General features: G+C 72.5%; 56 protein-coding genes (1 of these 56 running past the window's edge). 32 read left to right on the forward strand and 24 right to left on the reverse strand.

Annotation, left to right across the window (positions count from 1 at the left end; genetic code table 11):
* From OG899_RS25975 to OG899_RS25985, 3 genes are all read left to right on the forward strand, one after another.
* Nucleotides 1–734, forward strand: partial view of a GlxA family transcriptional regulator gene (locus OG899_RS25975; protein ID WP_189428061.1) — the 3' portion only. It extends 220 nt beyond the left edge of the window; only the last 734 of its 954 coding nucleotides appear in the window; the start codon falls outside the window, past its left edge; the stop codon is at nt 732–734.
* 150 nt (nt 735–884) lie between these two features.
* Nucleotides 885–1,469, forward strand: coding sequence for a nucleosidase (locus OG899_RS25980; RefSeq protein WP_125499471.1), 585 nt, complete (start codon nt 885–887; stop codon nt 1,467–1,469).
* 166 nt (nt 1,470–1,635) lie between these two features.
* A complete protein-coding gene (locus OG899_RS25985; protein ID WP_125499470.1) occupies nt 1,636–2,502 on the forward strand; it encodes a methylenetetrahydrofolate reductase in 867 nt (288 codons plus the stop codon).
* Between the two features lie 206 nt (nt 2,503–2,708).
* Here OG899_RS25985 and OG899_RS25990 read toward each other — a convergent pair whose 3' ends face one another.
* Both OG899_RS25990 and OG899_RS25995 read right to left on the reverse strand, forming a co-directional pair.
* A complete protein-coding gene (locus OG899_RS25990; RefSeq protein WP_229814141.1) occupies nt 2,709–3,347 on the reverse strand; it encodes a hypothetical protein in 639 nt (212 codons plus the stop codon).
* 233 nt (nt 3,348–3,580) lie between these two features.
* Nucleotides 3,581–3,958: a VOC family protein gene (locus OG899_RS25995; protein WP_125499487.1), complete on the reverse strand. Its 378-nt coding sequence runs from the start codon at nt 3,956–3,958 to the stop codon at nt 3,581–3,583.
* 413 nt (nt 3,959–4,371) lie between these two features.
* Between OG899_RS25995 and OG899_RS26000 the strand changes: the two genes are divergently transcribed.
* From OG899_RS26000 to OG899_RS26030, 7 genes are all read left to right on the forward strand, one after another.
* Nucleotides 4,372–5,571, forward strand: coding sequence for a hypothetical protein (locus OG899_RS26000; RefSeq protein ID WP_406311180.1), 1,200 nt, complete (start codon nt 4,372–4,374; stop codon nt 5,569–5,571).
* A gap of 12 nt (nt 5,572–5,583) precedes the next feature.
* Nucleotides 5,584–6,174, forward strand: a complete 591-nt coding sequence (locus OG899_RS26005; protein WP_125499468.1) for a hemerythrin domain-containing protein — start codon at nt 5,584–5,586, stop codon at nt 6,172–6,174.
* Nucleotides 6,175–6,273: 99 nt separating this feature from the next.
* Entirely contained in the window at nt 6,274–6,594 is a 321-nt protein-coding gene (locus OG899_RS26010; RefSeq protein ID WP_406311181.1) for an ARPP-2 domain-containing protein, read from the forward strand.
* Nucleotides 6,595–6,656: 62 nt separating this feature from the next.
* Entirely contained in the window at nt 6,657–7,865 is a 1,209-nt protein-coding gene (locus tag OG899_RS26015) for a PP2C family protein-serine/threonine phosphatase (protein ID WP_168131670.1), read from the forward strand.
* Between the two features lie 123 nt (nt 7,866–7,988).
* Nucleotides 7,989–8,474: a hypothetical protein gene (locus OG899_RS26020; RefSeq protein ID WP_125499465.1), complete on the forward strand. Its 486-nt coding sequence runs from the start codon at nt 7,989–7,991 to the stop codon at nt 8,472–8,474.
* Between the two features lie 196 nt (nt 8,475–8,670).
* Nucleotides 8,671–9,609, forward strand: coding sequence for an aldo/keto reductase (locus OG899_RS26025; protein ID WP_125499464.1), 939 nt, complete (start codon nt 8,671–8,673; stop codon nt 9,607–9,609).
* A gap of 20 nt (nt 9,610–9,629) precedes the next feature.
* Nucleotides 9,630–9,977, forward strand: a complete 348-nt coding sequence (locus tag OG899_RS26030) for a MerR family transcriptional regulator (RefSeq protein ID WP_125499463.1) — start codon at nt 9,630–9,632, stop codon at nt 9,975–9,977.
* 139 nt (nt 9,978–10,116) lie between these two features.
* Here the strand turns inward: OG899_RS26030 and OG899_RS26035 are convergent, their stop codons facing one another.
* A complete protein-coding gene (locus OG899_RS26035) occupies nt 10,117–11,040 on the reverse strand; it encodes a LysR family transcriptional regulator (protein WP_185867925.1) in 924 nt (307 codons plus the stop codon).
* Nucleotides 11,041–11,183: 143 nt separating this feature from the next.
* Between OG899_RS26035 and OG899_RS26040 the strand changes: the two genes are divergently transcribed.
* From OG899_RS26040 to OG899_RS26070, 7 genes are all read left to right on the forward strand, one after another.
* The gene (locus OG899_RS26040; RefSeq protein WP_368861482.1) at nt 11,184–11,261 is read left to right on the forward strand and encodes a putative leader peptide; all 78 of its coding nucleotides are present in this window, start codon (nt 11,184–11,186) and stop codon (nt 11,259–11,261) included.
* Nucleotides 11,262–11,415: 154 nt separating this feature from the next.
* A complete protein-coding gene (gene sfnG, locus OG899_RS26045) occupies nt 11,416–12,564 on the forward strand; it encodes a dimethylsulfone monooxygenase SfnG (RefSeq protein WP_125499461.1) in 1,149 nt (382 codons plus the stop codon).
* A 45-nt stretch (nt 12,565–12,609) separates the two neighbouring features.
* The gene (locus OG899_RS26050) at nt 12,610–13,827 is read left to right on the forward strand and encodes an acyl-CoA dehydrogenase family protein (RefSeq protein WP_168131669.1); all 1,218 of its coding nucleotides are present in this window, start codon (nt 12,610–12,612) and stop codon (nt 13,825–13,827) included.
* A gap of 64 nt (nt 13,828–13,891) precedes the next feature.
* Entirely contained in the window at nt 13,892–14,446 is a 555-nt protein-coding gene (gene ssuE / locus OG899_RS26055; protein WP_125498150.1) for an NADPH-dependent FMN reductase, read from the forward strand.
* A gap of 5 nt (nt 14,447–14,451) precedes the next feature.
* Nucleotides 14,452–15,636, forward strand: a complete 1,185-nt coding sequence (locus OG899_RS26060; protein WP_125498149.1) for an SfnB family sulfur acquisition oxidoreductase — start codon at nt 14,452–14,454, stop codon at nt 15,634–15,636.
* Between the two features lie 100 nt (nt 15,637–15,736).
* Nucleotides 15,737–16,888, forward strand: a complete 1,152-nt coding sequence (locus OG899_RS26065) for an LLM class flavin-dependent oxidoreductase (protein ID WP_125498148.1) — start codon at nt 15,737–15,739, stop codon at nt 16,886–16,888.
* Complete coding sequence (locus tag OG899_RS26070) at nt 16,885–18,279, forward strand: MFS transporter (protein WP_125498147.1); 1,395 nt, start codon at nt 16,885–16,887, stop codon at nt 18,277–18,279. Before OG899_RS26065 ends, OG899_RS26070 begins: the two co-directional genes overlap by 4 nt.
* Nucleotides 18,280–18,553: 274 nt before the next feature.
* Here the strand turns inward: OG899_RS26070 and OG899_RS26075 are convergent, their stop codons facing one another.
* Complete coding sequence (locus OG899_RS26075; RefSeq protein WP_185867853.1) at nt 18,554–18,985, reverse strand: MerR family transcriptional regulator; 432 nt, start codon at nt 18,983–18,985, stop codon at nt 18,554–18,556.
* Between the two features lie 407 nt (nt 18,986–19,392).
* On the opposite strand from OG899_RS26075, the gene OG899_RS26080 reads away from it, so the two are divergent.
* Nucleotides 19,393–20,898 carry a SulP family inorganic anion transporter gene (locus tag OG899_RS26080; protein ID WP_168131667.1) on the forward strand — a complete coding sequence of 502 codons (1,506 nt, stop codon included), beginning with the start codon at nt 19,393–19,395 and terminating at the stop codon, nt 20,896–20,898.
* Between the two features lie 149 nt (nt 20,899–21,047).
* Here the strand turns inward: OG899_RS26080 and OG899_RS26085 are convergent, their stop codons facing one another.
* The 4 genes from OG899_RS26085 to OG899_RS26100 all read right to left on the reverse strand — a co-directional run bounded on the left by OG899_RS26085 (nt 21,048) and on the right by OG899_RS26100 (nt 24,798).
* Entirely contained in the window at nt 21,048–21,827 is a 780-nt protein-coding gene (locus OG899_RS26085; RefSeq protein ID WP_125498146.1) for an SDR family NAD(P)-dependent oxidoreductase, read from the reverse strand.
* A gap of 387 nt (nt 21,828–22,214) precedes the next feature.
* Nucleotides 22,215–22,889, reverse strand: a complete 675-nt coding sequence (locus OG899_RS26090) for a bifunctional 2-polyprenyl-6-hydroxyphenol methylase/3-demethylubiquinol 3-O-methyltransferase UbiG (protein WP_125498145.1) — start codon at nt 22,887–22,889, stop codon at nt 22,215–22,217.
* On the reverse strand, nt 22,886–23,389 hold the full coding sequence (locus OG899_RS26095) for a hypothetical protein (protein ID WP_168131666.1): 504 nt from the start codon (nt 23,387–23,389) through the stop codon (nt 22,886–22,888). The genes OG899_RS26090 and OG899_RS26095 overlap by 4 nt, the downstream gene beginning before the upstream one ends.
* A complete protein-coding gene (locus OG899_RS26100; RefSeq protein WP_168131665.1) occupies nt 23,386–24,798 on the reverse strand; it encodes a molybdopterin-dependent oxidoreductase in 1,413 nt (470 codons plus the stop codon). The genes OG899_RS26095 and OG899_RS26100 overlap by 4 nt, the downstream gene beginning before the upstream one ends.
* A 621-nt stretch (nt 24,799–25,419) precedes the next feature.
* Between OG899_RS26100 and OG899_RS26105 the strand changes: the two genes are divergently transcribed.
* From OG899_RS26105 to OG899_RS26120, 4 genes are all read left to right on the forward strand, one after another.
* Nucleotides 25,420–26,271 (forward strand): class I SAM-dependent methyltransferase, encoded by an 852-nt coding sequence (locus OG899_RS26105; protein WP_406311182.1) that lies wholly within the window; start codon nt 25,420–25,422, stop codon nt 26,269–26,271.
* Nucleotides 26,268–27,740 carry a glycosyltransferase family 87 protein gene (locus OG899_RS26110; RefSeq protein ID WP_168131663.1) on the forward strand — a complete coding sequence of 491 codons (1,473 nt, stop codon included), beginning with the start codon at nt 26,268–26,270 and terminating at the stop codon, nt 27,738–27,740. Before OG899_RS26105 ends, OG899_RS26110 begins: the two co-directional genes overlap by 4 nt.
* Nucleotides 27,741–28,015: 275 nt before the next feature.
* The gene (locus OG899_RS26115) at nt 28,016–29,149 is read left to right on the forward strand and encodes a molybdopterin-dependent oxidoreductase (RefSeq protein WP_373296715.1); all 1,134 of its coding nucleotides are present in this window, start codon (nt 28,016–28,018) and stop codon (nt 29,147–29,149) included.
* A complete protein-coding gene (locus tag OG899_RS26120) occupies nt 29,146–29,568 on the forward strand; it encodes a hypothetical protein (protein WP_260604099.1) in 423 nt (140 codons plus the stop codon). The genes OG899_RS26115 and OG899_RS26120 overlap by 4 nt, the downstream gene beginning before the upstream one ends.
* 71 nt (nt 29,569–29,639) lie before the next feature.
* On the opposite strand, the gene OG899_RS26125 is transcribed toward OG899_RS26120, so the two are convergent.
* The 4 genes from OG899_RS26125 to OG899_RS26140 form a co-directional block, all read right to left on the reverse strand.
* Complete coding sequence (locus OG899_RS26125) at nt 29,640–30,752, reverse strand: sensor histidine kinase KdpD (RefSeq protein ID WP_185867851.1); 1,113 nt, start codon at nt 30,750–30,752, stop codon at nt 29,640–29,642.
* On the reverse strand, nt 30,742–31,452 hold the full coding sequence (locus OG899_RS26130; protein WP_189428063.1) for a response regulator transcription factor: 711 nt from the start codon (nt 31,450–31,452) through the stop codon (nt 30,742–30,744). Before OG899_RS26130 ends, OG899_RS26125 begins: the two co-directional genes overlap by 11 nt.
* 249 nt (nt 31,453–31,701) lie before the next feature.
* Nucleotides 31,702–32,346, reverse strand: a complete 645-nt coding sequence (locus OG899_RS26135; protein ID WP_125498140.1) for a DUF2064 domain-containing protein — start codon at nt 32,344–32,346, stop codon at nt 31,702–31,704.
* Complete coding sequence (locus tag OG899_RS26140) at nt 32,343–33,068, reverse strand: glycosyltransferase family 2 protein (protein ID WP_373296062.1); 726 nt, start codon at nt 33,066–33,068, stop codon at nt 32,343–32,345. The genes OG899_RS26135 and OG899_RS26140 overlap by 4 nt, the downstream gene beginning before the upstream one ends.
* A 337-nt stretch (nt 33,069–33,405) precedes the next feature.
* Here OG899_RS26140 and OG899_RS26145 point away from each other — a divergent pair, with 337 nt between their 5' ends.
* On the forward strand, nt 33,406–34,458 hold the full coding sequence (locus tag OG899_RS26145; protein WP_125498138.1) for an NAD(P)-dependent oxidoreductase: 1,053 nt from the start codon (nt 33,406–33,408) through the stop codon (nt 34,456–34,458).
* A 128-nt stretch (nt 34,459–34,586) separates the two neighbouring features.
* On the opposite strand, the gene OG899_RS26150 is transcribed toward OG899_RS26145, so the two are convergent.
* Complete coding sequence (locus tag OG899_RS26150) at nt 34,587–35,165, reverse strand: TetR/AcrR family transcriptional regulator (protein ID WP_125498137.1); 579 nt, start codon at nt 35,163–35,165, stop codon at nt 34,587–34,589.
* A 116-nt stretch (nt 35,166–35,281) separates the two neighbouring features.
* Between OG899_RS26150 and OG899_RS26155 the strand changes: the two genes are divergently transcribed.
* Together OG899_RS26155 and OG899_RS26160 are read left to right on the forward strand one after the other, a co-directional pair.
* The gene (locus tag OG899_RS26155; RefSeq protein WP_406311183.1) at nt 35,282–36,361 is read left to right on the forward strand and encodes a hypothetical protein; all 1,080 of its coding nucleotides are present in this window, start codon (nt 35,282–35,284) and stop codon (nt 36,359–36,361) included.
* A 1,097-nt stretch (nt 36,362–37,458) separates the two neighbouring features.
* On the forward strand, nt 37,459–38,673 hold the full coding sequence (locus tag OG899_RS26160) for a cation:proton antiporter (protein ID WP_125498135.1): 1,215 nt from the start codon (nt 37,459–37,461) through the stop codon (nt 38,671–38,673).
* 36 nt (nt 38,674–38,709) lie between these two features.
* Here the strand turns inward: OG899_RS26160 and OG899_RS26165 are convergent, their stop codons facing one another.
* Nucleotides 38,710–39,072, reverse strand: coding sequence for a helix-turn-helix domain-containing protein (locus OG899_RS26165; protein ID WP_168131659.1), 363 nt, complete (start codon nt 39,070–39,072; stop codon nt 38,710–38,712).
* A gap of 106 nt (nt 39,073–39,178) precedes the next feature.
* Between OG899_RS26165 and OG899_RS26170 the strand changes: the two genes are divergently transcribed.
* Nucleotides 39,179–40,216 (forward strand): zinc-binding alcohol dehydrogenase family protein, encoded by a 1,038-nt coding sequence (locus OG899_RS26170; protein WP_125498134.1) that lies wholly within the window; start codon nt 39,179–39,181, stop codon nt 40,214–40,216.
* 107 nt (nt 40,217–40,323) lie between these two features.
* Here OG899_RS26170 and OG899_RS26175 read toward each other — a convergent pair whose 3' ends face one another.
* The 4 genes from OG899_RS26175 to OG899_RS26190 form a co-directional block, all read right to left on the reverse strand.
* On the reverse strand, nt 40,324–41,523 hold the full coding sequence (locus tag OG899_RS26175; protein WP_125498133.1) for a spore photoproduct lyase family protein: 1,200 nt from the start codon (nt 41,521–41,523) through the stop codon (nt 40,324–40,326).
* 298 nt (nt 41,524–41,821) lie between these two features.
* Complete coding sequence (locus OG899_RS26180; protein ID WP_125498132.1) at nt 41,822–42,640, reverse strand: SAM-dependent methyltransferase; 819 nt, start codon at nt 42,638–42,640, stop codon at nt 41,822–41,824.
* A gap of 81 nt (nt 42,641–42,721) precedes the next feature.
* The gene (locus OG899_RS26185) at nt 42,722–42,967 is read right to left on the reverse strand and encodes a DUF397 domain-containing protein (protein WP_125498131.1); all 246 of its coding nucleotides are present in this window, start codon (nt 42,965–42,967) and stop codon (nt 42,722–42,724) included.
* A complete protein-coding gene (locus tag OG899_RS26190; RefSeq protein ID WP_168131657.1) occupies nt 42,964–43,836 on the reverse strand; it encodes a helix-turn-helix transcriptional regulator in 873 nt (290 codons plus the stop codon). Before OG899_RS26190 ends, OG899_RS26185 begins: the two co-directional genes overlap by 4 nt.
* A 310-nt stretch (nt 43,837–44,146) precedes the next feature.
* On the opposite strand from OG899_RS26190, the gene OG899_RS26195 reads away from it, so the two are divergent.
* Nucleotides 44,147–44,590 carry an ATP-binding protein gene (locus OG899_RS26195; RefSeq protein ID WP_229814145.1) on the forward strand — a complete coding sequence of 148 codons (444 nt, stop codon included), beginning with the start codon at nt 44,147–44,149 and terminating at the stop codon, nt 44,588–44,590.
* Between the two features lie 191 nt (nt 44,591–44,781).
* On the opposite strand, the gene OG899_RS26200 is transcribed toward OG899_RS26195, so the two are convergent.
* The 4 genes from OG899_RS26200 to OG899_RS26215 all read right to left on the reverse strand — a co-directional run bounded on the left by OG899_RS26200 (nt 44,782) and on the right by OG899_RS26215 (nt 48,713).
* Nucleotides 44,782–45,822: a TIGR03571 family LLM class oxidoreductase gene (locus OG899_RS26200; RefSeq protein ID WP_168131656.1), complete on the reverse strand. Its 1,041-nt coding sequence runs from the start codon at nt 45,820–45,822 to the stop codon at nt 44,782–44,784.
* 265 nt (nt 45,823–46,087) lie between these two features.
* Complete coding sequence (locus OG899_RS26205; protein WP_168131655.1) at nt 46,088–46,912, reverse strand: aldo/keto reductase; 825 nt, start codon at nt 46,910–46,912, stop codon at nt 46,088–46,090.
* Nucleotides 46,913–47,017: 105 nt separating this feature from the next.
* A complete protein-coding gene (locus OG899_RS26210; RefSeq protein WP_168131654.1) occupies nt 47,018–47,446 on the reverse strand; it encodes a heme-binding protein in 429 nt (142 codons plus the stop codon).
* A 55-nt stretch (nt 47,447–47,501) separates the two neighbouring features.
* Complete coding sequence (locus OG899_RS26215; protein WP_168131653.1) at nt 47,502–48,713, reverse strand: MFS transporter; 1,212 nt, start codon at nt 48,711–48,713, stop codon at nt 47,502–47,504.
* A 147-nt stretch (nt 48,714–48,860) separates the two neighbouring features.
* Between OG899_RS26215 and OG899_RS26220 the strand changes: the two genes are divergently transcribed.
* Together OG899_RS26220 and OG899_RS26225 are read left to right on the forward strand one after the other, a co-directional pair.
* Nucleotides 48,861–49,331 (forward strand): MarR family winged helix-turn-helix transcriptional regulator, encoded by a 471-nt coding sequence (locus OG899_RS26220; protein WP_125498124.1) that lies wholly within the window; start codon nt 48,861–48,863, stop codon nt 49,329–49,331.
* Nucleotides 49,328–50,266, forward strand: coding sequence for an NADP-dependent oxidoreductase (locus OG899_RS26225; RefSeq protein ID WP_189428067.1), 939 nt, complete (start codon nt 49,328–49,330; stop codon nt 50,264–50,266). The genes OG899_RS26220 and OG899_RS26225 overlap by 4 nt, the downstream gene beginning before the upstream one ends.
* Before the next feature lie 173 nt (nt 50,267–50,439).
* Here the strand turns inward: OG899_RS26225 and OG899_RS26230 are convergent, their stop codons facing one another.
* Complete coding sequence (locus tag OG899_RS26230) at nt 50,440–51,357, reverse strand: MBL fold metallo-hydrolase (protein WP_251505337.1); 918 nt, start codon at nt 51,355–51,357, stop codon at nt 50,440–50,442.
* A 95-nt stretch (nt 51,358–51,452) separates the two neighbouring features.
* Here OG899_RS26230 and OG899_RS26235 point away from each other — a divergent pair, with 95 nt between their 5' ends.
* A complete protein-coding gene (locus OG899_RS26235; protein WP_406311184.1) occupies nt 51,453–52,355 on the forward strand; it encodes an AraC family transcriptional regulator in 903 nt (300 codons plus the stop codon).
* Nucleotides 52,356–52,547: 192 nt separating this feature from the next.
* A complete protein-coding gene (locus OG899_RS26240) occupies nt 52,548–52,904 on the forward strand; it encodes a hypothetical protein (RefSeq protein ID WP_285876580.1) in 357 nt (118 codons plus the stop codon).
* A 186-nt stretch (nt 52,905–53,090) separates the two neighbouring features.
* Here OG899_RS26240 and OG899_RS26245 read toward each other — a convergent pair whose 3' ends face one another.
* Nucleotides 53,091–53,972 (reverse strand): SDR family oxidoreductase, encoded by an 882-nt coding sequence (locus OG899_RS26245; protein ID WP_125498120.1) that lies wholly within the window; start codon nt 53,970–53,972, stop codon nt 53,091–53,093.
* A gap of 119 nt (nt 53,973–54,091) precedes the next feature.
* On the opposite strand from OG899_RS26245, the gene OG899_RS26250 reads away from it, so the two are divergent.
* Nucleotides 54,092–54,670 (forward strand): TetR/AcrR family transcriptional regulator, encoded by a 579-nt coding sequence (locus tag OG899_RS26250; RefSeq protein WP_125498119.1) that lies wholly within the window; start codon nt 54,092–54,094, stop codon nt 54,668–54,670.
* Nucleotides 54,671–54,802 lie beyond the last annotated feature (132 nt).

A 54,802-nucleotide genomic window follows, 5' to 3' on the forward strand; every position in this document is an offset into this window, starting at 1 on the left:
CGGGGTACGAGCCGGGCGGCGATCCGCCGGCCACACCGCCGGAGGAGGTGCTCGACGCCCTGGTCGAGACACGTGAGCGGGGCGGGCGCGTGGTGTCGATCTGCACGGGAGCCTTCGTGCTGGCCGCGGCGGGCATCCTGGACGGCCTGCGGGCCACGACCCACTGGCTGCACATCGACGAGCTCGCACGCCGCTTCCCGTCCGTCACGCTCGAACGCGACGTGCTCTACGTCGACGAGGGGGACGTGCTCACCTCGGCCGGTGTGTGCTGCGGCATCGACCTGTGCCTGTACCTCGTCCGCCGCGACCTGGGGGCGGCCGTGGCGAACCGCATCGCCCGCGGTCTGGTGGCCGCGCCCCACCGCGACGGCGGGCAGGCCCAGTACATCCCGGCGCCGGTCACCACGGTGGGGGAGACGTCCCTCTCCGAGACCCGCGACTGGGCGCTGCACCACCTCGACGAGCCGATCACCCTGCGCATGCTCGCCCGGCACGCGGGTGTCTCACCCCGCACCTTCATGCGCCGCTTCGCCGCGGAGACCGGAACCACGCCCCTGCAGTGGCTGGTGAGCGCGCGCCTCGGCAAGGCGCGCGAACTGCTGGAGACCACGGACGACTCGGTGGAGCAGGTGGCCCGGGCCTGCGGTCTCGGCACCGCGGCCAACCTGCGTCTGCACTTCCGGCGCAGCCTCAACACCACCCCCACCGCCTACCGGCGCACCTTCGCCCGCTGACCCGGCCGGGCGGCGTTCGCGCGTCATCGAGGCTCCCGGGGCATGCGCGCCGGACCGTCCGTGCCGCCGTTGCCGCCCCCGGTCGCCTGCGCTTCCGATCCCGCTGGACCCACGGACAGCGGCCCTGCGCCACCCCCGTACCCTGACCCCATGCATCTCACGGGAAACATCACCAGTGACCGTCCCCTGCTCGTTCTGGCGGTCGCGGAAGAGGCGCAGTACCTCGACACGACCCTGCCCGTCCTGCTGACCGGCATGGGCAAGGTCAACGCCGCGACCGCCCTCGCCGCGGCACTGGCCGGTGGCCCGTTGCCCAGCGAGGTCGTGAACCTCGGTACCGCGGGTGCGCTGCGTCCCGGCTGGCACGGGACACACCTCGTCGGCACGGTCGTGCAGCACGACCTGGACAGCGACACCCTGCGCACCCTGACCGGCGAAACCTACGGCGCGCCCCTGACGACAGCCGACCCGGACGGACCCGTCCTGGCCACCGGGGACTCCTTCATAGCCGACGAAGCCGACCGGCTGCGCCTGGCCGAGCACGCATCGCTGGTCGACATGGAGGGCTACGCCCTGGCGGCGGCCGCGCACCGGGCCGGTGTGCCGATACGCATCGTCAAGCACGTCAGCGACGACGCCGACGAGTCGGCCGCCAGGACCTGGCGGGAGACCGTGGGGGAGTGCGCCCGCGCTCTTGCCGACTGGGCGGCACACCACATCCCCGCCTACGCCTGAGACACCGGGCTGCGCCGCCCGGCTCCACCGTCCACAACGGTGAGGTCGCCGCCCTCGCCCGGCCCGACAGGGATGCCGCACCCGACGGCAAGCAGGCCGGGCTCCTGCGGGGCGAGCCCGCATCCTCACCCCGGCCCCGGCCTTCACCGCCTCCAGGAGAACGTCCATGAGTGTCGATGAGAAACCGCCGACCGTCCGCGCGGGTCTCACGCAGGCCCTCAGAACCATGGGTTACGAGGTCCTGCCGTTCAAGTCCACCTTCGACAAGGTGACCTCGTCCGTCCCGACCTGCGTCCCGCTGTCGGTCACGGCGTCCCCGGGAAAGACGATCGGCACCACCGTGGACCTCGCCATCGCGCTCGCCGACAAGGGATACTCCGTCACGCCGCACCTGGCCGCGCGCATGGTGACGAGTCGGACGGAGCTGAAGGAGATCGGGGCACGGCTCGCCGACTCGCCGGTGACGTCGATCTTCGTCGTCGGCGGAGACGCCCAGCAGGCCGGCCCCTACGGTGACGCCCTGTCGCTGCTGCGGGACATACGCGAGGGCGGTTTCGAGTTCGACGCCGTGGGCATCGGCGGCTACCCCGAAGGACACGCCCTCATCGACGACGGGACGCTCAGCCGCGCCCTCGCCGAGAAGGCCGCCTACGCCGACTACATCGTCACGCAGATCTGCTTCTCGCCCGGCGCGATCTCCCGGTGGGCCGACGCCCTGGCCCGCAGCGGGATCACCCTGCCGGTCCGCGTGGGCGTCCCCGGTGCGGTGAGCCGCGAGAAGCTGCTGCGGATCACCGCCGACATCGGCATCGGCAACTCGGCCCGTTTCCTGCGCAAGCAGCGCGACTTGCTGTACCGCTTCTTCGTACCGGGCGGCTACAGGCCCGACCGGATCATCGACGGGCTGCGCCGTGACATCGACGCGCCCACGAGCCCGCTGAGCACCTTCCACGTCTTCACTTTCAACGAGGTGGAGAAGACCGAGGCCTGGCGGCAGGAGACCCTCCGACGTCTGGGCGCATCCGGCTCCTGACGTTACGACGGCAACCCGTGGCAAGCCCGCGGACCGCGTCGCGGCGGTGGGGCTGGGGGCGATTGCGCGGCGGCATCCCCGCCGCCACGGCCTCGCGGAAACCGGGCGGCCGCGGTGGTGCCCGCACGCAGCTGCGAGCGCGGGATCCGCTGCACGACCCAGGTGTCGAGGCGTCCACGGGACCGACGCAAGTCCTGCCGCGCGTGTCACTCGGGCCCGAGCGCCACCGTCGTCGTGACTCGGACCAGCGACGGCCGCGCAGGCACCGACCCGAATCCGAAACGCACCGGCGGCCGCACCCATGCCGGGGCGCCGAGATCGGTGCCGTCGTACGACGCCGCGACCAGACGCACGGGCCGCAGATCCCGGGCGCCGTACCACTCACGGCGTCCTCTGCCGGCGCTGCCCCGGCTCCGTACGCCGGGCAGCAGCAGACGGGCCGGCCGGTCGACGAGCGTGCTCCACAGGGGCTGCCGGGCGAGCACGCCGGGCACCGCCCGCAGACACAGGCCCAGCGGCCCGCGCCGTAGCGTGACGAACCGCAGCCGCAGCGGCCCGGCCTCGACGGTCCACGTGCGGTGTGCCACCGTGACCCGCACGGGCTGGACCCGCACGGTGTCGAAGGTGTAGGTGGCGGCGATGAACTCGGCCACCGGCCGGGTGGGGGCCAGCAGCAGCCGCTCGCCGTCGGGCCTCTCCAGCATCACGTCGCTGAACGGGCCGTACGGCGACCGCTGCCAGTGGCCGAGCACGACACGCGTCCCGGAGGACGTGCCCAGGCCCGCGATCCACCCGTCGAAACGCAGCAGCCGCTCCCGTGCGGGCCGCCGGAACACCCGGTTCACCGGCCGACCCCGGCCGGACGGGGGCGCGGAGCCGGGCAGGCTCCGCCGGTGCGAGGCGACGACCGGGGCAGCCGCCGGCCCGCGAGGTGGTGACACGCGGAGGCGTACATGCCTGACTCCTTACGCGAGGCCCACCGCCGACGTGCCGATCCGCACCCGAGACGCGCCGCAGCCCCGCCCGAGCGGGTGACCGCCGGGGCGGGAGCCACGCCTCGGCGGCCGTCGCGGCGTCGTCACACCGGGGCGATACGCGACCTCAGCAGGCAGAACTCGTTGCCCTCGGGATCGGCGAGAACGTGCCAGGACTCCTCGCCGGTCTGGCCGACGTCGGCCGGGCGCGCCCCGAGCTTCAGCAGTCGTTCCAGCTCGGCGTCCTGATCCCGGTCGGTGGGACTGACGTCGATGTGCAGCCGAGACCTGCCCGGGCGCGGCGACCGGTTGTGGCTGAGGACGATCGTCGGCTGCGGGCCGCCGAACCCCTCCCGCGGGCCGATCTCCACCGCGCCCTCCTCCCGGTCCAGTACGACGAAGTCCAGCACCTCGCACCAGAACCGGGCCAGGGCCTCGGGGTCACGGCATTCCAGGACCAGTTCGCCGATACGGCATGCCATGGACGGCACCTGCTTTCCCATGGGGACGGAGGATGCGGCAAACACGCGCCGGCGGCCGGATCCGCCGACGGTGCGTTTCCGCCGGTGACCGTAGCGGGTCCGGCGAGCGGGCGCGACGGATTTCCCGGCCGAGGCCACCGGTCCCGCCCCGGCGGCGCGCCCGGCGCGGCTCGGCTGCGGGTCCGTGCCTTCCGTCACCCGGAACCGGATCCGCACGCGGTCCGCCGTGCGCGGGGCCGAACAGCCCGCAGGTCCGCGCGAACGGAGGAAGTGGGCGGGCGACCGGGCGTGTGCGGTGGCCGGGCCGCCGGGGCGGCCGAAAGATGACCGGGAGGTTCCCTGCCCGCAGCCGTCCGTCGTGCCGGCCCGCGGGGCACCCGGGCCGGCCGACATCACGAGAGGAGCACTCCTGCATGACCTTCAATCCGCTGGAGCAGCGGGGCATCCCGCTGGACCGCCAGTTGCGCAACTGGCGTGAGCTGAACGTGGAACCCATCGACCCGGACCGATGCGACCCGTACACCCGCTGCCGGGTCATCACGATGAACGGCATCGAGGTGGAGGCGATCCTCTTCAGCCACCACCTGGCCCGCCACACCCACGACCCGGAGATCAAACGGCAGCTCGCGCGCACCCGGTACATCGAGGCGCAGCAGCAGAAGGCGGTGAACTGGCTGCTGCCGGGTGTGTCGTCGGTGCTGGAGACGACCATCGCCTACGAGCAGGTCGCGGTGGACCTGACGGCCTGGGTGGCGCGCATGGAGCCCGACCCGTATCTGCAGCAGGCGTACCAGTTCGGGGTGCTGGAGGACTTCGACCACCTGTACCGGTACGCGAACCTGTACGAGATGATCGAGCACCGCAAGGCGGAGTCGATCGTCGACAACCTCACCGAGGTCATGCCGGGCCGGCCGACCCGGAACCACCACCGCGACCCCTACGACAACGTCCGCGACCCCTACGACCGCACCACGGTCAACCCGCTGTCGAAGCTGCACGCGCTGACCATCATGGCCGCCGAGCAGCAGACCATGAACTTCTACCTGAACACCGGCCCCACCTACATGGAGCCGATCGCCCGGCAGCTCTACCAGGAGATCGGGCTGATCGAGGAGGAGCACGTCACCCACTACGAGTCCCTCGTCGACCCGGGCGAGACCTGGTGGGAGCAGCTGGTCAACCACGAGTACAACGAGTGCTACCTGTACTACTCCTTCATGGAGCAGGAGAGCGATCCCAAGGTGAAGGCCATCTGGGAGCTGCACCTGAACATGGAGCTGGAGCACCTGCACACCGCCTGCGACCTGATGCGCCGCCACGACGGCCGCGACCCGCAGGAGATCCTCGCCCCCGAGCTGCCGAACGTGCTCACCTTCGAACCGAACAAGCAGTACCTGCGGGAACTGCTGGCCACCCAGATCGACCTGACCACCCTCGGCGCCGGCTATGTGCGCGACGCGCACGAACGGTTCGAGAAGATGCAGCAGACGATCCACTGCGGCGAGGCACCCCCCAGCGACCGTGTCATGACCGAGCACGACGAGATGTTCGGCCGGGAGTACCGGGTGGTGTCGGAGGGCGAGCACCCCGTTCCCGCGATGCGCGAGATCTGAGAGGGAGCCGCCATGCCCGACACCCACACCCCGCACGCCGGTGACGACCGGGCCGCCGACACCGATGTGGTCGCCCTGCTGATCCGCCAGCACGGCGACATCCGCAACCTCTTCGACGAGGTCGAGCAGTCCTCGGGCGAGGAACGCCGCGACGCCTTCCGGCGCCTGGTGCGGCTGCTGGCCGTGCACGAGACCGCCGAGGAGGAGGTCGTCCACCCGTGGGCCCGCCGGTCCACGCCGGGCGGCGAGGGCGTCGTCGAGGACCGTCTCGCCGAGGAGAAGGAAGCCAAGGAGATCCTCTCCGCACTGGACGAGATGGACATCGACGACCAGCGCTTCCTGCCTCAGCTGCGCAGGCTGCGCACCGCGGTGCAACAGCACGCACGGGCGGAGGAGCGCTACGAGTTCACCCACATCCGACGGAACGCCGACGCCGACGCCCTCGCCGCGATGGCCCGGGCCGTCAAGGCAGCCGAGGCCATCGCACCCACCCGCCCGCACCCCGGTGTCGAGTCCGCCGGGGCCAACGTGGCGCTCGGTCCCGTCGCCGCCCTGATGGACCGTGCCAAGGACGCCGCGCGCAAGGCCATGGGCAAGGGGTGACGCGGACGTTCCTCGCCGCCCGCACATCCGGCACCGGGCCCGGACGGCCTGCACACCGCCCCGGGCCCGGCACGCCGCCACGACACACCGGTCCGTCCCGTGACACGTGTCGCGACCGCCGCGGCCGTCGCGACCGCGGAGGAATGGTCGTGGCACACCGTCCGCCACGGGGCCGCCGTGTCCACCGAGACGTCCGGCAGGGGCGACGCGGTGCGCGGGCTCGACGACGCCCTGGGTGTCTTCGGGATCCACCCCCGGCAGTGCGGCGTGCCGGTCCACGCCGCCGACGCCCTGGCGGCCGCCCTCGCGGCGAGGCGCAGCTGGGGGTGCGCCCCGAGACCGCCGGCTTCGGTGCCTGCCGCGCCAGGACATGTCGACCACTACCGCAGGCAGGAACGGGACGCCAACCGGTCACGGTGACGGCCCGGGCCGCCGTGCGGTCTTGAGTGGAGCATCGCCCGTCGGCGAGGCAGGCTGTATGCATGCGATCGCGCTCCGGATCAGCCCAGGAACGCGGACCGGGCGGTCACTCGGTGGTCCTTTACTGGATCGCCCGGTGCGTGCCGTTCGCGATCGTGCTGATCGGGCTCGCCATCGAGCTCTCGCCCCTGCACGAGATGTACACCGGGCCCCTGCTGACCGCGATGCCTGCCCTGGCCTCTTTGACGATGGGGCCCAGGGGCATCCTGGCTGCGGCGGTCGGTGCCCTCGCCGTCACCCTGATCACCGCTTCGCTGCACGGGGGCTGGCGGGGCCAGGCGGTCTACAGCAACATCCTCGGCATCCTCGTGGTCTCCGTGGCCAGCGTCATCACCAGCAGGGCGATGCAGAGGCGCAGACGGCGCGAACTGGACCAGATCCGCCGGATCGCCGCCGCGGCGCAGAGCGTGCTGCTGCGCCCGGTGCCCGCCCGGCTGGGCCCCGTGCGGGCCGCGAGCCTGTATCTCGCGGCCGAGACCGGAGCACAGATCGGCGGCGACCTCTACGAGGCGGTGCACACCCGCTTCGGAGTCCGCATGATCGTGGGGGACGTGCGGGGCAACGGGCTCCCCGCCGTGCGCTCGGCCGCTGCGGTGCTCGGCGCGTTCCGTGAGTCCGCCCACTACGACCACAACCTGACGGAGGTCATGAACCACTGCGCGGCCGCACTGCGCCGGGAGTCCACGGCCGCGGAGGCCTCCGACCCGCTCGAGGATTCGGAGTGCTTCGTCACCGCACTGGTGGCCCAGGTGCCGGACGACCACGTGATCCAGGTCGTCAACCGGGGCCATCCGCCGCCGATGCTGATGCGCCGGGGCACGGTGCAGGCCCTGGAGCCCGCGTCGCCGCAGCCGCCCCTGGGCCTGGAGGACCTCGTCGCCGCGCGGCCCGCCCCGCCGGACAGCTATCCGTTCCTGCCCGGTGACCGTCTGCTGCTGTACACGGACGGAGTCGTCGAGGCCCGTGACGCGCACAACGCCTTCTTCCCCCTGCCGGAGCAGATGGCAGCGCTCGGTCACGCCGACCCGCCGCGGGACTTCCTGGACCGGCTGCACCGCCGTCTGCTCGTCCACACGGACCATCGTCTGCGGGACGACGTTGCGATGATCGTCGTCGACCGCCTAGACGGACGGGCAGCCCTCGACGACCTCCACGCCTCGGCCGTCGCACGCCCCCGAGCTACCCGCACGGGTGACGCGGTCAACCGCTGAAACGTTGCCCTGCTGATCCTCACACGTGTGGGGGATTCTCTGGTCATGCGCTCATGGCAACACTCGATTGCCACGTGATCGCACAGTCTGCGCAACCGCGCAGCGCACTCGTGAGGAAGTCGAATGAAAAAGATCAGGTGTGCCCTGGCCGTCGCGGCGATGAGTACGGTCCTGCTGTCCGGTGTGGCGGACGCGGCGCCCGCCAAGTACCGGCACAGCGAAGCGGCGGCCCAGTTCCGCAAGGCGGGCATCTCCTGGGTGTCGAGCAAGGGCTGCTCCGACTGGAACAAGCGGGGCTGCACCTCCTTCACGAACATCAACAAGACGACCGTGGCAGGTGTGATCGCCTTCAAGAAGCTGAGCAAGTGCCCCGTGGTGATCACCGCCGGCACCGAGGTCGGCCACGCCTCGGGCAAGTACTCCCACCGCAACGGCTACAAGGTGGACATGTCCACGAAGGGCGGCTGCCTGGACCGGTACATCACCCGCCACTTCAAGAAGGCCGGCACCCGCAGTGACGGCGCCAAGCTCTACAAGTCCCCGTCCGGGAACGTCTACGCCCGTGAGGGCAACCACTGGGACGTGACCTACTACAACGGGCGCGCCTGACAGCCGGACCGGGGATCCCCGCGCAGCCGCACCGTCCCCACGGTGCGGCTGCGCCGCGTTCAGGGGGAGGCGGTGACGACGACGTCCGGCTCCGGCCGCCACCGGCGCCGCGCACGCGCCCTCCCGGCCACGGCAGCGAGTCCGCGCGATCACCGGTGTTGACCTGGAGCGCGCTCCAGGTCGCAGCATGGGCGGCATGAACACCACCACTGCGCAGATCGTCCTCGGCACCATGGACTTCGGCACCCGGGTCGGCGCCGACCGGGCCTTCGCGGTGCTCGACGCGTTCGTCGCCGGCGGAGGGGTCTGGCTGGACACCGCGAACTGCTACTCCTTCTGGGCCGACCCCCGCGGTGTCGGCGGCGCCAGCGAACGGGTCATCGGCGACTGGCTGCGGGCCCGCCCGGGCAGGCGCGACACGGTGCGGATCGCCACCAAGGTCCGGCAGAACCCACTGGTCCCGCACGCCTGGCCGCGCAGCGCCGAAGGCCTGTCCGCCCGCGCCGTCCATGCCGGGGTGGAGCAGAGCCTGAGGCGCCTGGGCACCGACCACGTCGACCTCCTCTGGGCCCACGCCGAGGACCGCACCGTGCCGCTCGCCGAGACGGTCGGCGCCTTCGGCGACCTGGTCGCCCGGGGCATCGCCCTGCGGGTGGGGGCGGCCAACCATCCCGCCTGGCGCGTCGAGCGCGCCCGGGCACTCGCCAGGGAGCAGGGCGTGGAGCCGTGGACGGCTCTGCAGCTGCGCCACTCGCTCGTCCAGCCGCGTCCGCTCACCCCGCTCGCGGAGGCCGGCCATCGCCTGCTCACCGCGGAGGACCTGGACCTCGCACGCTCGGAAGGGCTGGCTGTGTGGTCGTACAGCTCGCTGATGTGGGGGTCCTACGTACGGCCGGACAAGCCGCTGCCGCCGACCTATGATCACCCCGGCACCACCCGCGTGCTCGCCGCGCTGGACGAGATCGCCGCCGAGGTGTCCGCCACCCGGAACCAGGTCGTCCTCGCCTGGCTCATGCGGCAGGGCATCGACCCCATCGTCGGCGCCGGCCGGGTGGAGCAGATCGAGGAGGCACTGGCAGCCCGCCACGTGCGGCTGACCGATGCGCACCTGGCGCGCTTCGCCGAGGCCCGGTAACGGTGCACGGAGGGAGAATCATGTCCGCCCTGTCCCCGGCACAGGCCGCCGGTCGTACCGGCGTCACCATCGACACCTTGCGCTACTACGAACGCGAAGGTCTCATCGGCCCGATCCGACGCACCGCCGGCGGACGCCGGCAGTACACCGAGGACGACATCTTCTGGATCGGGCTCGTCACCTGTCTGCGGAACGCCGGACTCGGCATCGCGGATCTGCGGGAGTTCGTCGCCATCCTGCGGTCCGAGCACACCCGGCAGGACAAGGCCGCCTTCCTGCGCGAGCGCCGGGCCGCGCTCCAGCAGCGGGTGGCGGCCCTGCACCGGGCCCTGGACGTCCTCGACGAGAAGATCGCCTACTACAGCTGAGCCCCGCACCGGGCGGGCGCAGCGCCGGGCCGGACCCCGCCGCTCCTGCAGCGCACCGGCCGCCCGATCGCCACCGGCCCGGCAGCCCCCGGTCCCGTCCGCGGACACGACCCCCGTCCGCGGACACGACCCGGCCCGGTCAGGCGCCGTCGCCGGAGAGCGCACCGCTCAGCTCCCGGGCCGTGCGCACGAACACCTCGTGCAGATCCCGGGCGGCCGGCGGCACCGACCCCGACTTGCGGCGCTGCAGCATCAGCAGCACCTGCGTGGTGTCGCCGGCGACCGGCCGGTACGTGATCAGCCCCTCGCGCTCGAGGGGATCACCGGACACACTGAAGTCCGGCAGCACCGTCACCCCCAGCCCCTCGGCGACCATCAGCTTGCCCATCTCCGCGCCGTCGGTCGAGTACGAGAACGACGCCGCACGACCGCCCAGCAGCCGGTGCACATAGCGGTGCATCACATACCCGGTGCGCATGGCGATCAACGGCGCGGTGAGCAGATCCTCCACCGTCACCGCCGGGTGGGAGGCCAGCGGGCTGTCGGGGCGGACACACACCACGGGCCGGCCCCGCAGCAGCTCGGTGGACTCGAAGTCGGCGGGGATGTCGTCCCCTTCCAGATGGTTGACCAGACCCAGGTCGAACCCGCCCTCCGACAGTGCCCGGTGGATGTCGGACTGCTGCGCGCCCACCACCTCGACCTGGGTGAGCGGATGCGCGGCGCGAAAGGCCCGGACGACCGGGATGAGCAGCGGCACGGTCGCCGCGTTCACCGTGCCGACCCGGACCATGCGGCTGATGCGGTGCTGCTCGCCGGCCGCCGCCCGCAGCCGGTCGACCGCCTCCAGCACACCGAGGACATGCGGGAGCAGTTCCCGGCCCGCGGCGCTCATCGTGGCCCCGGTCCGCTTGCGCTCCAGCAGCTCCACCCCCAGCTCCCGCTCCAGATTGCGCACGGTCTCGCTCAACGCGGGCTGCGACAGCCGCAGTTCCTCGGCGGCCCGGCGCAGCGAACCGAGCCGGGTGACGGCCGCAATGTACTCCAGTTGTTCCGTTCGCACGCCCGCAGACTGCGGTGTTCCGGGCGGCGCGTGCAAGGGTTTCCCTGTCACACCTTCGTGAAAAACAGTGGTCCGGGATACGAGACCGGTCGGGTTTGCCTTGACGGCTGCGCGTGGAGGCTGTCAGCATCGTCGTCATGACGATGCGACTGGACCTCACGCGGCGACGCCACGTCGACCTCGCCCGCGTTTCCAGCGCCTCCTGTTGTCTCGCGGCCTGACGCCTGAACCGCCGCTGCCCCTCCACGCCGCGCCCGTCGACGCACGGGTGTGTGCCGCGTATCCCCGCACCGCCCGCCTCCGCCGGGAGTTCCGGCATGCCCTGAGCCCGCGGTGCCGGGGCACACCCGCCCGTTCCCGCAACAGGAGTTCCGCATGCCCGCGCACCCCGCGAAGCCCCTGCAACACCCCGCGCAACCCCTGCACTTCGCCTACTGGGTCCCCAACGTCAGCGGGGGACTGGTCACCAGCACGATCGCGCAGCGCACCGACTGGGGGTACGACTACAACCGCGAACTGGCCCGGCTCGCCGAGAACAACGGCTTCGAGTACGCCCTCACCCAGGTGAGGTACCTGGCCAGCTACGGCGCCGAGTACCAGCACGAGTCCACCGGCTTCAGCCTGGCCCTGCTGCTGGCCACCGAGCGATTGAAGGTGATCGCCGCCGTCCACCCGGGACTGTGGCACCCCGGAGTCCTCGCCAAGTTCGGCGCCACCGCCGACCACCTGTCCCACGGACGCTTCGCCGTCAACGTGGTCAGCGGCTGGTTCAAGCGGGAGTTCACCGCCCTCGGCGAACCCTGGCTGGAACACGACGAACGCTACCGGCGCAGCGAGGAGTTCATCACCGCACTGCGCCGCATCTGGACCGAGGACCACGCCGAACTCGCCGGTGACTTCTACCGGTTGCGCGACTTCTCCCTCAAACCCAAACCCGTGCAGCTTCCCGGTCGGCCGCACCCGGAGATCTTCCAGGGCGGCAACTCCACCGCCGCCCGCCGCATGGCCGGCCGCGTGTCCGACTGGTACTTCTCCAACGGCCGGGACTTCGACGGCGTGACCGAGCAGATCGCGGACATCCGCGCCGCCGCGGCCGAAGCCGGGCGCACCCCGCCGAAGTTCGGTCTCAACGGCTTCCTCATCGCCCGCGACACCGAGGCCGAGGCCCGGGACACCCTCCGGGAGATCGTCGCACGCGCCGACACCCGGGCCGTCGAAGGCTTCGGTGCCGCGGTGCAGCAGGCCGGCCGGTCCACCGCCGACGGCAAGGGCATGTGGGAGGACTCCTCCTTCGAGGACCTGGTCCAGTACAACGACGGCTTCCGCACCGGGCTGATCGGCACCCCCGAGCAGATCGCCGAACGCATCGTCGCCTACAAGAAGCTCGGCGTCGACCTCTTCCTGCTCGGTTTCCTGCACTACAAGGAAGAGGTCGAGTACTTCGGCACACGTGTGCTGCCCCTCGTGAGGGAGCTGGAGGCCCAGCTGCCCGCCGAGGACGAACCCGTCCCCGCTCACGCCTGACCGTGCCCGTCCGACGCACCGCACCGTGAGAGAGGCCATACCCGCATGAGCACCGTCACGCCCCCCGACTTCACCACCCGCCCCACCCCGCGCACCGCGGCCGACTGGATCGCCCGCGCCGGCGAGGTCGCCGCGGTCCTCGCCACCGACGCCGTCGAACGCGACCGGGCCGGCGCCACCCCCTACGCCGAAGTGCAGCTGCTGAAGGACTCCGGGCTGGTCACCCTGCTCGGCCCCGTCGCCCACGGCGGCGGAGGACAGGACTGGCGCACCGCCTACCGGGTCGTCCGTGAGATCTCCAAGGCCGACGGCTCCATCGGCCAGCTTCTCGGCTACCACTACCTGTGGAACTGGGCCGCCCGCCTGGTCGGCACCCGCGAACAGTGGGAGCACATCGAGGCCGAGGCCGCCCGCAACCGCTGGTTCTTCGGCGGCGCGGTCAACCCGCGCGACAAGGACGTGGTCGTCACCGAGGACGGCGACGACCTGGTCTTCACCGGCCACAAGACCTTCTCCACCGGCAGCAAGGTCTCCGACGTCACCGTCCTGGAAGGCGTCTTCGAAGGCACCGACCGGCACGTCTTCGCCGTCGTCCCCTCCGACAGCGAGGGCCTGACCTTCCACGACGACTGGGACAACATCGGCCAGCGGCTCACCGAGAGCGGCAGCGTCACCCTCGACGGCGTCCGCACCCCCTGGTCCTCGGCGGCCGGCTATGTGAACAAGCAGTTCCAGCCGCGCGTCTACAACACCCTCAACGTCCCCACCATCCAGCTCGTCTTCGTCAACCTCTACCTCGGCATCGCCGGCGGCGCGTTGGAGACGGCCGCCGCCTACACCCGCACCAGGACCCGGCCCTGGCTGCACGGCGGCCACGAGCGCGCCGTCGACGAGCCGTACATCGTCGACACCTACGGCGATCTCACCGCCAAGCTCTGGGCGGTCGAGGCGCTCGCCGACGCCGTCGCCGACGAGGGACAGAAGCTGCACGACGACCCGGATGCGGTCACCGAGCAGGCCCGCGGCGACTTCGAGGTACGGGTGGCCGCCGTCAAGGCACGCGCCACCGACGTCGCCCTGGAGGTCACCAACCGCATCTTCGAGGTCACCGGCGCCCGTGCCACGGCGAGCGCCCTGGGCCTGGACCGCTTCTGGCGCAACGTGCGCACGCACACCCTGCACGACCCGGTCGCCTACAAGCGGCGCGAGGTCGGCCGCTGGGTGCTGGAAGGCGAACTGCCCGAACCCACCTGGTACTCCTGACCGCCCCACCCGCCCCGGGCGCCTGTCACCCCAGACGCCCCCCTCGAGGCCGAAAGGGAACCCCATGGCCACCGTCCTGTCCGTCTCCGGCAGTCCTTCCGCCTCCTCGCGCACCAACCGCCTGCTGCGCCACCTGGACGAACGGCTCGTCGCGCACGGCCACCACGTGGTGCCGCTCGACGTGCGCACCATCCCCGCCGAGGCCCTGCTCGGCGCCGACTTCCGGCACCCGGCCATCGTCGAGGCCACCGAGCTGTTCGCCCGCGCCGACGGCGTCGTCGTCGGCTCACCGGTCTACAAGGCCGCCTACTCCGGCGTGCTCAAGGCGCTCCTCGACCTGCTGCCGCAGTACGCCCTCAGCGGCAAGACCGTGCTGCCGCTCGCCACCGGCGGCAGCCTGGCGCACGTCCTGGCCATCGACTACGCGCTGCGCCCGGTGCTGACCTCCATGGGCGCCGCACACATCGTCCAGGGCTGGTTCACCCTCGACAAGGACCTGACGGTGGACGACGACGGCTCCCTCACCGTCGCCCCGGCCGCCGAGGAAGCACTGGCCCGCGTCGTCGACCAGTTCTCCGCCGCGCTCGGCTCCGCCCCGCTCCTGGCCGCTGCGAGCTGATCCCCATGACCGCCCATGTGATCACCGACGACGCCGAGGCCCTCGCCGTCGCCGCCGAACTGGCCGAGGAGTTCCGCATCCACGCCTCCCGGCGGGACGCGGAACGCACCCTGCCCCGCGCCGAACTCGACCGGCTGTCCGCCTCCGGACTCCTGGGCGTCACCGTGCCCGCGGACCACGGCGGCGCCGACGTACGCACCGAGACCCTCGCGGAGATCTTCCGTCTGCTCGCCACGGCCGACGGCAGCCTCGCCCAGATCCCGCAGAGCCACTTCGTGTACGTCAACGTCATACGCCGGCACGGCACCCCCGAGCAGCGGAAGTTCTTCTTCGCCGAGCTGCTCGCCGGGCGCCGCTTCGGCAACGCCCAGTCGGAGGCCGGCACCCGGCACGTCCAGGACATCCGCACCCGCCTGCACCGCCGGACCGACGGTTCGTATCTGCTCAACGGCGTCAAGCACTACAGCACCGGCGCCCTGTTCGCCCACTGGATCCCCGTGCTGGCCCGCGCCGAGGACGACACCCTGCACGCGGCCTACGTCCCGCGGGACGCCCCCGGCGTGGAGGTCGTCGACGACTGGGACGGCATGGGCCAGCGGACCACCGCCAGCGGAACCGTCCGCCTCACGGACGTCGTGGTGCCCGCCGACCGGGTCCTGCCGCACCACCTCACTTTCCAGGGACCGCAACTGCACGGCGCGTTCGCGCAGGTGCTGCACGCGGCCATCGACGCGGGCCTCGCCGCCGCGGCCCTCGACGAGGCGGCCGCGTTCGTCCGGACCAGGAGCAGGCCCTGGTTCGAGGCCGGCGTCGAGACCGCAGCCGAGGACCCGCTGCTCATCCAGCGGTTCGGTGAACTCGCCCTCCAGGTCAGGGCGGCCGAGGCACTGCTGCGGGAGGCCGCCCGCGGTGTCGACGCGGCCCGCGACGACCTCACCGACGACACCGCGGCCGCGGCGTCCATCGCGGTCGCCGCCGCCAAGGCGGCCGCGGCACAGGCGGCCGTGGAGGTCTCCAACGCCCTGTTCGACGTGGCCGGCACCCGGTCGGCGCTGCGGTCGCTGAACCTGCACCGGCACTGGCGCGACGCCCGCACGCACACCCTGCACGATCCGGTGCGCTGGAAGATCCAGCACATCGGACGGTACGTCCTCAACGGCACCAGACCACCTCGCCACGGCCTGCTCTGAACCCGTGCGCGAAGGCCCCGGCGCCCAGGCGCGCCGGACAGTCCCGCCCGGCACCCGGCACACCCGGCAGCCGACGTCCCCACTCACCCCGGAGCACCCCATGTCTGCCCTCACCTTCCACTGGTTCCTGCCCACGACCGGAGACAGCCGGCACGTCGTCGGCGGCGGCCACGGCTCCCGGCCCGGCGCCGCCGCGGCCGACCGCCCGGCCACCGTCGAATACCTCGGCCAGATCGCCCGCAGCGCCGAACAACTCGGCTTCGTCGCGGCCCTCACCCCCACCGGCGCCTGGTGCGAGGACGCCTGGGTGACCACCGCCATGCTCACGCAGGTCACCGAACGGCTGAAGTTCCTGGTCGCCTTCCGCCCCGGCCAGATCAGCCCCACCCTGTCGGCGCAGATGGCCGCGACCTACCAACGGCAGTCCCACGGGCGGCTGCTGCTGAACGTGGTCACCGGCGGCGAGTCCGCCGAGCAGCGCGCCTACGGCGACTTCCTCGACAAGGACCAGCGCTACGCCCGCACCGGGGAGTTCCTCGACATCGTGCGGCGGCTGTGGGCCGGAGAGACGGTCGACCACCACGGCGAACACCTGCGGGTGGAGAAGGCCGCACTCAACCGACTGCCCGATCCCACACCGCGCATCTACTTCGGCGGGTCCTCGGCCGCGGCCGGCGAGGTCGCGGCGCGCTATACGGACGTGTACCTGACCTGGGGCGAGCCACCGCAGCAGGTGAAGCAGAAGATCGAGTGGATCCGTTCCCTGGCCGCCGCGCACGGCCGCGAGGTCCGCTTCGGCATCCGCCTGCACACCATCAGCCGGGACACCTCCGAGCAGGCCTGGGCCGAGGCGGAGCGGCTGCTGAAGGCCATGGACCCCGAGCGCATCAAGGCGGTGCAGCGGGGCCTGGCGACCAGTGAGTCCGAGGGCCAGCGCCGGATGCGCGAACTGCACAACAGCGGCGACACGTCCGACCTGGAGGTCTACCCCAACCTGTGGGCGGGTATCGGCCTGGTCCGCGGCGGCGCCGGCACGGCCATGGTCGGCAGCCACACCGAGGTCGCCGACCTGATCGAGGAGTACCACCGCCTCGGCATCGAGGAGTTCGTGCTGTCCGGGGTGCCGCACCTGGAGGAGGCGTACTGGTTCGGCGAAGGCGTCCTGCCGATCCTGGAGAAGCGCGGCCTGTGGCAGCACCCGGCAGGGCCGCGCACCGTCGAGGCGGGCACCGTCCCGTTCGCCGCCCGATGAGCGCCGCGTCCGCCCCCTCGCAGGCCCGGGCCCGGACGCCCGCACCCGAACCGGTCGATCAGCGGCAGCTGAGAACCGTCGTGCTCGCCAGCCTGCTGGGCACCACAGTGGAGTGGTACGACTTCTTCCTCTACAGCACCGCCGCGGGCCTGGTCTTCAACAAGCTGTTCTTCCCCACCGCCGACGGCACCGTGGGCACCATGCTGTCGTTCGCGACGTTCGCCGTCGGCTTCGTCGCCCGCCCCGTCGGCGGCCTGCTCTTCGGCCACATCGGAGACCGGCTCGGCCGCAAGCGCACCCTGGCCTTCACCATGAGCATGATGGGGCTGTCCACCGCGCTCATCGGCCTGCTGCCCACCTACGACCAGGTCGGCATCGTCGCCCCCGCACTGCTCCTCGTCCTGCGCGTCGCCCAGGGCGTCGCGCTCGGCGGGGAGTGGGCCGGAGCGGTCCTGCTGGCCGTGGAGTACGGCCCCCAGGGCCGCAAGGGCCGGTTCGGCAGCTACCCGCAGATCGGGCTCGCCCTCGGACTGGCGCTGGGCACCGGCGTGTTCGCACTGCTCAGCGACGCGCTCAGCGAAGCGGCGTTCGTCGACTACGGATGGCGGATCGCCTTCCTCGTCAGCCTCGTCCTCGTCGTCGTCGGACTCACCGTCCGGCTGAGGATCGAGGAGACCCCGGCCTTCCGCGCCGTGCGCCGACTGCAGGAGCTGCCCCGCTCCGCACCGCTGGTGGAACTGGTGCGGGAACCCGTGGCACGCCGTCACCTGCTGCTCGGCATGCTGGCCCGGTGGGGTGAGGGAGCCGCCTTCAACACCTGGGGCGTTTTCGCCATCACCTACGCCACCGACACCCTGCATCTGCACCGCACGCCGGTGCTGCTCGCGGTCACGGCCGCGGCACTGGTGATGGCCGTGCTGATACCCGTGAGCGGGGCCGCGGTCGACCGCCGTGGAGCCCGCAGCGTCTACGGCGCCGGGATGACGGCCTTCGCCTGCTCGGTCTTCCCGGCGTTCTGGCTGTTCGGCACCGGCGGGGCGGCCGCGTTCGCCGCGGCGCTCGTGGTAGCCCTGGGCATCGTGCACGCCTGGTTCTACGGCGCGCAGGGCACCCTGTTCGCCGCGCTGTTCGCCACCCCGGTCCGGTACACGGGCATGTCGTTCGTCTACCAGGTGTCCGGCATCTTCGCGTCCGGCATCACCCCGCTGATCATGACCGCGCTGCTCGCCGCCGGTTCCGGAAGCCCCTGGTGGGCCTGCGGCTACCTCGCGTTGACGGGGCTGGTGAGCGTGTGGGCGACCAACCGGCTGCGCACCGAGGACCTGCACATGGCCACCGGAGCACCCGCCGCCGCGTCGGACGCACCCGCGCCCGCCGCCGTCCGAGGGTGAGATCCGGCCGGGGCGCTGTGACGCAGCACTGACGCAGGTCTCCGTCACGAGCTGCACCGGCCGAATCCGGCGAAGAGTGAGGAGCGAAGAGCGACGACGGAGGCAGGCGTACCGCACACCGGGCGGTGCGCCGCATCCCGCAGGGCCCGCACCCCTGATCTGCCGATCACCGGGTGCGGGCCTTCCGCACGTCCGTATGCAGGCCCGGTCGGTGCAGGGAAGGCCGACGGTATGGAGCACGGCGGCCGTCCTCAGCCGTGTGCGGCGACCGCTCTCACTCGTGCGTGACCGTGGCGGAGCCGTCCGGACGAGTGGCCGCCTGAAGCCGTGTGCGCAAGGTGGCGGCGAAGTCCTCGGCCCGCTCCAGCTGGACGCGCAGCTCCTCGATCTTCCGGGCGGCTGCCTGCTCGTAGCCGCGCACCCGGTCCAGCAGCTCCTCCCGCTCGGCGGCATCCAGCGGCTCGGCACCCTCCAGGCGGTCGGTGGCCTGCAGCAGGTCGCGCATCTCCTCCAGGGTGAAGCCGAGCGGCTTCATGCGGCGGATCACCATGAGGCGGGCCACGTCGGCCTCCGAGTACAGACGGAAACCGCCCCGGGAACGGGCCGAGGGAGTGACGAGGCCGATCTCCTCGTAGTGCCGGATGGTGCGCAGGGACAGCTCGGTGCGTGCGGCCACCTCGCCGATCTGCATGTGTGTGCCGCCCACGTGTCGCCGCCCGGCCCTTCCTCCGTCGCGTGGCCGCCCCCTCGGCGGCTGTCCGTCCCGACTCTACCGTTGGGGTAGAGTTGTCGGCCGGTGATGGCCGCCGTACCGGCGGCCGTCGTCGACCGTACCGAGACCGGGCGGTGTCTCCCGGAGCAGAGCTGATCGTCGCAGGAGTCAGGCGTGCGCGGGCCCGTGCCGCCCGGCGCCGCAGCCTGCCCGCCGTGATGCCGCACCGGCCGGGCGAGAGGGGCCGTGTCCGCCTTCCCGGCCGCCGGCCGCTTCGCCCGTCCTCCACCGACGTCCCGGCCCGCTGAGGGGCCGTTTCGCAGGGTGCCGCCCCGGCGCCTTCGTATGGTTCCGCACGCCGCGGCCGGCCGACGGCGTGCCCGAGCACGACAGGTTCCGCGTTGTTGTCCTCCGTCACCGCCGCCCTGGAGCGGTTGCGCTCCGCCGGCCGCCCGGCCTGGCTGTCCTCCCCGGCACTACTGCGCACCGAGGTGCTGTCCGGTCTGGTCGTCGGCCTGGCCCTGATCCCCGAGGCGATCTCCTTCTCGGTGATCGCCGGAGTCGATCCGGCGGTGGGCCTGTACGCCGCCTGCGTCATGGCCATGGTCATCGCGTTCACCGGCGGACGCCCGGCCATGATCTCCGCCTCGACCGGAGCGGTCGCCCTGGTCGTCGCGCCCATCGCTCGCGGACACGGGCTGAGCTACCTGCTCGCCACCGTGATCCTCGCCGGTGTCCTCCAGATCGTCCTGGGCGTCCTGGGCGTGGCCAAACTCATGCGCTTCGTGCCGCGCTCGGTGATGACCGGCTTCGTCAACGCGCTGGGCATTCTGCTGTTCACCGCGCAGCTGCCCAACCTGCACGATGTGCCGTGGGCCGTCTACCCGCTGGTGGCGGGCGGTCTGGCCCTGATGGTGTTCTTCCCGAGGATCACCAAGGCGGTGCCCGCGCCGCTGGTGTCCATCGTCGTCCTCACCGTGATCACCGTGGCCGCCGGGATCGCGGTTCCCACCGTGGGCGACAAGGGCACGCTGCCGTCCTCCCTGCCCGTCCCCGGCCTGCCCGACGTGCCGCTCGACATGCACACCCTGACGGTGATCGCTCCCTACGCCCTGGCGATGGCACTGGTCGGGCTGATGGAGACGATGATGACCGCCAAACTCGTCGACGAGATCACCGACACCCGCTCCGACAAGACCCGCGAGGCGGTCGGCCAGGGCATCGCCAACATCGTCGCCGGTGTCTTCGGCGGCATGGGCGGCTGCGCGATGATCGGCCAGACCATGATCAACGTCAAGAACGGGGCACGGACCCGTCTGTCGACCTTCCTGGCCGGCTTCTTCCTGCTCGTGCTGTGCATCGTCCTGGGCCCGGTCGTCTCCCGGATCCCCATGGCCGCGCTCGTGGCCGTGATGGTCCTGGTCGCCGTCGGCACCTTCGACTGGCACTCGGTCAAACCCGCCACGCTCAGGCGCATGCCGGTCGGTGAGACCGTCGTCATGGCCGTGACCGTCGTCATCGTCGTCGCCACCGGCAACCTCTCCATCGGGGTCGTCGTCGGCACGATCACCGCCATGATCGTCTTCGCCCGGCGGGTCGCCCACCTGACCGAGGTCACCGCCGTCACCGACCCCGACGGCAGCACGGTCGTCTACCGGGTCACCGGCGAGCTCTTCTTCGCCTCCACCAACGACCTCGTGGGCCGGTTCGACTACGCCGGCGACCCCGACCGGGTCGTCATCGACCTGTCCGCCGCCCACATCTGGGACGCCTCCTCCGTCGCCGCTCTGGACGCCGTCGAGACCAAGTACGCGCAGCGCGGCAAGACCGTCGAGATCACCGGCCTCAACGACCCCAGCGCCCACCTGCACGGCAGGCTCAGCGGCGCCCTCGCCGCCGGTCACTGATCCTGCTGCGCCCGCACAGTGTCAGAGCCCCGGATTCGTGTTCCGGGGCTGCGCGGTGTGGGCGTCCTGACGTCGGTCTCCGTCCGTGCGGTGCTCCGTCCCCGGCCCATGCCGGGACGCGGTGCCGAGCGGACGCGCCGGCGGTTGCCTCAGACGGCGGTGGCACCGCCGTCCACGGCGAGCGTGGCTCCCGTGACGAAGCCGGCCCGGGGCGAGGCGAGGAACAGGACGGCCTCGGCGATCTCGGCGGGCCGGGCGGTGCGGTGCAGCGGCAGCTGCTCACCGAGCGCGGCGACACCGTCGCCCCATTCGGCCAGCACGCCCTCGGTGATGGTCGGGCCGGGGGCGACGCTGTTGACGCGGACGCCACGCGGACCGAACTCGGCCGCCCAGGTGCGGGTGAGGGACTCCACCGCGGCCTTGGAGGCGCTGTAGCTCGACGCACCGGGAACACCCATCGAGGCGGCCATGGTGCTGACGTTGACGATGCTGCCCTCGCCCTGGTCGAGCATGGCGGGGACCAGCTGCGCGGTGAGGAAGTACGTGCCGCGGACATTGGTGTCGAAGACCTGCTGGAAACCGGCCACGGACTGCTCCACCGTGGGGGCGACCGGGAAGCTGCCGGCGTTGTTGACGAGGATGTCCACCAAACCGGCCTCCTCGACCAGGGCCCGCACCGACTCCAGGTCGGCGAGGTCGGCGGCGACGAAACGCACCGTGCCGGGTCCCTCCGGCAGCTCGGCCAGGGCCTTGGCGCCGCGTTCGGCGTCACGGCCGGATATGACGAGGTCGGCGCCCTCGCGGACGAACAGGCGGGCGGTCTCCAGGCCGATGCCCGCGGTGCCGCCGGTGATGAGGGCCTTCTTGCCCCGCAGCTCTCCGGTGGACGTGCCGTGGCCGGACGTGCGGTTGTCCTGCGTGGTGCTCATGACGGGGGTGCCTTTCGTGTGTCGTGGAGATGCACATCCGCGGGGTGTCGTGCGGCTGTGCCGGTGGTGTTCTCGTCAGGAGGCGGTCCCTCGGGGCGGGGGAGCGGCACCGCGGCCGGTGCCGTCCCGACCGTCCGCCCGGGTCTCGCCGCCGAGCCGGCCGGCTCCCACCGGCGCGACCTCGGCCGCTTCGTCGCGGCCCTGGACCAGGTAGCCGCGTGATGGCGTACAGGCGGTGCGCGGTCGCCGTCCGCGGTCGGGTAGGGCTCGGGTGTGACCGCCGAGTCGGCACACGTCTGCCTCGTCGGCGCCTCGCTGTGAGTTGTCTCCCCGCCGTCCCGTCACGTACGCCGTAGGGCAACTCCACGTGCGGAAAAGCGCCCCGCATCACCCGCGCCGCGCCGGGCTGCGGCGGCCGAGGACGAGGAAGCGCCGGTGGCCGTGCACCCACTGGTCGGCGACACCCAGCGCGAGATCCTCCGCGACACGGTGCAGCGCCGGCGCCCCCAGACGCGCCCAGGGGAACGGCGGGCCCTTGTGCCCGTGGGCGTCCTCGAACCGGGCGGTGCCGTGCTCCTCGACGTCCTCCGGGTCGGCCTCGACGAGCAGCAGTCCCGTGGGCGCGGTGAGCTGGACGCACCGGCGCAGCAGCGCGCGCGGGTCGCCGCCGATGCCGATGTTGCCGTCGATGAGCAGGAGGGTCTGCCAGCCTCCCTCGGCCGGCAGCCGGTCGAACACCGACCGGCACACGGCGATGCCGCCGAGGGCGACGGTGTGCGCCGCCGCACGCGGGGTCACGTCGACGCCGAGCGCGAACACTCCGCGGCGCAGCAGCGCCCGGCACAGCCGGCCCGGTCCGCAGCCCACGTCGAGCACGGGGCCGACACAGCGGTCGAGCACCGATTCGTCGGCCACGGTCGGAGGCGCGAACCAGCGGTGCACGGGCATCGCGATCCGCCGTCCGTCCGCGAGCCTCAGGTACACCGGTCCGTGGCCGGCCCGCAGGGCGAGGGCGTAGGGATCGTCGCTCGCGCAGGGGGAACGGTGCCCGTCGGTCGTCATGGCCCGGCACCGTGACCAGGCGCGGGCCGCCCCTCGCCCGCACCGTCGGTGTGCCGCAGACGGCGGAGCCGGACGGCGAACGCCACGGCGGACGCCAGGAAGAGCACGGCCGTGAGGGCCAGCCACCGGCCCAGGTAGACGTCGATGGGCAGCCCGGTCGCCTCCGGATAGGGCCTGGACAGGGCGAAGACGAGAGGGAACCAGACGAGCAGGAGCACCCCGGAGAGGAAAGCGGGCACCCGGAGGTGGTTGATCCACGGTGGGCACGGCATACGGGGGGCCCGGTGCCGCAGCACTGCCTGTGCCGACCGGTCGACGAGCGAGTACAGCGGCAGCAGGATCAGATCGTGCACGACCGCCGCGCCGACGAACCAGAGCACGACGCCCAGCGGGCGCAGGGCGAACAGACGCACCATGGCGTAGCCGGTCAGCGCGAACGAGGCGATCAGCACCAGCAGATGCAGCGGACTGGAGCCGTACCAGCGGACGAAACGGCTCATGGCCAGCTCCTGAAGGTGAGCCGGCGAACCCACTTGGTGTTGTTCACACCCGGGTTGGCCGGGACGATGATGCGGGCCGGGAAGCCGTGGTCGAGCGACAGATCCGCACCGTTGACCCGCAGGGCGAGCAGCGACCTGGGATCGCGGATCTGATTGCCGCGCAGCAGCACGGACGCGTAGGGCCCCGGCGGCTGGACGGATTCCACCAGCACACTGCCCGCGTCGGGCAGCCCGGCCAGGGCGGCGAGGTCGGCCAGCCGCAGACCGCTCCACAGCTGGTCGGTCGTGGACCAGCCCTCCACGCAGGCGATCGGCAGGGAGGCGGTGTGCTGAGGCATCGCGAGAAGCTGCGCACGGGTGAACACGTGCGCCGGACCCGCGCCGTGGATCTCCAGCCGCCAGTCGGGACCCACGTGCGCGGGGGTGACACCGACGGACGCGGCGGTCTTGTTGATCTGGAAGCCGTTCGGGCCGCTGCCCGGCTCCCGGTTGTGCGGCGCGAGAAGAGCGGTGTTGCGCAGCAGGCCGCCGATGCTCTGCCCCGCCGTGACCAACAGGAGCAGCAGCGATCCGCCGCCCACCATGGCGAGCACACCGCGCCGGGTCATCGTCGGCGGCGCGGGATCGGCCGGGACCAGGCCGTCGGGGTCGGGCGGTTCGGGCCGGGTGCGGGCGAGAGGAGTGCGCAGTTCGGCCATCAGACTGCGGGAGCGCAGCGCGCCCACCATCCGGCCGACCTTGAGACACACATGGACGACGAAGGCCGCGATGAAGACCCAGGCGCCGTAGAAGTGCAAAGTGTAGAAGGAGCCCGGGAACACGTAGAACAGCTGGATGTTGAAGATGCCGGTGACGAACTCGAAGATCACCCCGCCGACCAGCAGGAGCAGCGACAGCCGCTCCAGCGCATGGGCGAGGCTGCGGGCCGGCGGCCAGGTGAACAGCTTCGGGATCACCGACCACAGCTTGGCCAGCAGCACGGGCACCAGGACCACACCGAGCGTCACATGCACACCCTGCGTCAGCCGGTACAGCCAGTACGGGTGGGTGGGCCAGGCGAAGAGGTAGAAACCCAGCACCCCTTTGCCGGGGGTCTGGTCGTTGAGGCGCCCCAGGTCCGGGTTGTAGGAGGCGTAGGAGAGCATCCCGGTGACGAACATCAGCGGGATGCCGATGAGCAGCACCAGCCCGAACACGGACGTCAGCCACGGCCCGCGCAGGGGACTGCGCCAGAAACCGGGCCGGAACGGACCGGGCGGCGGAGGAGCGTGCTCGGCCCGGCGCACGAGATACCGGACCCGCAAGGACAGCCCGGAAAGGACGCCGTGCGCAGGCCCTCTGCGGGACCCGTCCTCGTGGTCCGGGGATCCCGGGCCGGCGGGACCCGCGGCCGACGGGCTGCCGTCCATCGGCACCTCCTGCGCTGTGGTGGATGTGACCTGCTGTGCCTCGGCGGCTGCATGGCATGCCGTCACCTCCCGGCCCGGTCGCCCGGATCCACGGTGGCACGCCTCGCATGTGCGGTCCGCCTCGAGGCGTGCGTGCGGGTGTTCTGCGCGGGGCGGACGGGTGAACGGGCGCCCCGCACGGCCCTGCGGCGCGCGACAGCCTGCGGGTTGAGAAGGTGTGAGGTCGCACGGCCGGCGGGGGAGCGCCGTGGAGCGGGGATGTCAGCACTCCGTAAGGTGACTGAATCCCCTATGCCTGCTTTGTCTCCGTAGGGTGAGACGGGTGATCGAAACGACCTCCTCTCCCTCCGTGTCGCGGGACGCGGCACCGCCCCGTTGCGAGGCCCCGTGTCGCGCCCGGCCCTCGCACCACCGCCCGGCCGCCCCCGAACAGGCCCGCCCGATCCGCCGGCGCGCCCGAGGGCGGCTGCACGACGCCGAGGCGGGACGGAACGGGACGCATCCGCCCGCCGTGCACGACGAGGACCCGGCCGGCGATCCGGCGCACGCGGCACCGTGTCGTCCCTCCGGGGCCGCCACCGCCGCAGACGACACGCCCGCCCGGGCCGGGCGGTGACCGGCATGGCGGACGGAACCGGCATCGCATCCGCCCCCTGGCTGCCGACCACGGCCCTGCCGGGCACGCTCCCCCTGCTGCCCCGGCCCGCCGGCCCCGAGCGGCGCACGGGCCGCTCCGCCCGGCGCGGGACCGTCGACCCGCGGCTGGCCGACCCCTACGCCGACGCCCTGCGCGCCGGCCACGGCCCGCTGTACCTGCGCCGCCTGACGCCCGCGACGCACCGGGACACGGCCGACGGGGACGGCGACCTGCTGACGCTGGAGATCGAACGCTGGTGCGGCGCCGCCGACGCCGTCGACCTCGACGTCCTGGACCGCTGCTGCGGGCCCGTTCTGGACGTCGGCTGCGGACCGGGCCGTCTGGTGGGGGCCCTGGCCGCCAGGGGGGTGCGCTGCCTGCGCGTGGACGTCAGCCCGGCCGCGGTCGCCCTGACCCGGCGGCGCGGCGGCAGCGCGCTGCGCCGCTCGGTCTTCGAGCGCCTGCCGGGCGAAGGCCGCTGGGGCACCGTGCTGCTGATGGACGGAAACATCGGCATCGGCGGCGACCCGGTCGCCCTGCTGCGCCGTCTGCGCGCGGCCGCTGCGCCCGGCAGCCGCCTGCTGGCGGAGGCGTCCCGCGCGGACGTGGACGAACGACTCACGGTCCGCCTCGAGGACGCCCACGGCCGGCACGGACGCCCCTTCCCCTGGGCCCGCGTCGGCACCGCCGCGCTGCTGCGGGCCGCCGAGCAGGCGGGATGGGCACCCGTCGAGCAGTGGCAGGCCGGCGGGCGCCGGTTCGTGGAACTGCGGCAGCAGACCACCACCCCGCCCGACGGTCACCCGGCGCCCACCGGAAGGAGCACGCACCCATGAGCGACACGGCCTTCCCGCAGCGCCGGTCCGGCTCGCCGCGCTCCGGCACCGAACACCCCGCCGCGCCCTCGCGCCGCACCACGGCCCGTTCCGCGGTGACCGTCACGACGCTGCTGCTCGCTTCCCTCACCGCCGTCGTCGCGGTCACCGTACGGACCGGCGACGACAGCTCCCACCTGGGACCGATGCTGATCGGCTACGGCGTCGCCTGGCTGCTGTTCGCCGCCGCGGTGCGGGCCGTGCGCAGGGCACCGCGACGGGTGGCGACCGCGCTGGTCCTCGCCGGTTCGGCCGCCGTGGCCGTGGCCGCGCTCGCCGCGCCGCCCCGCACCAGCACCGACATGTTCCGCTACGCCTGGGACGGCCGTGTCCAGGCCGCCGGGATCTCCCCGTACGCGTACCCGCCCGCGGCACCGCAGCTGGACCGGCTGCGCGACGAGTGGCTGTTCCCGGACAAGGGGGACTGCCGGGGCTGGGGACTGACCCGCACGGACCGCGGCCAGTGCACCCGCATCAACCGCCCCGGCGTGCCCACCATCTACCCGCCCGTCGCCGAGGGCTGGTTCTCCGCGGTCCACCTCCTGTCGCCGGCGGACGGCCGTCACAAGCCGCTCCAGGCCGGCGGTGCCGTCCTCGCGGTCGGCACGACGGCCGCCCTGCTCGCCGTGGGGCGCCGCCGCGGTGATCCCGAGCGGGCCGCCGGCCGGGCCGCGTTGTGGGGGTGGTGCCCCGCCGTTCCGATCGAGGCGGTGAACAACGCGCATGTCGACACGCTCGGTGTGCTGCTGACCGTGCTGGCGCTCGGCACGGCCACCGCGGGTGTGCGCCGCGGTGCGCTGCTGGGCGCGGCGGTCGCGGTCAAACTGCTGCCGGTGCTGGCGTTGCCCGGTGCGCTGTCCGGTGTGCGCAGCCCCGCACGGGTGGCGCGGGTGGCGGCGGCCCTGCTGGCCGTGGTGGCCCTCGCCTATGTGCCCTACGTCGCCGCCTCCGGTGCGGGCGTGTTGGGATACCTGCCCGGCTACCTCCACGAGGAGGGCTACTCGCCCGGCGACGTGCACCGCTTCGCCCTGGTCCGGCTGGTGCTGCCGGACTCCGCGGCCGAGGTGACGGTCGTGGTGCTGCTCGCGCTGATGGCCCTGTACGTGCTCTGGCGCGGCGACCCCGCACGCCCGTGGCGCGGCGCCCTGCTGCTGACCGGCACCGCGCTGCTGCTGGTCTCCCCCACCTACCCGTGGTACGCGCTGCTCCTCGTGGGTCTGGTCGCTCTCGACGGCCGCTGGGAGTGGCTCACCGTCACACTGGCCGGCATCGTGCTCTACCTGTGCGGTCGGCAGTCGCACGGCATTCCCGTCCAGGCACTGTCGTACGGCGTGGCCGCGGTGTGCGTCGTCGTCGGCGCCGTCGTGCGGTCCGAGTCGGCCCGGCGCTTCCTGGGACGGTACACCGGTGTCCTCCGAGCACGGGTGTGACGCACGGGCGGGACACGACCGAGGAGAAGCCGCACACCCTCACACACGCGACCAGGGCCGCCTTCGGCCCGGACCGCTCCCGTGCCCTGCCGCCGGCCACGGCCCGCTCCGAAGCGCCGCCTCGGAGCGGGCCGTCGGGTGTGTGCCCGCGCCATCCGCACCGGCGGACACACCCGCGGGTCCGCCGTCGCCGCGGGCCGTCCACCGCACATGTACGTGTTCCGTAAGGAGCCGGCATGTTCCGCCGCGGCCTCCCCGGCGGTGGGATGGACATCATGAGATCACGTCTCCTTCCGCCCAGGTTCTCGGGCGGACTGCACGACGCCCGCACGGCCACCGTGATCGGGCGGTGGCTGGGACCCGCCTTCGCGGTCTGTTTCGTCACCGGCCTGATCAGTCACCTCATGCAGCATCCGCCGGGGTGGCTCGCCGACGGCGTCCCGAGCCGTCCGGTGTGGGGCTACCGGCTCACCCAGGGACTGCACGTCGCCTCCGGCATCGCCGCGATCCCGCTGCTGACGGCCAAGCTGTGGGCGGTGTACCCGCGGCTGTTCACCTGGCCGCCGGTGCGTTCGGTGCGGCACGCGCTGGAACGGCTGTCGGTGGCCCCGCTCGTGGCGGGCGCCGTCTTCGAGGTCGCCACCGGCCTGCTCAACATCGCGCAGTGGTACCCGTGGCCGTTCTCCTTCGTGCCCGTGCACTACGCCGTGGCCTGGCTGGTCACCGGCGCGCTGATCCTGCACATCGCCGTCAAGGCACCGGAGATACGCGACCACTGGACCCGGCGTTCACCGGGCACGCTCGCCCTTCCGGCGGACGGCACCGACCGGCGCTCGCTGCTGACCGCGGTGGCGGCCGCGACCGGAGCGGTGACCCTGACCACGGTCGGGCAGTCCTTCACCCCGCTGAAGGATCTCGCCCTGCTCGCACCGCGCAGCCCGGACCACGGTCCCCAGGGCCTGCCGGTCAACCGGACCGCCGCCGCGGCCGCGGTGGGCACGATCCGTCCCGAGCGGTACCGCCTGACGGTCACCGGTCCGCGGTCCTTCACCCTCACCCTGGACGAGTTGCGCGCCCTGCCGCGGCACGAGGCCCGGTTGCCCATCGCCTGTGTGGAGGGCTGGAGCAAGACGGCCCACTGGACCGGTGTGCGGGTGGCCGACCTGCTGGAACGGGCCGGCGCCCCGGCCCACGCCCGGGTCCGGGTGGTCTCCCTGCAGACCCGCGGCGGCTACCGGGTGTCGGAGCTGGGCCGGGAACACGCCCGCGACCCGCTGACACTGCTCGCTCTCACCCTGAACGGCGAGGAACTCAGCCCCGACCACGGCTACCCGGTGCGCCTGATCGCCCCGAACCGGCCGGGCGCACTGCAGACGAAGTGGGTCGGCCGGCTGGAGGTGCTGTCGTGAGCGCGGGTGTGACGGTGTTCCGGGTGGCGGCGGGCGCGGCCGGCCTGGCGCTGCTGGGCGAGGGGGTGTCGCTGCTGTGGGACGTGCCCGGTCCGGGGGACGTACTGCTGTGGCTGGCCGGAGCGGTCGCCCTGCACGACGCCCTGATCGCCCCGCTGGTGCTGCTGATCGGCCGGCTGCTGGTCCGCGGCCGCCTGCGGGGCCCGGTGCGCGGCGCCCTGCTGGTCGCCGGGGCGCTGACCCTGGTCGCCCTGCCGCCGCTGCTGCGTCCGGGCCCCCGCGCCAACCCTTCGGTGCTGCCGCTGGACTATCCGCGCAACTGGCTGATCACCCTGGCTGCCGTGGCCGCGGTCACCGTGGTGTACGCCGCCGCGCGGGCGGTCCTCCGCGCCCGACGGGGCGACGTCCGAGGGCAGTGACGAGGACCGGTGTGCGGGCGGTGTCCGGCGACACGGCCAGGACACCGCCCGCACACCGGGCCGTGCACCGCTCAAGCCGCCGCGGGCAGGCGGATGTCGAACCGGCAGCCGCCGGGAACGTTGCAGACGGCGGCGCGACCCTGGTGGGCCTCGACGATGCCCCGCACGATGGCCAGGCCCAGCCCCGCCCCGGCGGGCGGGGTGCGGGCGTTTGTACCGCGCCACCCGGTGTCGAAGACACGCGGCAGGTCCTCGGGCGGGATGCCGCCGCACTCGTCGGTCACCGACACCACCACGCTGTCCTCCTCCCGCCGCGCGGACACGGCCACGGTGCCGTCGGCGGGCGTCCGGTGGATGGCGTTGACCAGGAGGTTCGCCAGAACCCGGGACATCTCGCGGCCGTCGACCTCGACCGGCACCGGCTCGACCCCGTCGCCGACGAGCCGCACCCCCCGTTCCCGGGCCAGCGCGCCCGCCCCGGCGATGGCGTCGCCCACCAGGTCGTACACGGACATCCGCGCGGTGTTCAGGGCGAGCACACCCGCCTGGATACGGGAGAGTTCGAACAGGTCGCTGACCATCTCGCCCAGGCGTTCCACTTCGGCGCGGATGCGGGCGTGGTACACGCTCGGATCGCTGACCACGCCGTCCTCCAGGGCCTCGGTCATCGCCTGCAGCCCGGCCAGCGGGGTCCGCAGATCGTGGGAGATCCAGGCGACGAGTTCCCGGCGGGACTCCTCCAGCGCTCTCTCCCGCTCCCGCGACGCCGCCAGCTTGGCGCTGGTCTCGGTCAGTTCACGGGTCAGCGCCGCGAGTTCCGCGGTGGGTGCGGACGGCGGAGGGGTGAACGTGCCGTCGTCGCCGAGCGCCCGGGTGGCCGCCGCCAACGCCCGGCTTCCCCGGACGACGCTCCGCCCCAGCACGAACGCGACCAGCAGCGACACGACCGCCGAGATGAGACAGACCATCGTCACGACCCACAGATCGTGGTCGGACAGCAGCATCGCCCAGCACACCAGCATCGTCCCGGCGAGCATCGCCGCCACCGTGACGCCCGCGACCACGGCCAGGGACAGCGTGACCGAGCGGTCGCGCAGCAGCCGGAGGGCCACCGTGCCGAGCACCCCGGCAGCGGCGGCGCCGACGGCCGCGTACACAACGATGAGAAGGGTGTCACGCAGCACCGGCGGCTCCGTCCTCCACCGGCATGTCGAACCGGTACCCCACGCCCCACACGGTGCTGATCAGACGGGGCCGTGCCGGATCGTCCTCGATCTTCTCGCGCAGCCGCCGCACATGGACGGTGACGGTGGACAGGTCGCCGAACTCCCAGCCCCACACGCGCCGCATCAGCTCCTCACGGCTGGTGGCCCGTCCCGGGTTGCGCAGGAAGTACTCCAGCAGGTCGAACTCCCGCAGAGTCAGGGACAGTTCACGGCCGCCGTGGGTCACACGGCGAGCGGTGCGGTCCAGCGTGAGGGGGCCTGCGCGCAGCTGCCCGGCCGGCGCCTCCTGCGCGGCGGAAGCCGCCCGGCGCAGCACCGACGTGACCCGCAGGACCAGTTCCCGGGGGCTGAACGGTTTGGTGACGTAGTCGTCGGCGCCCACCTCGAGGCCGAGGATGCGGTCCTCCTCGTCACCGCGTGCGGTCAGCATGATCACGGGCAGTGGGCCCTGCTCATGGATGCGGCGGCACACCTCGAGTCCGTCCATCCCGGGCAGCATCAGGTCCAGAACCACCAGGTCGGGTGGCTGTTGCGTGGCCGTGGTCAGGGCGGTGGGGCCGTCCGCGGCCACGTCCACGGCGAAGCCGGCCCGGCCCAGGTATCCGGCGACCACTTCGGCGACGGTCGGGTCGTCGTCCACGACGAGTACACGTTTCACACCGACCGAGTGTCGCACCGCCCCGGGGCCGGTGTCGCTCCTGGTGGGGCAGGACGTGGCAGCGGAAAGGGACTCGTAAGAAGTGCGGACGCCGCGCCGCCGGGCGCGCGACGGCGGCCGCGGTGCGTCGTGCCCGTGCTGCAGGGCCCGAAGCGCGACACCGCCGATGCGGCAGGAAGACCGCCGTCACCGGCTTTCGGACCTGCGTGGCGACCTCGCCCGGCGGATCGGATCACCGCACCCGGCGGGTCACCGCCCGGCCCGGGCGAACGAGGAGACGGCGGCGGCGAAACGCGAGCCGGGCGGGCAGCAGGCGGCCACCTCCAGCGCGTCGGCGGGGGTGTCCACATCCCGCAGCACCGGCAGATCCACCACGTCCAGTCCCGCCTCGACCAGGCGGCGGCGCTGGACGGCGCCGGTGCGGTCGGTGGACATCGGCACACCGCGCACGAGGGCGGCGGCACTGGCCGGGTCGGCCAGGCCCAGCGCCCAGAAGCCGCCGTCCGCGGCCGGCCCGAACCAGGCGTCGTGGGGATCCCGGACGGCGTCCGCGACGACGTCGGCGGTCAGCTGCGGGGTGTCCATGCCCACCAGGAAGGCGGGTCCCCGGTCGCAGAGACCGAAGGCGGCCGCGATCCGCTCGTCCAGCCCGCCGGACACCTGCGGGACGACCTCGAACCCCGGGGGCAGCCACGCCCCCGGAACACCGTCCAGCACCAGCACGCGCCGCCGCGCGGGTGTCCGCGCGACGGTGTGCAGGGTGTCCCGCAGTGCGGCCTCGGCCAGAGCGGCCGCCTCCTCGGGGGTGTAGTGAGGTGTGAGCCGGGTCTTGACCCGCCCGGGCACGGGTTGCTTCGCGATGACCAGCAACGTGGCCGCGCATGCGGCGCTCACCGTCCGCCTCCCGGGACACCGGCCGTCGGCGTCCGGTTTGCCGCGGGCGGTTCGGCGAGGACGGCACGCATGTCCCGTACCGCCTGCCAGGTGCCGCGCCAGGTGCCGGTGACCTTGGAGCGCCCGGCGCGCGGACGGTACGGCACGTCCCTCTCCGCCACCCGCCAGCCGGCGTCCGCCGCACGCACCACCATCTGCAGCGGATAGCCGGACCGACGGTCCGTCAGGTTGAGGGCCAGCAGGGGCGTGCGGCGGGCGGCGCGCATCGGGCCGAGGTCGTGCAGACGCACCCCGGTGCGCCGACGGATCAGACGGGCCAGCTCCCGGTTGGCCACGCGGGCGTGCAGGGGCCAGGCACGCCGGCTGACCGGCCGGCGGCGCCCCAGCACCAGGTCGGCCGTGCCGGCGAGGACGGGCTCGGCGACCTGCGGCAGCAGGGAGGGGTCCAAGGAGGCGTCGCAGTCGCAGAAGCACACCACGTCGCCGGTGGCGGCGGTCAGTCCCGCATGGCAGGCGGCTCCGAAGCCGCGCCGTGCCTCGTGGACCACCTGCGCACCCAGCTCGCGGGCGATCTCGGCCGAACCGTCGGTCGATCCGTTGTCCACGACGATCGCCCGCCAGCCCGCCGGGATGCGCTCGAGCACCCACGGCAGCGCTTCGGCCTCGTTCAGGCAGGGCAGCACCACGTCGACAGGCACGGTGGAGGAGGAGGTCGTTTCGATCACCCCATTCACCCTACGAGAGCAAAAGGTGCATAAAGGACTTCGTCATCTTACGGAGTGCTGACGTCGACCGCCGCCCGAGAGGGACGGCCGCACCCGGGAGGGCCCGCGCGGTGCCGACGACCACGGTCGGCTGCGGGATCGGTCCGGATCGTGCGGCGCGTGGGGTGCGCGCTGACGGGCGACGTCCGGCCTGTCCGCCGCTTCGTCCCGTCGTGGCGGCGGACGGGCCGTCACGACGGCCGCGGGGGCGCGAAGGGGGTGCCCGGGTTACCGATTCCTGACGTCCGGGCGCTGTGCGGCCGCAGGCCGGGACGGCTCCCGTACGGTCGGGATCATGCTGATCCTGGTCACCGGAGGTGCGGGCTTCATCGGCTCGCACATCGTCACCGCCCTCACCGACGCCGGGCACGACGTACGCATCCTCGACGCACTGCTGCCCGCCGCCCACCGCACCGACCCCCCGATCCCCGAGGGGGTGGAGTTCCACCGGGCGGACGTGCGGGAGGCGGCCGATGTGGCAGAGGCGCTGCGCGGCGTGGACGCGGTCTGCCACCAGGCCGCCATGGTGGGCCTCGGCAAGGACGTCGCCGACGCCCCCGATTACGTGGGATGCAACGACCTGGGCACCGCGGTCCTGCTCGCCGGCATGGCCGAGGCCGGAGTGCGGCGGCTGGTCCTGGCCGGCTCCATGGTGGTGTACGGGGAGGGCCGTTACGAGTGCCCCTCCCACGGCGTCGTCCGCCCGGGCCCGCGCCGGGTCGCGGATCTGGAGGCCGGACGCTTCGAGCCGCCCTGCCCGCACTGCGGCGCGGCACTCGTCCCCGGCCTGGTGACCGAGGACGCCCCCATGGACCCGCGCAACGTGTACGCCGCCACCAAGCTCGCCCAGGAACACCTCTCCACCGCGTGGGCGCGGGCGACCGGCGGGCGGGTGGCCGCGCTGCGCTACCACAACGTGTACGGTCCCGGGATGCCACGTGACACCCCGTACGCCGGTGTCGCCTCCCTCTTCCGGTCCGCGCTGGAACGCGGGGAGGCACCGCGTGTGTTCGAGGACGGCGGCCAGCGCCGCGACTTCGTGCACGTCGAGGACGTCGCCCGGGCCAACGTGGCGGCGCTCGACGGGCTGGCCGGCCTCGCCGAGGGGACCGGACGCGCCTACAACGTGGGCAGCGGCGAGCCGCACACGGTGGGGGAGATGGCCACCGCCCTGGCCGAGGCGTACGGCGGGCCCCGGCCGGTCGTCACGGGCGAGTACCGGCTCGGCGACGTCCGCCACATCACCGCCTCCTCGCGTCGGCTGCGCGACGAACTCGGGTGGACACCGCAGGTCTCCTTCGCGGAGGGCATGACGCAGTTCGCCACCGCCCCGCTGCGGGCCGGCTGACCGTCCGCACCGGTGTGACCGGCCGTGCGGCGCGGGACACACGCGTGGTGGGGCGCCCCCGCGGCCGGCCGTGCGCCCCGCCCGGCCGGCCGCGGGGGCACAGCAGGCCGGTCGCCGCAGGGGGCTCGTCAGGGAGCCAGCGCCGCCAGGCAGAGGTCGACCACGGTGTCGACATAGGCGGCGTCGACCGGTTCCCCCGAGACCAGCAGCCGGTAGTGCAGCGGCGCGAAGACGAGGTCGAGCGCCGTGTCGGGATCCACGTCCGCACGGACGTCCCCGGTGCGCTGGGCGTCGAGCAGCGCCTTCCGGACGGGGGCCCGGCGGGGCTCGAACCACTGCTCGCTCAGGGCGCGCGCCAGTTCGGGATCGGTCTGGGCCGCGCCGATCAGCTCCCGGAGCCGGTGCCCGCCGCTGCCGTCCACGTACAGGGCGAGGAACCCGTGGACATGGGCACGCAGCCGCTCGGGGAAGGAGGCGCCCTCCTCGGGGAAGGGCCCGGTGGTCACCTTGTCGAGAAAGGCCTCGAAGACCACCGCGGCCTTCGAGGGCCACCACCGGTACAGGGTCTGCCGCCCCACCCCGGCGCGGGCGGCGATGCGGCTCATGGTGACGGCCTGGTAGCCCTCCTCGTCGAGGATGGCGAAGGCGGCGTCCAGGATGGCGCGCCAGGACTCCTGGCTGCGGCGGGCGGGATCGGGGGCGGGCATGGGTGCCAGCGTACCCGAGCAGCGAGACGAGATGCCTCGTCTTGCCCGCGGGAGGGCTCGGTGGTTACCTGGAGCGCCGTGGCGAGGCGCCGTGTCTCGCCGGAAGGAGCCCCACCATGGCACGCCCCACCGGCCCTGCCTTCACCGTCGGCCACGACGACGGTCGATGGCTGTTCCGAGCACCCGACGGCAGTCCGTTCCTGTCCGTGGGCGTCGTGCACGCGGACGACACCAACCTGCGCTACCCGCACAACATCGGCATCTACCGGCAGCGGTACGGGGGCTCGCGCCGTCGCTGGCTGAGCGAGGGGCTGGTGCCGGAGATGACCTCCTGGGGCTTCAACACGCTCGGCTGGACCTCGGAATACGTCAGCGGCACCGGTCTGGCCACCGACGGCGGTGTCGTCGACCTGGGGCACTCGGAGGGGCTGCCGCCCGACGATCTCGCCGCGGCCGGCATCCCGTACACGCTGTCGCTGCGTGTCGCCGAGATCGAGCACTGGAACGGCGTCCCGGCCTACCGCGACCCGCGGACACCCGCCTTCGCCGAGTGGTGCGACCACCTGGCGAGAACGCTGTGCCGCCCGGACGACCCCCGTCTGCTCGGGTACTTCCTCGTGGACGTGCCCTGCTGGGAGCGGCACCCGACGGGAGCCGGCCACCCGCCCGAGGATCTCCCGGAGATCGCGGAGGCCTACTACCGGGTCGCCACCGAGGCGATCCGTCGGTACGACCCGCACCATCTGATCCTGGGCGACCGCTACGGCACTCGTACCGGCGTGCCCGACGCGGTGCTCGACGCGATGGCGCCCTACGTCGACGTGCTGTCGGTGCAGACGTTCCCGGGCCCCGACCCGGCGCGCCTGGACGCGGCCCTCGCTCGGATCGAGCGCTGGCACCGGCGCACCGGCCGGCCCGTGCTGATCGCCGACACCGGCAACTGGTGTCCCACCGTCATGAACCCCGGGCGCACCGGTTCGGCCCGTGACCAGCGGGAACGCGGCGCCGGATACGTCGCCTCGGCCGAGGCGTTCGCCGCCCGGCCGTGGTGTCTGGGCTGGCACTGGTGCAGCTGGCTGGAGAACCCGCACCGGGGCTTCGGGCTGAAGGATCCCTGGGACGAGCCCTACCGGGACCTCACCGACGCGGTGACCGAGACCAACCGCCGGCTTGTCGCCTCGTCGCACCGCACCTGACGTGCCGGGGCGCCCGGTGGTGCGGGTGGGCCGCCGGACCGGAACGGGCGCCGTCGGACCGGGACGAGCACACGGCACAGGTGTGTGCGTCCCGGTCCGACGGCTCACGCGTGTCCGGTCCCGGTGTCGCCGGACCGCCGGCCCGATGCCGATGTGCGGGCCGTCAGGCGAGGTGGACGGGCTGGTGGTCACACCTGCAGCCGAGAGAGTGGTGTGCATCACCCGGTCGGCCGATGGCGTACACGTACCTGATGATGTGTCGTTCGTCACCCGGTGCGGCCTTCCGTCGCGTCGACGAAGCCGGACCGGACGGCGGCGCGAGGGGCGTGCAGGTGTCACCGCGACGGGTGAACGGCATCACCCCTCCAGCGGGCGCGCCTGTCGGCGGACATGCCGTGCCGGTGCCGTTGACACGGTCTCAGAGGGCAGGAACTGCGCAGGTCGCAGCCGGGCGCCGACCGACGACCGGTGAGGAGGCGCAAGGGGGTGCCGCCAGTCGCTTCTCGTCGCTGCCGCGCCGTTCGTCCCGGTCGGCGTGTCCGGTGTGCACACAGGTGACTTGCCGTCATTCGGCACTTTGTTCGTCCCTGTATGTCATCGGCCGCGGCATATGCGGTTTTTATCGTGCGCTAAACTTCTTTACCGAGCCTAAATGCTCCATTGAGCGGCTCATTGCTCACTGTGTGGGGACTGTGTGTCCGGTGCTGCCGGATCTAGGTGCGATGGGAGGGACGTGACATGGAACGACCTGTCCGCATCGACAAGACGGCTCGTGACAACGTTCCTGATCCTGGCACCACCGCTTCCGGCCTTTGATCTGCTGAGCGACCGCACGCACCAGGAAAGTCTCCCGTGCCACGCTGCCCCGTCATGACCGGGCGGCCCGGTTCACGGGCGCGGAGCTGAACACGGGCGGCCACCGTCCGCTGTGCTCGGCTGCTCGCCGACGCGCATCCGCCTGGCCGCACGACCGCACACGACCTGACACCTGACCGAGCACTGCCCGCCCGCCCGCATCACCGGCCTCACCGTCAGTAACCGAACGTCACACGCCGCGAAGGCGCAACCGCCGTCACCGAACCGGAGGACCGACGCCCGTGCACGACACCACAGCCATGCTCATCGAACTCGGCGCCATCATCCTCGCCCTGGGCCTGCTCGGCCGCCTCGCAGGACGCGTCGGCTTCTCGCCGATACCCCTCTACCTGCTGGCCGGACTCGCCTTCGGCCAGGGAGGCATCCTGCCCCTGCAGGCCAGCGAGGAGTTCGTCGCCACCGGCGCCGAGATCGGCGTCATCCTCCTGCTGCTGTTGCTCGGCCTGGAGTACAGCGCCTCCGAACTCGTCACCAATCTCAAGACCCAGTACCCCTCCGGCGCGGTGGACTTCGTCCTCAACGCCGTACCCGGGGCCGTGGCGGCACTCGTCCTCGGCTGGGGACCGGTCGCGGCCGTGGCGCTGGCCGGTGTCACCTGGATCTCCTCCTCCGGGGTGATCGCCAAGGTCCTCGGCGACCTGCGTCGGCTCGGCAACCGCGAAACCCCGGTCGTCCTCGGCGTGCTCGTGATCGAGGACCTGGCCATGGCCGTGTACCTGCCCATCCTCACCGCCCTGCTGGCCGGCGTCAGCCTCGCGGGCGGCGCGGTCACGCTGCTGATCTCCCTGGGCACGGTCGGTGCCGTCCTGTACGTCGCCCTGCGGCACGGGCGGCTGATCAGCCGCGCCGTCTCCTCCGACAACGCCGAGATGCTGCTGCTGGTCGTCCTCGGCCTCACTCTGCTCGTCGCCGGCGTCGCACAGGAACTGCAGGTCTCGGCGGCCGTCGGCGCCTTCCTCGTCGGCATCGCCCTGTCCGGCGAGGTCGCCGAAGGCGCCAGCAACCTTCTCACCCCGCTGCGGGACCTGTTCGCCGCCGTCTTCTTCGTCTTCTTCGGCCTGTCCACCAACCCGGCCGACATCCCGCCGGTCCTCCTCCCCGCCCTGCTGCTCGCCCTCGTCACGTCCCTGACCAAGGTGGCCACCGGCTGGTTCGCCGCCCGTCGCGCTGGGATCCACGGTGCGGGTCGCTGGCGGGCCGGCGGCACCCTGGTGGCCCGCGGCGAGTTCTCCATCGTCATCGCCGGCCTCGCCGTCGGCGTCGAGCCCCGCATCGGGCCGCTGGCCACCGCCTACGTCCTGATCCTCGTCATCCTCGGTCCGCTGGCCGCCCGCTACACCGAGCCGCTGGCCCGCTTCCTCACGCGCCGTCCCGCGGAGCGGACCACCGCCCCCGCGGACGAGGAGGTCACCGAGTCCGCCCACGCCAACGCCTGACCGGGGCGGACTCGGTCGGGCCTTCGCGGCGCCGCGTCAGGGGAAGCGGTCGATGTTCTGCTCGACCCAGCTGCGCAGATGGGCAAGGGGTACGCAGGCGTCCGCACCGAGGTCGGTGAGGCTGTACTCGACACGCGGCGGGACCTCGGGGAAGACCTCACGGTGGACGAGACCGTGCTCCTCCAGGCGCCGCAGCGTCTGGGTGAGCACCTTCGGGCTCACTCCCTGGAGACGGGCGCGCAGCGCTCCGAACCGCTGCGGCCCGTCCTCCAGGGCGCCGAGCGCGAGCGCGCTCCACTTGTTGGCGAGCAGGTCGAGCATCTCGCGGCAGGGGCAGGACGCGAGGTAGACGCTCTTTCGGTCGTCGCAGGCGCCGGCGGGCGCGGGGGAAGTCGCCATGCGGTCATGGTAACCATCGGGTACTAATGGTCCTTGCAGGTAACCGGTATCCGATGAGTACGGTGCCTGCGTCCCCTCAGCACCCACAGCACTGCGAGGAGCATCCATGACCGACATCCCCAGGACGATGCCCGCCGTCGCCTACCGCAAGAGCCTGCCGATCGAGGACCCCGAAGCCCTCGTCGACCTCGAGCTGCCCGTGCCCCGGCCCGGCCCCCGGGACCTCCTGGTCCGTGTCGAGGCCGTGGCCGTCAACCCCGTGGACTACAAGGTCCGCAAGAACGCCGACCCGGGCGGTGAGCCCCGCGTGCTCGGCTGGGACGCCTCCGGCGTGGTCGTCGCCGTCGGCGACGAGGTCACGCTGTTCTCCGAGGGCGACGAGGTGTACTACGCCGGGGATCTCAACCGGCCCGGTGCCGACTCCCGCTACCACGCGGTCGACGAACGGCTGGTGGCCCGCAAGCCGGCCTCCCTGTCCTTCACCGAGGCCGCGGCGCTTCCGCTGACCGCGCTCACCGCCTGGGAGGGCCTGTTCGAGCGGCTCGGCCTGCACACTGGCGCCCTGGAACAGACCGGCGCCCTGCTGATCACGGCCGCCGCGGGCGGTGTCGGCTCCGTGACCGCCCAGCTGGCGCGGGCCCTGACCAGCCTCACCGTGATCGGCACCGCCTCGCGTCCGGAGACCGAGGAATTCGCCCGCCGGATGGGCGTGCAGCATGTCGTCGACCACCACAAGCCGCTCGTCCCGCAGCTCGCCGAGGTGGCCCCCGGCGGCCTGGACTACGTCTTCTCCACCATCGGCACCGACGTCAACATGGCCGCCTTCGCCGAGGCGATGAAACCCTTCGGGCGCATGGTCGCCATCGACGACTTCGACTCCCTGCCGGTCGGTGTGCTGAAGCCGAAGAGCATCTCCTTCCACTGGGAGTTCATGTTCACCCGCTCCATGTTCCGCACGGCCGACCAGGCGGTGCAGCACCACATCCTCACCCAGGTCGCCCGTCTGGTGGACGCCGGCGTCCTCACCACCACCGCCACCCGCGACCTCGGCCCGGTCACCGCGGCCAATCTGCGCGAGGCCCACCGCATCCAGGAGTCCGGCACCGCCATCGGCAAGACCACCCTCACCGGATTCGGCGAGTGACCCTCCGTCCGCCGGCCGATCCGGGCGAAGCGGCACGGCGGACGACATTGTTCACGGGGGAGGTGCCGGCCGGGTCGGTGCGGGATGCCCCACGGTGGGCGTCCCGCTCAGAAGGCGTACCGGATGCGCAGCCAGGGCGCGTGCGCGGCGATCAGCCGGCGCAGCTCCTCCACGGCCTCGCGCTTGACGCGGTTGCGGTAGCGGACGTTGACCGCGCCGTTCTGCGAGCGTTTGGTCTGCTGGATGTCCGGGCGCCACAGCACGTCCTCCGCTGTGGGATGCCAGCCGAGGTTGACCTCGTGCAGACCCTGGTTGTGGGTCAGCATGATCACCTCGGCGGCGGCCTGGCGTTTGACCCGCTCCGGCAGCACGTCGTCCAGGTGCTGGAGCAGCTCGGCCCACGCCGCGCGCCAGCCGGGCCGCAGTACGACGGGGGAGAGGTTGAAGTGGACCTCGTACCCCGCGTCCAGGAAGTCGGCGGCGGCCGTGATGCGCTCGGGGACCGGCGAGGTGCGCAGGTCCAGCAGACGTGCGTCCTCGGGGGGCATGAGGGAGAACCGGATGCGGGTGCGGCCGCCAGGGTCGTAGCCCAGCAGGTCGGGGTTGACGAACTTGGTGGCGAAGGACGCCTTGGCCGTGGGCCACTGCCGGAAGGCGCGTACCAGGTCCGCGGTGTTGTCGCAGATCAGGGCGTCCACCGAGCAGTCCCCGTTCTCCCCGAAGTCGTACACCCACGCCGTGTCGTCGCACTGGTTGGGCTCCGGCTTGGTGCCCTGGCGCGCGATGTGCCGGCCCAGGTAGCCGATGATCCGGTCGATGTTGGTGAAGACGGTGATCGGGTTGGCGTACCCCTTGCGGCGCGGCACGTAGCAGTAGGCGCAGGACAGGGCGCACCCGTTGGACGGCCCCGGGGCGATGAAGTCCGCGGACCGGCCGTTGGGACGTGCGGTGAGGCTCTTCCGCACCCCGAGCACCAGCGTCTCGGCCTTGATGCGCACCCAGCGCTCCACATTGCCCTCGTTGCCGTGCAGTCCGGGGATCCCCCAGTGCGAGGGAACCTCGGTCACCTGCGCGTCCGGGAAGCGCTCCAGGATCTGCCGGCCGCGCGGCGACGCAGCGGCGGCCGGTTCGGCGTAGATGTGCCGCACGGGCAGCAGCCGCCGCGCCGTGTCGCTGTCACGGAACGTGTCGCCGGGCGCATGGTCCGTGGCGGGGGTGGAGGCAGCCTGCCGGTCCGGCGTGTGCAGGGCCTCCAGGCCGAACAGGGCGTCGGAGCCGTCGGCCGGTGCGGCGGACCGTCGGGTCATGGCGGGCTCCGGAGCAAGGAGACGGGTGGACGGGCCGGTCCCGGCAGGACGGCGACCGGCCCGGATCTCCTCCCACTGTAGGCAGGTGTGCCGGACACCACGAAAAGGGACAGGTGCCCCGCCTCCGGCTGACACCCGGCGACTCCTGCCCCCGCACCGGCGGGGGTGGGCGGCACCCGCGAGCACATGTGCCTCCCACCCCCTCCGAGGTCTTCCCGGCATGCGCCAGGCCGCCGTGGTGCACGACGCGGGTGTCCGCACACGTCCTGCGGCGGCACCCGCGTGTGCCGGCGAGCGGTCAGCGCTTGATGCCCACGCCCGCCCACAGGCTGACCTCGGCGTCCGTGGGCTTTGGGCCCTCGTCGGTGCGGGTGTCCGGCCGCCAGCGGTGCCCGAGGCAGACACCCGGTTCGATCAGCTCGAGCCCGTCGAAGAACCGCGCCACGTCCTTCTGCGCACGGAACTGCACCGGAGTGCCGGCATCGGTGTAGATCGCGGTGACCTTCTCCCAGGTGTCCGGGTCGAAGTCAGGTGTGCAGTGACTCAGGGCGAGGGCGCTGCCCGCGGGGAACGGGGCGAGGAGCCGGGCGACGATGCCGTACGGGTCCTGCTCGTCGGTGACGAAGTGCATCAGCGCGTTGAGGGACAGTGCGACAGGACGGTCGAAGTCGAGGACCCCCGACGCCTCCACGGCCTCCAGCAGCGCCTCGGGCTCGTTGACGTCGGCCTCGATGTACGTGGTGCGCCCCTCGGGCGTGCTGCGCATCAGACGCTCGGCGTACTTGAGGACCAGCGGATCGTTGTCGGCGTAGACGATCCGCGCCTCGGGCGCCACGGCCTGGGCGACCTGGTGCAGGTTCGGTTCGGTCGGGATGCCGGTGCCGATGTCCAGCCACTGCCGGATGCCGTACTCCCGGGCCAGGACCCGAGTGGCCCGGTGCATGAACGCGCGGTTCTCACGGGCGCACACGAAGATGCCGGGATAGGCGTCCGCGACGGCGGCGGCGGCCTTCTTGTCGACTTCGAAGTGGTCCTTGCCGCCGAGGTAGTAGTCGTACATCCGGGCCGAGTGCGGCCGGCTCGTGTCGAGATCCCGGCCGGCCTGGCTGTTGGTCATGCTGTCCCCTTCGAAGGTGGTGAACTGTGTGCCCGCAGGCCGGGAACGGGACCGGTCGGGTCCGTCCGGCTGCCGTCGGTGTCATCCGGCCGTGAGATGGTCGGCCAGTCCCTGTTTGACCCCGCGGACGAAAGCGGTGATCTCCTCGGGTGTGTAGATCAGCGCGGGTCCGGTGGGATCGGTCGACTGCCGCACGGCCACACGGCCGTCGGCGAGCTGCTTCGTCTCCACGCACTGACCGCCGTTGGGGCCGCTCCAGGGCCGCTCCCAGCCCTGCTCCCCGAGATCCGAGGCGGGCATGCCGTTGTAGACGCGTACATCGGTCATGAGTACTCCTTGCGCATGCGAGTCAAGATCGCCTTGCTCTCCTGGGACGACGTCAGCAGTGCCATGCGGGAGTGCGCCTCGAGGTGGGCGACCACGTCCGCGCGATCGTCCAGGTAGACGGAAGCGGTCAGGAGTTCGCTGTAGACGATGTCGGGCAGCTCCGGCTCCTCGAACCGGAAGTAGGTGAAGGGTGCGCACGCCCCGACGTGCGCGCCTGCCGAGAACGGAACGATGTCGAGGCTGACATGATCGAGTTCACTCGCCTCCAGCAGCCGGTCTATCTGATGGCGCATCACATCCGGACCGCCCACCGCCCGGTGCAGCACGGCTTCCTCCATGACGACCCACAGGGTGGGTGCGTCCGCTCTCTCCAGCAGGCTCTGGCGGCGCAGCCGCAGCTCCACGCGGCGCTCCAGCTCCTCCTCGCTGTCGTTGGGGAAGCCGCCGCGCAGCACACACCGCGCGTACTCGCGGGTCTGCAGCAGTCCCGTGACATAGTGCGGTTCATAGGTGCGCAGGGTCTTGGCGCCGGTCTCCAGGCTCACATAAGCGGTGAACCAGCTGGGGACGACATCTCGGTAGGCGTGCCACCAACCGGGTTTGTTCGCCCTTTCCGCCATGGCGACGAATTCGTCGATCTCCTGCTGATCCGCGCCATAGGTCTGCAGAAGCTTCTCGACATACAGAGGCTTCAACGCGACCTCGGCCTTCTCCAGCCGGCGGATCGTCAGGGGTGTCACGCGCAGTGCCTTTGCGGCGTCCTCCAGGGAGGCGCCCACGTTCTGCCGCATGTCCTGCAATCTGTGGCCGAGGATCATGCGCAGAACCGTGGGCGCGCTGGTGCCGGAGCCGGAACGGGCCTCACTCACGCCCTACCTCCTGATGATCTGTCACCAGGCTGATTCTGGCAGCCAGTTGATGAACACGCTAGAGCGATACCGTCGCGCTGAAAATATCAGGGAGCTGGTTGCAGCATGAACGCGGTCGCGAGCATAGTTGACCTGTGAGCACTCGCGCCCACATCTGTGATGGGTCCTCAACTCCGTGCGAAAAGCACAAGGTTGGCGATCCGGACGGCTCCACACCGCGCGGGCCGACCCCCGTGCGTGCCGCTCCCCACCTGGGCCGACAGCCTCCCGCCCCGCCCACCGCGCACCGTCTCCCTTGGAAGGCGACAACTTGATCCCCCACGCGACCACCGCCCAGGCCTTGGCCACCACCGTGCCGGACCGGGAATTCTGGTTCGGTCTTCCCGCTCTGCGCACCCATGTGAAGGCGGCTCGCGACATGGTGCGCGATCAGCTGGTGGCCTGGGACGTACCCGGCGATCTGTGCTGCGACGCCGTACTGCTCGTCTCCGAGCTGACGACGAACGTCGTACGGCACACACGCAGCGGCCACTTCCTGTGCGGCATCGTCCTGACCGGCGGCGAGAGCCTGCACATCGAGGTCCACGACGACGGCGACACACCCCTGCACCCCGCCGAACGCCGGGCCGACCCCGGTGAGGAGCACGGACGGGGCCTGTTCCTCGTGCAGCAGATCGCGGACTGCTGGGGATCGGCTCGTTCCATGAGGGCGGGAGGGAACGTGGTGTGGGCGGACCTGGGGACCGGCCGGTGAAGGGTGCGGGCCGGTGACCGCTCCGTCCCGCCGCCGGCCCGCAGGTCCCGCGACACGGCGGGCGCCCGGCTCGCGGTGACCGGCACATCCATCAGGTCACCGGACGGGCCGGGCGCCGCCATGTGAACGGTCCGGCACCGTGCGTGGGTGCACGGTGCCGGACGTCGGGGTGCCGCGCCGCAGCGCGGCGGTCAGGACGCGGCGACGGTGTCCGCGCCCGCCGGGGTCCCCGCGCCGCCGGCGGGAGGGAAGTGCGGCAGGACCGTCTCGGCCAGCTCGTGCAGCACCTCCTCGACCGGGCGGTCACCGGGACGGAGATTGAAGGAGACATGGGCGACACCCAGCTCGCCCATCTGCCGCAGATGCTCCACCAGCGCCTCACGCCCGGTCCGCAGGCCGAGCCGGATCGGGGTGGCCGGGACGGACGCGTCCTCGGTCAGATCCAGCTGCATGGGGGTCAGGTACGGCTTGGGCGATTCCGCCGTCAGCTCCTGCCACCGGCGTGTCGCCAGGCGGAGCGCCCCCAGGGGACGCGGATAGTTCAGCGAGGCGTCGGCGTTGTGCGCGATCCACTCCGCGGACTGCTGCGCGTGCCCGGCGACGGCGATCGGCACGGACGGCCCCGTCGGTTTCGGCAGCACCTCCAGAGGGCGGTCGGCGCCGAGCCCGAGGCCGGGAAGGCTCATGCCCTCGCCGACGGGCCGGTGGGCCCAGGCGGCCCGCAGGATCTCCACGCCCTCGCGGAACCGGGCGCCACGGCCGTGGAAGTCCGCACCGAACAGGGGGTACTCCACCGGCCGGTCCCCGCTGGCCAGGCCCAGGACGAACCGGCCGCCGGAGAGGACGTCGACCGTGGCCGCCGCCTTGGCGACCAGCAGCGGCTGCCGCAGCGGCAGCACCACCGCGGCGGTGCCGAGCACCGCCCGCTCGGTGACGGCCGCGAGATGCCCGAGGTGGGTGAACGCCTCGAAGACGGAACCGGCGTCACCGAACCGGTCGGGGTCGTACAGGGGCACGTCCCGCACCCACAGGGCCGCGAACCCCAGCTCGTCGGCGAGCCGGGCCAGGTCGGCGTGGCGGGTCAGGTCCGGGACGCCGAAGGGGCGTCCGGCGGCCCGGTCGGCACGCAGCCGGGTGCTGCCCCAGTCGTTGTCCAGCGGCAGTTCGAGACCCAGGGTCGGCAGGGGTTCGCGGCTCACGAGCCGGTCCAGGGCGGTGGGGGCGGGGGACATGTGCTGTCACACCTTTCGGTCCGGTGTCACCAGGTATGCGGGGCGGTCGTCGGGGTCGCAGGGGACGTACGGGGCCGTGCGCCGGGTCGGTCCGGGAGCACGGTGTGCAAGGCGGGGCCCGGCACACCGGCCGCGGCGGCGCCGTCGCTCGCCGGCGTCGTGCACCGGCTCGCTGCCGCGCCGTGCGGCCGTGTGCACCGGACCGGAGCTCACCGGCGTCGCCGCGCCGGGGCACGGGCGCGGCGACGCCGTCCGCCGGACGGACTCAGTTGAAGGTGTCCGGGTCCGGGCCGGTGCGCATGCCGCGGTCCAGGGCGGCGATGGCGGCCATCTCGTCGTCGGAGAGGGAGAAGTCGAAGACGTCGATGTTCTCCCGGATGCGGGCGGGCGTCACCGACTTCGGGATGACGATGTTGCCGAGCTGCAGGTGCCAGCGCAGCACGACCTGGGCGGGCGACTTGCCGTGCCGCTCGGCGACGGTGGTGATCGCCTCGTCCTTCAGCACCGCACCCTGCGCCAGCGGGCTCCACGCCTCCGTGGCGATGCCGAGTTCGGCGTGCACGGCGCGCAGCTCCTTCTGCTGCAGGCCGGGGTGGAGTTCGACCTGGTTGACGGCCGGCACCAGGTCGCTGTCCTGCAGCAGGCGCCTGAGGTGGGCCGGCTGGAAGTTGGACACGCCCGCCGCCTTGATGCGGCCCTCCTCGGCCAGCTTCGCGATGGCCTTCCACGACTCGCGGTACACGTCACGGGCCGGGGCGGGCCAGTGGATGAGGTACATGTCGACGTAGTCCAGGCCCAGCTTGCCCAGGCTCGCGTCGAAGGCCTTCAGCGTGGCGTCGTAGCCCTGGTCGGTGTTCCACAGCTTCGTGGTGACGAACAGCTCCTCGCGGGGCAGGCCCGAGGCGCTCAGAGCACGGCCCACACCGGTCTCGTTGCCGTAGACGGCGGCGGTGTCGATGCTGCGGTAACCGGCCTCGAGGGCGGCCGTGACGGCGTCGGCGGTCTGGTCGTCGGGGACCTGGAAGACGCCGAAGCCGAGCTGGGGGATCTCGACGCCGTTGCGGAGCCGGACGGTGGGGACGGTGGTCATGGTGTGTCTCCTTCGGTCGATGTCAGTCGGTGTGGTCGCTGCGGCTCCGGCGCGGTGCCGCGCCGGATGCCCGGTCGGTGACGACCTGCCGGGATGTACGGACGATCAGGACAGTCCCTCGAGCGCGGTGGCGGCCACGGTGTGGTCCTGCTCGGGTGCGCCGCCGCCGACGCCGATGGCGCCGATGAGGCGGCCGTCGCGGTGGATCGGCAGGCCGCCGGCGATGAACAGCAGCGGCTTGTCGAGCGCGGTGGGCAGGCTGTGGAACGGCCCCTCCGGCTTGACCAGGTCCACCAGGTCGGCCGTCGGCGCGTCCAGCTGGAGTGCCGTGTAGGCCTTGCGGGTGCTGGTCTCGCCGGAGATCAGCACGGCCCGGTCGTCCCGGCGGAAGGCCAGCAGGTGGCCGCCGGCGTCGAGCACGGTGACGCTCACGGAGATGCCGGCGGCCTCGGCGGCCCGGCGCGCGGCGGTGACGAGGACGTCCGCCTCCTGGGTGGTCAGCGGAGCGACAGCGGTGGTGACGGATGTGGTCATCACGGGTTCCTTCACAGCAGAGGGACAAACAGGAACGGAGTGCCGGCGGGCGCGGTCAGTGCCGGGCGGCCACCGGGGCGCTCGCGTCCGCCGCGGACCGGGCGACGACGCGGCCGGCCGCGCGGGAACGGCGGTCGAGGTGGGCGGCGAGGAAGGCGAGCAGCAGGGCGGTTCCGGACAGCAGGGCGCCGACCCAGTTCGGGGAGGTGTAGCCCAGGCCCGCGTCGATGACGACGCCACCGAGCCACGCGGCCAGGGCGTTGCCCAGGTTGAACGCACCGATGTTGGCGGCCGAGGCCAGGGTCGGTGCCGCCGATGCCTGGTCGAGCACCCACTTCTGCAGGGGCGGCACGGTCGCGAAGCCGAGCGCGCCGATCAGGGAGAGAGTGATCGCGGCGGGCACCTTGTCGTGGGCGGTCACGGTGAACAGCAGCAGGGCCAGGGCCAGGGCGCCCAGGGCGGTGAACAGCATCGGCATCAGGGCGCGGTCGGCGAACGTGCCGCCGAGCAGGTTGCCCAGGAACATCCCGACGCCGAACAGGACGAGCAGCCAGGTCACGGCGGACTCGGTGTAGCCGGCGACCTCGGTCATCATCGGGGTGATGTAGGTGATCGCGGCGAACACACCGCCGTAGCCGAGCACCGTCATCGCCATGGCCAGCCACACCTGCACATTGCGGAACGCGGCGAACTCGTTGCGCACGTTCGGGGCCTCGGGCCGTCCCTTCTCCGGCACCAGCCCGGCCACGCCCAGCAGGCCGACGACGCCCAGGGCGGCGACGATGAGGAAGGTGACACGCCAGCCGGCCGCCTGCCCGATCCAGGTGCCCGCGGGAACACCGACGATGTTGGCCACGGTCAGGCCCATGAACATCAGGGAGATGGCCGACGCCTTCTTCTCCGGGGCCACCAGGTCGGCGGCGACCACCGAGCCGATGCCGAAGAACGCACCGTGCGCGAGGGAGGCGACGACCCGGCCGGTCAGCATGAGACCGAAGACGGGCGCGAGAGCGGACAGCGCGTTGCCGGCGACGAACAACGCCATCAGGAACATGAGCATCTTCTTGCGGGACACCTTGGTGCCCAGCACGGTCAGCAGCGGCGCGCCGATGACGACGCCGAGTGCGTAACCGGAGACCAGCCAGCCGGCCGTGGGGATGGACACGCCGAAGTCGTCCGCGACCTGAGGCAGCACGCCCATGATCACGAATTCGGTGGTGCCGATCCCGAAGGCCCCGATGGCCAGTGCCAGGAGCGCGAGAGGCATGGGGAGCCACCCTCCAAAAGATTGCGTGAGGCGCTTACGTCCGAGGACAATAGTTGCAGACGCTGTATAACGTCAAACGCAAAAAAAGCGTCATGGTTTTGCCTTCGTGTGCAATCATTGGGGAACGGCCCGACGAAGGAGGCCCCGATGACCGCAACCAACCCTGCGCTCACCGCCCTGGCTCACGGCTGGTGCGCGTTGTCCCTGCTGCACGACAGGATCGAGTCCCACCTGGAGCGCCGGCTGCAGGCCGCGTACGGTCTGAGTGTGCGCGAGTACTCCCTGCTGGACGTGCTGAGCCGCCAGCACGACGGGGAAGGGGGCCATCTGCAGATGAAGCAGGTCGCCGACGCCGTCGTGCTCAGCCAGAGCGCCACCACCCGTCTCGTCAGCCGCCTGGAGGACCGCGGCCTGCTCTCGCGGTACCTGTGCCCCACCGACCGGCGGGGCATCTACACCGACGTCACCGACGCGGGCCTGGAGCTGCTCGAGGCGGCACGTCCGGTCAACGAGGCGGCCCTGGGCGAAGCGCTCGCCCGGGCCGCCCGCGACCCTCGGCTCCGCCCGCTGGTGCGAGCCGTGGAAGCCGTGCGCGCACCGGTGGTGACGGCGGCATGAAGGCGATCGCGCTCGACGGATACGGTGGCCCGGACGCGCTGCGGCTGATCGAGGTCCCCGACCCCAAGGTGGCCCCCGGTGAGGTGCTGATCCGGGTGAAGGCGGCCGGCGTCAACCCGGTGGACTGGAAGCTCGCCGAGGGACGCCTGGACGCGATCATGGAGACGCGCTTCCCGCTGATCCCCGGCTGGGACGTGGCCGGAGTGGTCGAGCGGGTCGGTTTCGACGTCGAGGAGTTCGCGCCCGGCGACGAGGTCTTCGGCTACATCCGCAAGGACATCGCCCAGCTCGGTGCCTACGCCGAACTGGTCTCCGCGCATGTGCGCATGCTGGCCCGCAAACCCGCCGCTCTGTCTTGGGAGCAGGCCGCGGGCGTCCCGCTCGCCGGGCTCACCGCCTACCAGGCCGTCACGAGAGTCGGCGTCCATGCCGGTGACACCGTCCTGGTGCACGCGGCCGCGGGCGGCGTCGGCTCGCTGGGCGTCCAGATCGCCGCCGCGCTCGGCGCCCGGGTCATCGGTACGGCCAGCCCCCGCAACCACGACTTCGTGCGGCGGCTCGGCGCGGAGCCGGTGGCCTACGGCGACGGACTCGCCGAGCGCGTGGGGCGGCTGGCGCCCGAGGGTGTCGACGCGGTCCTGGACTTCGTCGGAGGGGACGCCGTGGACGTCTCGCTGGGCCTGGTGCACAGCCCGGAGCGAATGGCGTCCATCGCCGACCCCGAGGCCGTCGCGAAGGGCGGCCACTACGTCTGGGTCCGCCCCGACGCGGCGGACCTGACGGACCTGGCGGAGCTGGTCGATCAGGGGAAGCTGACCGTCTTCGTCGACCGGGTGTTTCCGCTCGAGCAGGCGGCCGAGGCCTGGCGGCTGAGCAGTCAGGGCCACACCCGCGGCAAGCTCGTGCTGTCCGTGACGGAGCCCCAGGACTCCTGAGCACCCCGTCAGCGGCCGGCCCGGACGACGCGGTCGGCCGCGGACACGGCATCGCGGCGACCGCCCCGCACACGTGTGACCCGCATCACCCCCTGTGTCGGGGTCGATGCGGGTCACACGTCCATCCGGCACGGCGGGCGGCCGCGACCGCCGTCCCGGCCGTGCCCGACTCGTCAGGGGGCTGCGGGCTCCCAGGGGGCGACGGCGTATCGGCTGCCCTCACGCCGGACCCACACCGCCCCCGCACCGCCGAAGTGCGCGGGCACCACCAGTTCGCGTTCGTCCGCGGCGCGTTCCAGCAGCGCGCGGCGGGTCGCCGCGGCCCGCCCCGGATCCTCGCAGAAGCAGCTGTTCCAGTCCGGCTCGACGATCTGCACCGGGCTGTGCAGCACATCGCCCACGAACACGGCGCGGTCGGAACCGGAGGACAGCCGCACGACGCAGGATCCCGGGGTGTGCCCCGGGGCGGGCTCCAGACTCAGGTTTCCGTCGATCCGGTAGGCGCCCTCCCAGAGCACCGCCCGGCCGAGGACGGGTGCGATGCTGTCGGCGTAGACGAAGCGGCTGCCCTCGAAACGGCGCCGCTCCTGCTCGTCGCGGGGCGCGCGGCGACGGTGGGCGTTGCGCGGATCGAAATAGACCTGGTCGGTCTTCGGGATCAGATAGGTGGCGTTCGGGAACGTCGGCGTCCAGACGCCGTCGCGCAGGCGGGTGTTCCAGCCCACGTGGTCGTAGTGGATGTGCGTGTTGATCACGACGTCCACCTGCTCCGGGCGCACCCCGGCCTCGGCGAGCCGGTCCAGGAAGTCCGTCGACAGGTGGTCGAACAGCGGCATCTGCGGCCGGTGACGGTCGTTGCCCACCCCGGTGTCGACGAGGACGATCTTCCCCTCGCTGCGCAGCACCCAGGTCTGCGCGGCCCCGCGGTACATACCGGTCCGCGGGTCGTAGTGATCCGGCACGAGGAGGGACTCGTGCTCCTTCCAGACCCGGTCCGTGCTGTCCGGGACGATCGACCGGGCGGGGGCGATCTCCCCCTGCCACTCGACCACCTTCGTGATCTCGACATCGCCGAGCTGAAAACGCTGCATACGGCCACGCTAGGGGCCAGGGCCGCGCAGACCAATACGTGAACGTCCCATCTGCATACGTGTCCGTCTCGGCGAGCGCGCCGTACAGTGCGAGCATGGACGTGCTCAGCGACGTGATCACCGCCATGCGCGCCGGCCGGCCGGCCGCCAGCCGGGCCCGGGTGTCCGGCCCCTGGTGCTTCCGGTTCGACCGCTACGACGGTGCCGGCTTCCATGTGCTGCTGCGCGGCACCGGCTGGCTGGTGCCGGAGCACGGCGCACCGGTGCCGCTGGACGCCGGGGACGTCGTCCTGGTGCCGCACGGCAGCGCCCATGTGCTTTCGGACTCGCCCGGGGACCGGGGTGCGGTGCCTTTCGACGCCGCGGTGGACGACCCGGAGGGCCGCACCGAGTTCCTGTGCGGCAAGTACCGCATCGACCGGGGGCGCACGCATCCGCTGCTGACGGAGCTGCCCGACGTCGTCCACCTCCCGCGCCGCCTCGGCCGGCACCCCGACCTGCGGGCGGCCGTCGACCTGCTCGCCGGTGAGACGACCGGCGACCGGCCCGGCCGGGACTGCGTGATATCCGGGCTGCTCGATCTGCTGCTGGTGTACATGGTGCGGGCCTGGTTCGACGAACACCCGGGAACCGGCTGGCCGCGGGCACTGCACGACAGCGAGGTCGCCGCGGCTCTCCGGGCCCTGCACAGCGACCCGGCCGCCCCGTGGCGACTGGAGGACCTGGCCGCCCACGTCGGGGTGTCGCGCGCGACCCTCGCCCGGCGGTTCACGGCCCTCACCGGACAACCGCCCATGGCCTACCTCACCTGGTGGCGCATGATCACCGCCGCCCACCTGCTCAGGGAGAGCGACCGGCCGCTGCCCGCGATCGCCCGCCAGGTCGGCTACGGCTCGCCGTTCGCCTTCGCCCATGCCTTCAAACGCCACTTCGGCCTGCCCCCGGGGCGCTACCGCGCCGGCACGGACACCCCACAGCCCGACACAGCCACTCCGTAGCCCGGCCACTTCGCAGCCGGGGCGTCGAGGCACCCGCCGACCCCGGCAGGCACCTCCTCCCCGGCCTGGTGCCGTGCCCGAAGGCCGCCGTGCGGCCGGAGGGTCTCAGCGGCGCCGCAGACGTCGGTCGGTGACGGCGGGGTGGGCTCGATGCAGAAGTTTCCGGAGTGCGGATCGACACCCGGCGGCACGATGGCGTCGATCGCGTCGAGCAGGTCCTCGCCGAGTTCGACGTCGGCGCCGGCGAGGTGGTCGTCCAGCTGCTCGGGCCGCCGAGGCCCGGTCGGCACCGGCCGGGTGTGCCGCCGCTGGTGGGGAGAGCACGACGTGTACCAGCGCACCCACGGGACCACACACCTGCACCACCCGCTCGTCGGAGACCTGGTGCAGGGCTACGAGGCGTTCGCCCCCGTCGACGACCCCGAGCAGACCCTCGGACCGGCCACGGTCGAACCGGGTTCCCCCACCGCCGAACGCCTTGCCCTGCCGGCCGGCTCGGCCCGGTCGACGGAGCGGAGCCCGTCCGGCGGGGAACCGGCCCGGCCCTGAGGCAGACGCGCGACACGGCACCCGTGTGGCCCGTGGCCGGTTCCCCCCGGCCCGGCGCCCGCCGGGCCTGCCCGGGAGACCCGGCCACGGTGCACGCACCGACCACGGCCCGCACGCACGACGCGCTCGCGCCGACGACGTGCGCCCACGCCGCCGACGCGCCGGGCAGACCCGGTGAAGACCCGGTCAGGGCTGGATGTTCTCCAGGTCCTCCAGCAGACTCGGGCCGGTGGGCCGCCAGCCGAGAGCCTGCCGGGTGTGGGCGCTCGACGACGGCTGGTCCGTGGCGAAGATCGGCCCGAACGGGCCGAAGGCCTCCTGCGGGAGCTGCTCGACCGGCAGGCCCAGACGCCGGCCGATGACCTCCGCGATGTCCCGCACCCGGACCCCTTCGTCGCCCACGGCGTGCCAGGACGTACCCCCGGGTGCCGACTCCAGGGCCAGCCGGAACAGGGCGGCCGCGTCGCGCGCGTGCACGGCCGGCCAGCGCTGGGTGCCGTCACCCGGGTAACCCGCCACCCCGGTGCGGCGCGCCGTCTCGGCCAGCATGCCGGCGAATCCGCCCCGGCCCTGTTCGTGCACCGTGCGGGGCAGACGGACCGCCGTGCCGCGCAGACCGCGCGAGGCGAGACCCAGCAGGGCGAGGACGCTGCGGCCGCGCTCCCCGACGACTCCCTCCGTCATCGGCGGATCGTTCTCGGTGGACGCGCGGCCCGCCGCCACCGGGGTGCCCGAGGACGTCACGAGGGGGCGGTCGCTGCCGAGCAGTTCCTCGCCCAGGGCGGTGAGCGCGGCGCGCTCCACGGCGATGGACCGTGCGATCGCGTCCGGACTGCTGTAGTCGCGTCCGAACGCCAAATTGATCACGCCGTCGGTCTGTGCGGCGCCGGACCGCAGCACATCGACGTCCGCGAAGTCTCCGCGCAGCACCTCGGCACCCGCCTCCCGCAGCGTGCGTGCCGAGGCGTCGGAGCGGGCCAGTGCGAGCACGGTGTGGCCATGGGCGAGCAGTTCGGCGACGACGGCGGAGCCGACGGTGCCGGTACCGCCGGTGATGAAAACGTGCATGGCTCTCCTCACAGTGATGGGACTCTTGTCCCGTCACTCGACAGTACACGGTGATGGGACAAGAGTCCCATCACTCCGCCTGCTGATGAGACCGAAGTCCCGTCGCCTATCCTTCTGTCATGGCTAGATGGCAACCGGGGGCGACCGAACGTCTCGTCGTCGCGGCGGTCGACCTGTTCACCGAGCAGGGGTACGACGCGACCACGGTCGCGCAGATCGCCGAGCGCGCCGGCGTCACCAAGAGCACGTTCTTCCGGCACTTCTCCGACAAGCGCGAGGTGCTGGTCGCCGGCCAGGAGACCCTGAGCAGGCTGTTGACGCAGGGCATCGCCGAGGCGCCCGACGACGCCGGCCCGCTGGAGGCGGTCGCTGCCGGTCTGCGCTGTGCTTCCGACGCCATGGGCCCGGAGAACCGCAGGCTCGGCCCCCGCCTGAAGGCGGCCGTGGCCGCCAGCACCGAACTGCAGGAGCGTGACGCGCTCAAGAGCGTCGGTCTGTCGACCGCGATGAGGGATGCGTTGATGGCCCGCGGTGTCCCGGAGACGACCGCTCATCTCGCGGGTGAGCTGGGAGTCCTCGCGTTCAAGCGGGGCTACGAACGGTGGTGCGCGGGCGAGCGTGACGACGCGGAAGGTTTCGCGCCCTACGCCCTGGCGGCGCTGGAGGAACTGCGCGCGGCCACGGCGACGCTGGTCTGAGGAACGGCAGCCCTCGGTCCGTGTCCGGGTGCCGGTGCTGCCTCGGCCGCCGGGCACCGGAGCGTGCCGCTCCCGTATGCGGGCGACGCACGCAGGTGTGCGGCGCGGTGGCGGCCGCAAGGCCGCAAGGGT

This window comes from Streptomyces thermoviolaceus (assembly GCF_045209695.1).
GTDB lineage: Bacteria > Actinomycetota > Actinomycetes > Streptomycetales > Streptomycetaceae > Streptomyces > Streptomyces thermoviolaceus.

What these genes read in the sequence shown, in the direction of transcription:
- OG899_RS25980 (WP_125499471.1), top strand. Translation starts at nt 885, where the DNA reads ATGCATCTCACGGGAAACATCACCAGTGACCGTCCCCTGCTCGTTCTG.
- OG899_RS25985 (WP_125499470.1), top strand. Translation starts at nt 1,636, where the DNA reads ATGAGTGTCGATGAGAAACCGCCGACCGTCCGCGCGGGTCTCACGCAG.
- OG899_RS25995 (WP_125499487.1), bottom strand. Translation starts at nt 3,958, where the DNA reads ATGGCATGCCGTATCGGCGAACTGGTCCTGGAATGCCGTGACCCCGAG.
- OG899_RS26000 (WP_406311180.1), top strand. Translation starts at nt 4,372, where the DNA reads ATGACCTTCAATCCGCTGGAGCAGCGGGGCATCCCGCTGGACCGCCAG.
- OG899_RS26005 (WP_125499468.1), top strand. Translation starts at nt 5,584, where the DNA reads ATGCCCGACACCCACACCCCGCACGCCGGTGACGACCGGGCCGCCGAC.
- OG899_RS26015 (WP_168131670.1), top strand. Translation starts at nt 6,657, where the DNA reads ATGCGATCGCGCTCCGGATCAGCCCAGGAACGCGGACCGGGCGGTCAC.
- OG899_RS26020 (WP_125499465.1), top strand. Translation starts at nt 7,989, where the DNA reads ATGAAAAAGATCAGGTGTGCCCTGGCCGTCGCGGCGATGAGTACGGTC.
- OG899_RS26025 (WP_125499464.1), top strand. Translation starts at nt 8,671, where the DNA reads ATGAACACCACCACTGCGCAGATCGTCCTCGGCACCATGGACTTCGGC.
- OG899_RS26030 (WP_125499463.1), top strand. Translation starts at nt 9,630, where the DNA reads ATGTCCGCCCTGTCCCCGGCACAGGCCGCCGGTCGTACCGGCGTCACC.
- OG899_RS26040 (WP_368861482.1), top strand. Translation starts at nt 11,184, where the DNA reads ATGCGACTGGACCTCACGCGGCGACGCCACGTCGACCTCGCCCGCGTT.
- sfnG (WP_125499461.1), top strand. Translation starts at nt 11,416, where the DNA reads ATGCCCGCGCACCCCGCGAAGCCCCTGCAACACCCCGCGCAACCCCTG.
- OG899_RS26050 (WP_168131669.1), top strand. Translation starts at nt 12,610, where the DNA reads ATGAGCACCGTCACGCCCCCCGACTTCACCACCCGCCCCACCCCGCGC.
- ssuE (WP_125498150.1), top strand. Translation starts at nt 13,892, where the DNA reads ATGGCCACCGTCCTGTCCGTCTCCGGCAGTCCTTCCGCCTCCTCGCGC.
- OG899_RS26060 (WP_125498149.1), top strand. Translation starts at nt 14,452, where the DNA reads ATGACCGCCCATGTGATCACCGACGACGCCGAGGCCCTCGCCGTCGCC.
- OG899_RS26065 (WP_125498148.1), top strand. Translation starts at nt 15,737, where the DNA reads ATGTCTGCCCTCACCTTCCACTGGTTCCTGCCCACGACCGGAGACAGC.
- OG899_RS26070 (WP_125498147.1), top strand. Translation starts at nt 16,885, where the DNA reads ATGAGCGCCGCGTCCGCCCCCTCGCAGGCCCGGGCCCGGACGCCCGCA.
- OG899_RS26085 (WP_125498146.1), bottom strand. Translation starts at nt 21,827, where the DNA reads ATGAGCACCACGCAGGACAACCGCACGTCCGGCCACGGCACGTCCACC.
- OG899_RS26090 (WP_125498145.1), bottom strand. Translation starts at nt 22,889, where the DNA reads ATGACGACCGACGGGCACCGTTCCCCCTGCGCGAGCGACGATCCCTAC.
- OG899_RS26095 (WP_168131666.1), bottom strand. Translation starts at nt 23,389, where the DNA reads ATGAGCCGTTTCGTCCGCTGGTACGGCTCCAGTCCGCTGCATCTGCTG.
- OG899_RS26100 (WP_168131665.1), bottom strand. Translation starts at nt 24,798, where the DNA reads ATGGACGGCAGCCCGTCGGCCGCGGGTCCCGCCGGCCCGGGATCCCCG.
- OG899_RS26105 (WP_406311182.1), top strand. Translation starts at nt 25,420, where the DNA reads ATGGCGGACGGAACCGGCATCGCATCCGCCCCCTGGCTGCCGACCACG.
- OG899_RS26110 (WP_168131663.1), top strand. Translation starts at nt 26,268, where the DNA reads ATGAGCGACACGGCCTTCCCGCAGCGCCGGTCCGGCTCGCCGCGCTCC.
- OG899_RS26115 (WP_373296715.1), top strand. Translation starts at nt 28,016, where the DNA reads ATGAGATCACGTCTCCTTCCGCCCAGGTTCTCGGGCGGACTGCACGAC.
- OG899_RS26145 (WP_125498138.1), top strand. Translation starts at nt 33,406, where the DNA reads ATGCTGATCCTGGTCACCGGAGGTGCGGGCTTCATCGGCTCGCACATC.
- OG899_RS26150 (WP_125498137.1), bottom strand. Translation starts at nt 35,165, where the DNA reads ATGCCCGCCCCCGATCCCGCCCGCCGCAGCCAGGAGTCCTGGCGCGCC.
- OG899_RS26155 (WP_406311183.1), top strand. Translation starts at nt 35,282, where the DNA reads ATGGCACGCCCCACCGGCCCTGCCTTCACCGTCGGCCACGACGACGGT.
- OG899_RS26165 (WP_168131659.1), bottom strand. Translation starts at nt 39,072, where the DNA reads ATGGCGACTTCCCCCGCGCCCGCCGGCGCCTGCGACGACCGAAAGAGC.
- OG899_RS26170 (WP_125498134.1), top strand. Translation starts at nt 39,179, where the DNA reads ATGACCGACATCCCCAGGACGATGCCCGCCGTCGCCTACCGCAAGAGC.
- OG899_RS26175 (WP_125498133.1), bottom strand. Translation starts at nt 41,523, where the DNA reads ATGACCCGACGGTCCGCCGCACCGGCCGACGGCTCCGACGCCCTGTTC.
- OG899_RS26180 (WP_125498132.1), bottom strand. Translation starts at nt 42,640, where the DNA reads ATGACCAACAGCCAGGCCGGCCGGGATCTCGACACGAGCCGGCCGCAC.
- OG899_RS26185 (WP_125498131.1), bottom strand. Translation starts at nt 42,967, where the DNA reads ATGACCGATGTACGCGTCTACAACGGCATGCCCGCCTCGGATCTCGGG.
- OG899_RS26200 (WP_168131656.1), bottom strand. Translation starts at nt 45,822, where the DNA reads ATGTCCCCCGCCCCCACCGCCCTGGACCGGCTCGTGAGCCGCGAACCC.
- OG899_RS26205 (WP_168131655.1), bottom strand. Translation starts at nt 46,912, where the DNA reads ATGACCACCGTCCCCACCGTCCGGCTCCGCAACGGCGTCGAGATCCCC.
- OG899_RS26210 (WP_168131654.1), bottom strand. Translation starts at nt 47,446, where the DNA reads ATGACCACATCCGTCACCACCGCTGTCGCTCCGCTGACCACCCAGGAG.
- OG899_RS26215 (WP_168131653.1), bottom strand. Translation starts at nt 48,713, where the DNA reads ATGCCTCTCGCGCTCCTGGCACTGGCCATCGGGGCCTTCGGGATCGGC.
- OG899_RS26220 (WP_125498124.1), top strand. Translation starts at nt 48,861, where the DNA reads ATGACCGCAACCAACCCTGCGCTCACCGCCCTGGCTCACGGCTGGTGC.
- OG899_RS26225 (WP_189428067.1), top strand. Translation starts at nt 49,328, where the DNA reads ATGAAGGCGATCGCGCTCGACGGATACGGTGGCCCGGACGCGCTGCGG.
- OG899_RS26230 (WP_251505337.1), bottom strand. Translation starts at nt 51,357, where the DNA reads ATGCAGCGTTTTCAGCTCGGCGATGTCGAGATCACGAAGGTGGTCGAG.
- OG899_RS26235 (WP_406311184.1), top strand. Translation starts at nt 51,453, where the DNA reads ATGGACGTGCTCAGCGACGTGATCACCGCCATGCGCGCCGGCCGGCCG.
- OG899_RS26240 (WP_285876580.1), top strand. Translation starts at nt 52,548, where the DNA reads ATGGCGTCGATCGCGTCGAGCAGGTCCTCGCCGAGTTCGACGTCGGCG.
- OG899_RS26245 (WP_125498120.1), bottom strand. Translation starts at nt 53,972, where the DNA reads ATGCACGTTTTCATCACCGGCGGTACCGGCACCGTCGGCTCCGCCGTC.
- OG899_RS26250 (WP_125498119.1), top strand. Translation starts at nt 54,092, where the DNA reads ATGGCTAGATGGCAACCGGGGGCGACCGAACGTCTCGTCGTCGCGGCG.